The organism is Bacillus cereus ATCC 14579 (genome assembly GCF_000007825.1).
GTDB lineage: Bacteria > Bacillota > Bacilli > Bacillales > Bacillaceae_G > Bacillus_A > Bacillus_A cereus.
Window position 1 is genome coordinate 3,027,547 of the sequence record NC_004722.1, and the last position, 57,671, is coordinate 3,085,217.

The window sequence follows — 57,671 nt, forward strand, 5'->3', positions numbered from 1 at the left end:
GTAAAAGACTTCGCATGCGGACGAATCATAACATGAATTGGTATACTTACCACTTCTACCGCTTTTTTTATAAAAGCATAACTCGGTGTTAAACCACCTTCTGTATAAGATGAAATTAATTCAATCCGCTTCCCGCCAGCACTTTCAATTCGTTTTACATCTTCTAAACATGTGGCAATAACCTCTAGCATGAGATGACCTCTTTTCGTGCTTTTTTCTTATTATAACATTAGTAAAAATAAGAAGCCTAGCTTTCTCCTTTAAAACTTAAAAAAGAAGAATGAAAAGAAAGATTTTTTATTGGCAACGATTATTGGTAACATCCTATTATTCATGTACACTCCTACCATAATGAAAAAAGCCCTTCATTTTGACGGATTTTTCTAATTTCAAGCTTTTCTTTCCTCAGTTTTCATATCAATGCCTAATTGATCTTCCAATAACTTTACACCTTTCTTTGTAAGATGGACAGCTCGGTTCTTATCCGTTTTCGTAATCCATCCCTGTTCAAAAAGCAGTTTTGCAATTGCAGACCCTAACCAACCAGAAATATGGTAACGCCGTTCACTCCAATCAAGGCAAGGTTTTGCAAATACCCTCCTTTTTGTATCTGCCTCATCAACATTTATTCCAAAATTCAGAAACCATTTCTTACCTTGTTCCGTTACAATGTATTCTCCATCCTCTAAAATTATAAATTGCCTATCTAGTAATTTTTCAGTTATCTCTACACCGAGTTTGCCTGCAAGATGATCATAACAAGTTCGAGCATAACGAATTTGTTTTAGTTGGCTTGATTGTTTTAAAGAGCGAACTTGAACTGTTGGTGCAATTGTCCCTAACTTTTCAAGCACTTCTGCAACTTCTTGATTAGCAAGTCGATAGTAACGATGTCTACCATGTTGTTCAACTGTAAGTAAATTCCCTTCTACTAATTTAGAAAGATGCGAACTAATTGTTGGATGTGACACTTTTGCCATATAAGCCAATTCACTAGCAGGTAGTGCCTGATTATTCATTAGACAATCTAAGATGATTGCTCTTGTAGGTTCAGCAATTAGTTTAGCTATATATGAGATATTCGGATATACATTCATATTTCGATGATACCCTAACTATTAAATTGATACAATTATTTTAAGTTTAATAGTAAAGGAGAATGTATTATGAATGCAATTGATCTTAGTATATTAAATTTAAAAGAAACGAGAAGGCGCTCAGAAAAATTATGGAATTCTCTTCCCGATAATTTTCTTAATTGGAAGCCTGATCCTGAGGCTATGTCCTTTGGTGAAATGATTCGTCACGTATGGAGCTCAACTTTTTACTATCATATGATTATAAAAAACAACGGTTCAATAAACGACATACGTACCCCGTATGATGACGAGCCAATTACTTGTGTAAAAAAAGAAATTGAATTGGCACAATCACACTTTACTGACTTCATAGGATATGTTCAATCAATAAGCATAGCCGAGCTAGATTCAAGACTTATTGATCGAAGCGATGTTGGCTATCAACGATATTTAGGTGATATGCTATTACGAATTGCCTATCATGATGCGGTCCATGCGGGTCAATTTTTACAATATTTGCGAATGGTTAACTTGGAAAGACCTTTAATTTGGGATTAAATACGAAAAATGTTTATACAGCCTCCAAACTGGCATTACAATAAGAATTTTTCAACAAGAAACAATCACAACACCATGATAATCATTTATATTAAAAACCTACATCTCCATTAAGTACTTCATACACATAAAAAGCACGGGTTTGATTACTAATCAAACCCGTGCTTTCAAAACAACTATAATATCCATAAACAATAAAATGTAAACTTCAAAAATCACGACCGAAACGCCGCATCCGCCAGCATAGACAATGTTGCATCATCCATCGGTGGATTATGCAGTCCTGCTCTGACGTTTAAATAGTAACGATGGAGCGGATTTTTTTCTGATAAACTTTTTGCTCCTACGATGCGCATTGATTTATCCACTATGGATATCGCCGCATTTGTTACGGCGTATTTCACTGCCGCTAATTCTGCTTGCAGTGACAGTTTATCTTCTGCCTCATCGTATTTTTTCGCAATTTGATATAAAAAGACGCGAGCTTGCATAAGCTCGAGTTCTAATTCTCCAACTAATCTTCTAACATTCGGTAATAAACTAATAGAATGGTTTAAACTATTTGGTTTGTATGATCCCGCAAACTGAACTGCATAATTTCTTGCTGATTGTGCAATTCCCTAAATAACATGCTGGTATATGTAGCAACCAGCCAATACCCTTTTGTTTCACTTTCCCGCCTTTTACATCCGTAAAAAAGCGGTTGTCTATCTCTACATTTTGTAAGACAAGGTCGTGGCTAGCAGTCCCTCGCATTGCAACGCTATCCCACGTTTCTTCAATAGATACACCGAGTGTATTTCTTGGAATAACAAACTCACCAACTTCTTCACGGCCTTCCATACTTGCTGAAATAATAAAATAATCAAGTACTGGCGCCATCGTTGTAAAATTTTTTCTTCCATTTATAACCCACTTCTCGCCTTGTTGAACCGCTATTGTTTCTGGTTTGCCGCCACGCGTCGGACTCCCTGTTTTCGGTTCTGTTGCTGCCCTGTTAAAGAGCGCACCATTACGTACTTCTTCGCAAAACCATTTGAACATCTCATCATTCCAAGAGCGATTTTCCGCTAGCTCCTTCACAATGCCAAGATGCCAGCCAATCGATAATGCAGTAGCTCCACAGCCTTCCGCGATTTTCTCTTGAAATAAAACGAAGTCATATAAAGAAATGGCACTACCACCAAATTCCTTCGGTAACGTTAATTTCGTATATCCGATATCTTTCAAATCATTTATATTTTCATACGGAAATGATCCTAATTCACTTAGCTGATGCTCCCTTTCCATGAACTTCGGAATCAATTTATTTATTTTCTCAATAATTAAAGACTGTTCTTCTGTTTCAACAAATGAGAGTGCCATACTATAATCTCCTTTATGCTCGATTCATAAACCGTTCATTTTGTCATTATGATTATATGAAGCTACCTCTCTATTGTTTCACTATTCCGATAAAAATACAATGTTTTTGACTAATAAGAAAAGTGCCTATTTAAGGCTAGATCCTTTTCTTATATTAGTCCCCCTTCAATGCTTTTAACGGCAAAGAGGTTACATATCCAATATACGAGAATAATTCTTTAAAGAAGAATGGTATTTCTGTATCTAACGTTTTATATGCTGATGTCGGCGTTGGTGAAGCATACGCTTCAATATTAATATGTTTTGCGATTCTCATTGCGCGTTTCATATGAAGTGGATCACTTACAATCGTGTATGTTTGTATGCCGTTCTCTATTCCAACTTGCTTCGCATTTTTTAAATTTTCTTCAGTGAAAAGGGATTTAGTTTCAATTAAAATATCTTCCTCTTTTACACCTTGTTTCATTGCATATACTCTTGCAGTACGTGCTTCCTCAAGTTCTGCCTCGAACTTTGTACCACCTGTAAAAATAATCTTTTTAATATTTCCGTTCTTATATAAAGAAATCGCATGATTAATTCTTTCTTTAAATACAGGAGATGGTTTTCCGTTCCATGAAGCTGCTCCTAGTACGATACCAGCATCCGTTTTCACGTCATCATTTGCTTTAAAACGATAACTCCAAATATCGTAAGCTGCATAACTTACATATAAAATAGCAGAACAAATCATTAGTAAAAATACTTGAAAGATTCGTCTTTTCTTACTCTTCTTATTTTCTTTCATTTGTAATTGCCTCCGTACATCATCCATACTTCTATAAAAAACATTTATATCAAATCGTTTTGTTTGAGTTTATTTAAAAGAAGGAACTTTACTTGTTATTTATGTATAAAAGGGTTTTCATTTAAAATTGAGGATTATCAATTCATTTTCATTTGCGGTTTTCATTACATTTTTTAAATTCATAAGTTTATTACCATACAACTACATTGTAACGAATTTTTTCTCAGAAGGGAACGATGAAACAAAAGGAATTAAAATAAAGTAGCATTTTGTAAGAAAAAAGGTATATTTTTCATATCTCACGAACAATATACCTTTCAAAACACGAATTATAACTTTTCTTTATACAACTCTAATTTTTCTAACAATTTTTCTTTTACGCTTGGCCATTCACTCGAGATAATACTGTACACCACCGCATCTCTCACATAACCATTCGGTAATTTTCTTTCATTTCGAAGCACACCCTCTTTTACTGCGCCTAACCTTTCAATTGCTCGTTGTGCTTTTTCATTTCTTGCATCCGTCTTAATTTGCACTCTCAGCATATGCAATTTTTCAAAAGCATACTGAAGAAGCATATACTTACACTCTGTATTTATACTCGTACGTTGCACACTCGGATGATACCACGTTTGCCCTAACTCAACTGTCTTATCTTCTACTGAAATATTATATAAACGTGTACTTCCTACAATCTTATTCGACTGTTGATCTACGACTATGAAAGGTATTTGAGTACCTCTTCCGTAACCCTTTATCGCTTTTTGAACGTATTGTTGCATATCTTGCACACTATCCATTTTAGAGATTAAATACGCCCAAATATCCCGATTTCCTTCTACAATCGAAAACAAAGTTTCGACATCAGTATTATCCATTAACCGCAACTTTGCTCTTTCGTGAATAATTTCCATTTTTAAGCCCCCTTTGTTGTTACTATATCATAAGAATCAAAAACGCATTATAAGAATAAAAAAATATAAAGAAAAGAATTCTTTTCAAATATATTCTTCTCGTATAAGGTAGGAAGACTCATCAGTAATCATTAAAAAAATAATTTTTTGATAATTTACAATAAATTCTTTTTTCAATGATAAACGGGAGGGGATAAAAAATGCTAGATCAAATTACTTGGGGAACGCCAGGCAGCTTATTATGCTTAGGATTCTTTTTTGCGGGACTAGGAATCTTCTTAAGAAGCGTTACGTCATATACGAAAAATAAATAAGAATATCCCGCTTTTAAACAAAAGAAGCCCTCTTTTTACAGACGGCTTCTTTTGTTTAACTTTATCTCATTAAAACTTCAAAGCAACAAATAAGCAATCGGCGTAATAATAAGCAACGTTAAAATCGTTCTCTGCACATACAGAATAATAAGTTCAGATACTTTTAACGGAATATCTGTTGATAATATACAAGGAATTGAAGCGGAGAAAAACAGTATAGATGATACGGAAACAACTGCAATGACAAACTTTGTCACAAGTGGCGCACTTACAACTAATAATGACGGTAAAAACATTTCTGCAATACCAACGGATGCCGCTTTAGCAGCTAAGTCTGCTTCCGGTAATTGTAATAACCATGTAAACGGATAGAAAATATAACTGATCCAATCAAATATTGGCGTGAACTTCGCTAAGACGATACCAATTAATCCTACTGACATAATGGATGGTAAAATTCCCATTGTCATAATAAATCCGTCTTTTAAATTCACTGCAATATTTTTCATAATGCTCGGTGCAGACTTTGATACTTCTAACGCATCTTCCCAAGCACGTTCCAACATTTTCTCTTTATAAACAGGCTCTGGGAACCCTTCTTCTGTTACATATGTATCTGGTTTTCTACTAAGGGGCGGGATTCTTACGGTGATAGCAGTCACGATGAATGTTACAACAAGTGTAGTCCAAAAATAAACATTCCATAAATGCATAATATCTAATGTTTTTGCGATGATGATCATAAATGTAGCGGATACTGTAGAAAATCCTGTAGCGATAATCGCCGCTTCTTTTGTCGTATACTTTCCTTCTTTATACACGCGGTTCGTAATAAGAAGGGCAAGCGAATAACTTCCAACGAAGGACGCAACTGCATCAATCGCCGATCTCCCCGGCGTATTCCATAATGGCCTCATAATCGGACGACAAAATGTACCGATAAATTCAAGCAATCCATATCCGACTAATAACGCTAAAAACGCCGAGCCAATTGGAACGAGCAAACTTACTGATATGACTAGCTTCTCATACAAAAACGGCCCAATATCTGGCGCAAAGAACCAAGCTGGTCCTACTTTTAAACAATATAATATGCCAAAAACAACGCCAACTACTTTTAAAATAGAAAAACAAATGTCTACAATAGATGCATTCCATTTCTTCGTATAAAATGGATAAATCGCACCAATCGCCATAACAAATAATGCATAATAAGGTACTACGCCAGGAACCGAAGCCCTAATCCACGATACGATATGATCAATCATAATAGACGATGCACCGTTTATCGTAACAGGAACGAAAAACATAAACACCCCAACGAGACTAGCAAGTATAAACCGAAGAATAATCCCCTTCTCTCGCCCTGTCTTAATTACATTACTCTTTAATTCAATTTCACTCAAAATTCGACACCTCCCATTATCTAAATATTCCGTACAATTATATTATATTCCTTCTTTCCATTTCTACTATTTAATCATATGAAAAAGCCTATTTTAAAATAGGCTTTTCTATTACCTCTCATAATCATCCACAATCACTTGAATGAAACGATACGACTCTTCTGCTACTTTTTCATTACTCTCCCTATTCGCATCATATGTAATTAACGCCTTCCAAAGTGCCCATCCTCTCGCTCTATTCCACGTTTCTTCATCCATGCGTAATACTTCTTTAAATACATTTCTACTATTTTCATCAAAAAACGTCCACGCCATCGCTGCATCACAAGCAGGATCTCCTACACCTAAAATACCAAAATCAATTACAGCACAAAGCTTTCCATCTTTAACGAGTAAATTCCCTGGCGCTACATCTCCATGAACCCAAACTGGCTTACGATCCCATGTTGAACTAAGTGCTACATTCCAAAGGTGTTTTAATAATGCCTCGTCAAAAACATCCTTATTATTTTCAATAGCAACTCTCGCCTCTTCATCATATACAGATATAAGTCCGCCTCGGTAAAAATTATGTGTTCCAGCTAAAGGTCCGTTACTCGCATTAATAGATTGCAATTCTACTAAAAAAGATCCTAAGTCCGCCGCAAATTCATTTAAATCCCGAACGTTTTGTTTCGTAACTGTTTCTCCCTCTATCCACTTATTAATAGACCAAGGCAATGGATACGCTTCAGACGGATTTCCTTTCGCAAGTGGGGTAGAAATCGGTAAAGAAAGCCCCTTATTTAATATAGGAAGCCAACTATTTTCTTTCTCTACTTGCGGTGCATATGCCACATCACTTGGCAATCTTACACTCATCTCATCCCCTAAGTGAAACGTCCTATTATCATACCCACTAAACTTTACAGGTTTCACTTCTAAATGGGCCCATTCAGGAAACTGTTCCTGTATTAACTTTTCAACTAAACTTACGTTAATTGGATGCATTCACATTCTCCTTTTCTTTTGAAACTTACTAAGCCCATCCGTACTTCCAACATATTCAAAACTATTTTTCTTATAAAAATCATTCAACGTACGATTATGCCCCACGCAATCTAACTTCAAATACTCTTTATCACATTGCACATTCTCTTCTACCCACCGTAAAATCCATTCTCCTATTCCATTTCCCTTATACTTCCGTTTCACCGCAAATCTATGAATATATAATGAATTAGAAACTTCCTCTTTACCAAAAATATGTTCATCCCATTCATTTTGTTTAGGAGAAACTGTAACCGTACCAACTATTTCAGCTTCTTTCAGAACAACATATGTATATTTCTCTCTTATACATTCTAGTATTTCAGCCGTAGCTTCCTCTCCTAAAAGATACTGCCACTGATCCACTTCTTTATATTGTAGCCATTGTGCTACCTCTTTTAATAAAAGGATAATACTATCACTTTCATTTTCAGTAGCAATTCGAATTGCATATTCTTTACTTATATTTCTCTCCATATTGCCTTTCCCCTTTCAAATTGCTACCATACTGACAAACGAGTCCTTCCATCATTTTCATCTGTAATATATTCTACATAAAATCCTTGATTCACTGCGTTTTCATACATTAATTCAATCGATTTTTGATCTTTCGCATAAATTTGTATGTATTGAGCATCCACCGCTAATACAACTACCTCACACTTGCTTTCCTTAAACTCTTCGTATGTTTCAATATCTATCGCTATTTCTCCTTTAGGATATGCTTTTAAATCTGCAAAAATAAGATAATATATGTTGTCTTTAACTAACTTTTTCAACGCTAACCCTTCCACTACACTTGGTTCTTCTGGAAATAATGCCTCATCCAATTCACCACGTGCTATTAAGTAGGACTCCTCATCCCTCACTCGCCAATCAAATACAGTAATATCAATTGGCTTTAATACTTTCCAAAGTAAATTATCATATCCATCTAGAATATCTACTGTAAGCCCTCTTTTCATATGCTTGCTCCTAACTTATTCATTTTCGTTTCATACATTATATATGAAATGTAATTACTATATTTTGTCGATACATAAGTACATCATAAAAAAACCGCTCCACTACTAGCGAAACGGTTTCCTTCTGCTTACATTTAAATATTCCATTCAATTGTTGCACTACGTTTTAAAATATTTTTTAATATATGCACCACATCAGTCGTTCATTCTTAATGTTCACTTCGACTTCACGAAGTAATATAAAAACCATACTGCATGATTTTGTTCATCCGCAGCTATTCTCCGTAACAACTCTTTCAAATGTACATCCGATGTCTCATCTGAAATTTCCAAATAAAAATCTACTGTTTTTTGTTCATCTTGTATAGCAAACTCTAATCCTTGTAAATACGTATTCGGACAGTCTTCAGTAATTTGTGGTTTCGGCTGCCTGCCAGTTAAGTTCGTATAAATTTGTACAAAGTTGTGGAAATGCTTTATTTCATCATTACGAATTTCAAGAATTTGTTTTTGTTCTACTTGATTTGGAGCCATATTTGCTAATTTTGCATAGCAGCTTATGGCGCTATACTCTCCATTTATAGCTTTTTCAATATCACTAATCAATTTATCATTCTGCCTATACCAATCATAATAATTTGAATTATACATCATATCCCCCCATACTTTCGCTTAACATTTTATGCATTTAGAAATAGTAGGAGCCTGTGTATTTAATGGGACGGCTTTAGAATGAAAGAAAAGTTTGAGAAAAGGGTCTATTTTGTAAAGGAATTGCTTATTCATAAAGTGAAACTATAATCAGTGGGGATTTTACTACACGGCAAATAGCGGATAAAATATCACTATTTTTTTGTACGCTGTTGCTATAAATTCGCGAATGAATCAGGTTTCCAACCAGATGTGGTGTTGAGATGCGAAGCTATTATGAATCCAGTCATATAACTAGGAGGTACCACTATGCCATCTTTATTTAAAACTATGGCCTTCCAGCTGAAAACCGAAAGACTTGAGCTTAGTATGTGGGAGGAATCCGATTCCGTTTGGCTGAGCAAATTAATTGGCGAACGTGGCGTGGACATTCCAGCCGTTGATTCCGTTCGTAACCGGCTTATTGAGATGCGCAAGAAGGCAGATGAAAATGGTATTTCCCTTCTCACTATTCGAAGGAGAGACGAAGGCGATTTCATTGGGTACTGTGGCTTAATTATCGGTCGTTCCACACTTGAAGAGCCGGAGATTGCATACGAGTTGTTCCGCAGCGCTCATGGTAAAGGTTATGCGACTGAGGCCGCATCTGTTGTACTGGACGCGGCGATTGCTACTGGGCGCCAAAGACTTTGGTCGACTGTAGGTGCTTGGAATATCGCTTCCCTCCGGGTACTAGAAAAGATAGGATTTAAGCGGCATCACAGTACGTGGGATGATGAACGTGGTGAGATTGTTTGGAACGTACGCGATCTTTAAAGATTTCGCCTTAATTCTAAACACTACACTTTTCAACAATCAGGCATTTACATTGAGAAAAAATCACAAACAAGCCGTTTCACTAATTAGTGAAACGGCTTGTTTTTAAGCGTTCAATTCTGTTTTATGCCCTTTTACTACACTACGTTTGAGTGCAGTTGCTAATATAGTAACCATACTTACTATACCAATCCAAACGAGTACAGTAACAGGTGTATTCCAGCTTAACCCTTTTCCGAAGAAGAAGATTTCTCTTAGGCCTTCAATCATAAATTTCATTGGTAACCATGAGTAAACCCAGTCTTGATAAAACGGAGACAACATCTCAGGTGCTAATAATAATAACGGTGCCCCGAAGAATAGTAATAAAGCGAATAAACCGATTCCTTTTAGTCCAACTAATGATAGTACTGCAGATATCATTAAGAAGAAACTAAAAGAAGTAATGGATAAGAATAGAGCTGTATCCGTGAAGTTCGAAATATTTAACCCTACCATCCCATCTGCAATCCATGTAAGACCAAACCCAATTACAAGTGTCGCAATAGCTCCTGTTACGATTTGTTTTACTTTTAACAGAAAGTTTTCTTTTCTTGAGCTTACTGGCATTTTACTAATCGCAATAAAAATAATCGCTGCACTAGCTAAACTTGCAATCCATAACGGCTGGAATAATGATATTGGTGAGTTACCGTTCGCACTATTTTTGCCGACCTCATTCACATTTTTCACGTTCTTTACAATAGGTGTTACTAATTTCTCAGCTTGATCTGTTGTTACAGTAGCTCCTTTTGCTTTCAACCCTTCTAATATTTGTGTACGAACAGTATTGTTCATATTATCAACAATCGCCTGTAATATTTGCTCTGCCATAGTTGATGCAGCCGTATTCATTCCTTGATTAATATATATTTCTATCTCAGGTGAAGATGGCTGTGGTGTTCGTAACGACGCTTGTTTTGCGCTAAATTCTTTCGGGATGACTAATGCCGCGTAATACTCTTTATTGTTTAATCCCTTTTGAACGGCTTCTTTATTTTTTACTTCTACCCACTCCACTGCGGGTTCTTCCTCTGATTTCGCTGTTTTTTTCATGTTATCAACGATCGTTTGCCCCATATTCATTTTCGGTTGATTTGGAATTTCTACACCTTGATCCTCATTTACAATTGCAATTGGCAAGTTTTTCGGCTGCGGTTGAACAGTTGGAAATAGCGTTAATGAAAAAATAAAAACAACAAGTAGTGCAATAACTGGTGATAAAAATAAAAGTTTATTTTTAAACATTTTCTTTTCTCCTCCCTTAATTTGATCTATAATAACCAACAACGTGTTGTTTATTTATATTTTGAATTATATGTTCGAGTTGAACCTTATACAATAATCAAAAATCGTGAATGTGTTGGTTATAAGACACATTTTCCAAATGTGTTGAGTAAAATTAAGGAGGGATATGCTTTGCGCGATAATAATTTAGATTTGCGTGTTGTTCGTACGAAAACTGCCATACGAAATGCATTGGTGGAGCTAATTGAAGAAAAAGGTTTTGACGCCATTACAGTGAAAGATATTACAACGAAAGCAAACATTAATCGCGGTACTTTCTATGCGCACTATCAAGATAAATTTGATTTAATGACAAAATGCCAAGAAGACATTATGTACGAGTTTTCTAGCATTGCTAAACAGAAATTCCCGGAAGTTATTGCTGACCTTGGATCAAATCCTTCTCCAACAATGCCATTTATACTTATCACTTCTATTCTTGAATTTCTAAATGAAAATAGTGATTTTATGAGAGCTGTACTAAGTCCGAAAGGAGATTTATCTTTCCAAACAAAACTGAAAGACTTTATGTGGAAAACATTATTTGAAGATACGAATGGTCCTCTCATTAATAAGGAGAATTTACTTGTTCCAAGCGAATATTTAACTTCTTATATGGCATCTGCACATATAGGTGTCATCCAACAATGGTTAAATAATGGACAAAAAGAAACACCTGAGGAGATTGCTCGCTTTTTATCAACAATCGCAGTTCATGGACCTTTTTATGCTGCTGGCTTAAAGAAATAAGCCCGCTTGCTTAGTAATTTCTATTATTTTATTAATAACTTGAAATTTATGTTTCTGTAAAAAAAGCTGTTGAAAGGACTCCCCTTCAACAGCTTCTACATTATTAACGATATAAACGAACTGCACCTGCAGAATTATCATCTGCTTGTCCAACTACTTCAAATTTCAATCCAAATTTCGGTAATTTACGTCCTGCATCTGGGATTAAATCATTTATATACAATTTAGAGTCATCAAACTTCGTTACACCTGGTAATCCTTTGTAATCATATGTTCCACGTGTTGGAGATACCACTTTCCATGCTGGCGTTTGGTTAAGGGAGAACGCAGCATCTGCGATTTGGAATCGTGTACTAATTTTTAACAGTTGGTTTGCCATTTAGTGTTCCAACAATTGCCTCTGGGTGAGAGTCAACAACTCCTAAGAAACCTTCACCTGGATGTAAACCAACCCAATTATCTGTAAAGCTAGAGTCTGCATACCATACTAGCAGACCTGTATTATATGGTACACCACTGCTATATTTTAACGCTTGATCAGCACCAGCATAGTTTCTCCACTATAAATAGTAGTTATGCTTCTTCTTATCAAAACCGTCTGCTACAACAAAACCATTTAATTTAAATTTCGTTTCGCCTTCTGCATCATCAGAGAACACAACATGTCCATCTACAGTTAATGTAGCATTATCAAAAGTAAAACCAGTCGGCGCTAAACCACCATCTGTAATGTATTCGAATACTAATTTTACTTTTTGACCTTTGAATTTGCTTAAGTCATAAGACTTATCTACCCATTTACCATCTGTTGTGTCTAGACCATTTTTCACATTTTTTTCACCAATTCGATCCACTAACGTTTTCGTACCATCTTCTTTCACTGCATGTACTTCAAGGAAGTCATAATCCGTTTCAATTTCATACATTGATTTATAATCAAACCTCGCATTTGTTGCATTTGTTAAATCAAACACTGGCGTTTCTAATGTTGTATGAAGGTTATCACCTTTTGTACTATAGTAGTACTTCTTACCGAATGCAGGCTGAATACCTTTCACCTCTTTATCTGGTAAGTTAACACGAATCAGACCAGGACGATTTGATTTCGTTACACTTTGATCTAAATACGTCGCATAGCCAATACCACGATTTAATTTATTATAGTCAACCTCTACAATATTGGCCCAGTTTCCACCTATGTTCTTTTGAAAGAACTCTTTGTTTTGCGGAGAGAAACTCGGTGGCGTTGTTCCTGCAATTTTACCAGCCCAGCTACCGCCACTCATAACAGACCAGGAGTTAATTGGCTCACCTGCTCCTGTGTACTTCGTATCATACTCATCTGGAAGACCTAAATCATGACCAAATTCATGTGCGAATACACCAACCGCTCCGTCTTCTGGCTCAATTGTGTAGTCGTATGCTGCCATCTTACCGCCCCAGTTATCAACTTTTGCTTTTGTTCCTTCAATTGGATATGGTGTTCCAAGGTGCCAACGATGTGACCAAATTGCATCATCACCTAGTCTACCACCGCCCCCATCTTGCCCAACTCCAGCGTGAATGACCATTAAGTGATCAATCAGACCATCTGGTTCATTTTTATTGCCATCACCATTATTGTCATATTGATCGTATTCGTCAAATTCAGATAAATCAATACCACTTTCTACAGCCGCATTTAATGCCTCTTTTACAAAATCACGAGGTCCTTTTGGTCCCATATTATCATGACCGCCATCTCCTGCATCTGCGCCATAATCTGCCGCATTACCAGGAACTGTCAACCACTTTGTTACTGTGCCATCTACTGTATAACTACCACCAGATTGCTCTTCATAATATTGTTTAAATGTTGGTACTTTTGAACCATCAAAGAGTGTAAATGGCTCATTACCAAATAACATTTTTTGATAATGTTCTGGATTAAAATCATTTGAATACATATAACCTGGTACTTGATCAATATTGTTATGCTTAAAGTCCGCAAACTCTACTAGCAATACGAGAACTTTATCTTTACGAACATCACCGTTATATTGTTTTTGCTTCGCTGAAGTAGTTGGTACTTGGCCGTTTAATCCCCCTTTAACCGGCTCTTGTCCCGCTACTGGACCACTAGCAGGTTGATCTGCTTTTTCTTTCTCATCTGCTTTTGCATCTTTAACTTTTTTCAAAAAGTCAGCCGCTTCTCTCGTAACACTATCCCCCGCTGCTGGTTCTTTTCCCGCATTTTCTCCTTTTTTCTTCTCTACGTATTTTTCAACAGCTTTTAATGTGTCTTCTTTCGACGTAGATTCATTAATTACACCGCGTTTCTTGAGCGCATCTGCTAAACGCTCCTCTTGAATTAAATTTTCATCAATCGGACTTAAAGTTCCTCCATTAAACGGCGTTGCCGCATAAACAGATTGACCCCCATACCCAAATGTGCAACTAAGCACAGCTGCCGCCGCAAGCGTAGACAGCACTTTAAAAGGTTTTTTCTTCATCCCTATTCCTCCCCAATATTAAATACGATACAACGTTTATATATTACGGAAAATTCAGAAAATTATCAATGCATTGTCTGAATTTGTAATATTTTTGAAAAAATCCTTTGTTTTAGATGAACATACATTCTGATTCATCAATATTTCAGAAAATATTGATGAAAGTTGATAAAACTATTAAAATCATAAAGAAATCGTCCACTATATTTAGTGGACGATTTCTTTATTTATCTAAAATACAACTACAACACTTCAATATATCCTTCTGTTCCATGTACCCGAATTCGTTGCCCGTCTTTTATTAGTTTCGTAGCATTCTCTACTCCAACAACTGCTGGCAGGCCATACTCACGTGCAATCACTGCTCCGTGCGTCATAAGCCCGCCGACTTCAGTGACTAACCCTTTTATAGAAACAAACAAAGGTGTCCACCCAGGATCGGTAAATGCCGTAACTAATATATCTCCATCTTCCAAATTCGCGTCTTCCATGTTTAAAATAACGCGTGCTCTCCCCTCAACCACTCCAGAAGAAACAGGCAAACCTACAATTGCTTCAGCCGGGAGATTTTCGCGTTTGTACTTACCTGTAATGATTTCTCCATCAGACGTGATAACACGCGGAGGTGTTAGTTTTTCATATAATTTGTACGCATTTTTTTGTTTATGAATAATCTTGTAATCTAGTTTATTTGTGCGAACGACTTCGTGAAGTTCTTCAAAAGTTAGATAGTATATATCTTCTATTTCATTCAGAACATTATTTTGCACAAGTTTCTCTGCTTCTTTCAGTAATGCCTGCTTATATATGAAATAACGATGAATCATGCCGTATTTCGGATATTCACGATAACCGATGAAATTGCGGAGGTTACAAATCATTCTCTTCGTCTCTTCTACTTTTTGTTCCCCATCCGGCAAGTGCTGCAATCGCTCTAACAACTCTTTTTCTTTTTTCAAAGCTTCCTGCAGCCCTTCTTCAAACTTCCGCTTACTAGCACCATATTCAAAGTCTCTTATATGATTTAAAATCATCGGTATAATTGTAGCTGGCTGTTCACTCCAGCGCGTTTTCGTAATGTCGATTTCTCCACTGCATCTCATTCCATATTTATTTAGAAAAGCATCGATTGCATCCCGAACTTTTTCCCCGCCTTTAAACTGAATTAATTCATCTAAAAAGCTGTCATCTTCTACATGCTGTAAATACGCAATGACTTCCGGATACGGCCGAATCACATCTGCCACATCCAATAACGCTAGCCCCATTTCTGACGTAATATTATGTTGTACAGATTGTGAAAGTACATCTGCTGCATTTTTTTCTCCTAGCCACTGCTCCATCTTTTCATTAATCCATGATGAAGCATTCATACCTGCCATAATGATAGCTATACTTTGCGAGTTAAATAATACTTTCTTTAATTGCTGAATGTCTTCTAAAATAAAATCAAGTACATCCACCCCTGATTTCGTTTGCATGTTTCGTTTTAATTCTTCTATTGATAATTCACTATTCTTTATTAAATTCGTAACGATTTCCGGATCGTTTTCAGGTTGTTGTTGCGAACTTGCAGGTGGCACATTTTTACTAAGATCCTTTTCTTTTTCATCATCCGATAACAATTTAATAAAATTCTCTCGCTCAATTACAGTCGTTAATGCATCTCGTATGAGCGGATCCGATTTACCTAAAGTGTTTATTAAGTAATCTCTGCTAGCAGGTGAAGCTAGTCTTTGCGTAGCATCAACAAATAGTCTTCCTCCGGCTTTACACATAGGTGCACTAGTCGTTAACAGGAAAAAAGATAAACCTAATGGTTTCATCGCATCGGTCATCATTTGTTGGTGACCAACTGATATATACACGTGATTTTCCCCATCATTTACTTCTGGAATTGGATATAAAGTCGTAATCGGTCTGCTTTGGACTATATAAATTGTATCATCAACTAAGCACCATTCAATATCTTGCGGACAACCAAAATAAGCTTCGATTTGTCTTCCGATGCGTGCTAGTTGTAAAATCTGTTGTTCAGTAAGTGTTTGAAATTTTTGCTGATTAGGAGCAATTTTCTTTCTCTCTGTTCCGCCTTCTTTTCGTCCATAGATGGCTAATTTTTTCGTTGCGATGACCTTTTCGACGATTTCGTCTTCTTTTACCTTATAATTATCGGCAGAAACCAATCCAGATACTAGCGCCTCGCCAAGTCCAAAGCTGGCATCGATTGACAACACCTTCCTATTCGAAGTAATCGGATCCGCAGTAAATAAAATCCCTGAAGCCTCAGGGAAAACCATTTTTTGAATGACAACACATATAGAAACTTGATTATGATCAAAACCGTTTTGCATTCGGTATATAACCGCCCGATCTGTAAACAAAGAAGCCCAGCATTTTTTAATATGCTGCAAAATGTTTTCTTTTCCAATAACATTTAAATACGTATCTTGTTGACCAGCAAACGAGGCATACGGTAAATCTTCAGCAGTAGCACTCGAACGCACTGCATATGCATGTTCATCGCCAAAGTGCGAGAGATAATGAGCTACTGATTCCACTACATCAACTGGAATTTCCACCGCCATAATGACTTCTCTAATCTGCTTACTAATTTCACCAATTCGATCTCGTTCCTCAATTTTTAGCATTGCTAATTGATTCAATAAAGTTTGAAACGCTCCATTTTTTCCGATGGCCTGTTCATACCCTACCGTTGTAACACAAAACCCTTCTGGCACTTGTATCCCTTGAATATTGGATAACTCCCCTAAATTCAATCCTTTTCCACCAACGAGAAAAAGCTGCGTTTTTTCTATTTCCTGAAAATCGAGAACGAAAGAACTCATTTGGCACCTCTCCTTACTATTCATGTGTTCTTGATTGTAACAGTAGTAAATGAGAAGAAACAGTCTATTTCGAACGTAAATTACATGATATAATTAAGTTAGGAAGAGATCATCACTTCTATTTCCCCTCTAATTCACTTCAATTACATCACCAAACTTAAACATTCTTTTATTATGAAAAGCAATCATTAGACATAATGGATTTCTATCGACATTTGTTATGTGTTTTTTATATAAATATATATTGTAATATCTTTATAAATCTTTTATTAAGCCATAAATTCGCCTCAAAAAATAGTAGAATCTGTGACTTTAAAAGCAATATTTTTTGTTTGCACTTTATATAAATTGATATGAATCCCTCTTAATTCTAGGACTAAATTATTGTTTTTTAATCCCGCATTAATTCTTTTCTCAAATTCGCCAAAATGAATTTTCAAGATTAGGGAACTATAATGTCGTATTAAAATATATTAAGGGGGAGAAAAATTGGACAATGAAATGAATTATGGAAGTGATTACAAGTTTATTCCAGCAACTTCAATTGAAAGTGGTCACGGCATCGAAGTATTACGTGATTTATTTTGTTACACGATTCAAATCGTCAATATATGCTTTGTTGGAAATCCTGAGACCAATGATTTTGTTTTAGTTGATGCTGGAATGCCTAAATGTGCAAATGAAATTATCTCTATCGCTAAAGATCGATTTGGTACCAATAGTCGCCCAAAAGCAATTATTTTAACTCACGGCCATTTTGATCATGTTGGGGGAATAATTGAACTCATCAAGCATTGGGATGTTCACGTCTATGCACATCAAATGGAGATACCGTTCCTGACTGGACAACAAAGCTATCCAGAACCAGACCCTACAGTTGAAGGTGGTATGGTAGCGAAAATGTCTCCTCTGTTCCCAAACGAACCAATTGACTTAGGAAATAACGTAAAAGCGCTACCTACCGATGGAACTGTTCCCCATATGCCAGAGTTTAGATGGATTCATACACCAGGACATACTCCAGGGCATATTTCATTATTCCGAGAAAAAGACCGAACTTTAATCGCTGGGGACGCTTTTGTTACAGTGAAACAGGAGTATCTATATAAAGTAATAACCCAAGAACAGGAAATAAGCGGTCCGCCTCGTTATTTAACAACAGACTGGAAAGCCGCTAAAGAGTCAGTTCTTAAGCTAGAAAAGTTAAAGCCTCTAACCGCCGTTACTGGACACGGGATACCGATGTCGGGTGAATTGCTATCAACAAGCCTCAAAACACTCGTTCAAGAATTTGATAAAATTGCTGTACCTGATTACGGAAAATATATAGATAAAAAGATGCATTAAACGCGAAAATACTTTGTTTATTTTTATATTAACGAATCAGAATATGATACAAAATCAAAACACCAAAAATATTAAGTTTAATATGAAAAAAACTGTACTTAGGCAACCTCTCTATTATAAGAATGGAACTACCCTTTATGAATAAAGCTCGATATTCCGCAAATACTATCCATAGTATAAGCCTGCCTCTTACCCAGGTTGTACTTCTTACCATTAAAGGGTGATTAAAACGGGTTACGCTATATAAAAGCATAATCCGTTTTTAATGAAATATTTTATTCCATATACGTTTAAACAATGGAGGAAAATGATGAAACATATTGTTGCTTTATTAATTAAGTACACAGCGATAACTGCAGTATTGCTAATCATTCTCAGTATCTTTCAAGGCATTTCAATTCCTAGAGTATTACTAATTTCTCTTTTTCTTACGGGAGCTGCCTATTTAATCGGAGACCTCTTCATTTTACCTAAATACGGAAATATGATTGCTACAATGGCAGATTTCGGCTTAAGCTTTTTCGGAACTTGGTTACTAACATCCTTGTTTACTAATTTAGATGCTACTCGTAATATTGGATTTTCTTCATTTTTAGCTGCTTTAATTATTGGCGGAATAGAAGTTTTCTTCCACATTTATATGCAGAAGTTAGTACTGCGTAATGACAATGAATTAAGAGAACATAATCATATTCCCCATGATAAATACGCTATGGAGATATCAGATGAATATATGGATTCTTCCACAATAAATAAGTCCAAGCTTGAGGATACACCTAAAAAATAAAAAAGTGGCCAACGCCACTTTTTTATTTTTGTTTATTACGCTTGGTCAGAATTTCTTACATGTAATGGAGGTGGAACTACCCATCCCTTTTTCTTACTTAAACGTAGCAGAGTTACACCTGCCTGCGCTTTTTTCATATGAAATTGTCCGAATAGCATACCTACATCTTCTCGAAGGCATTTTCCCATTACTTGACTACATGTCACAAGTCCAGCTGCTAATCCTGTAGAAACAGCTGCAGCAATTTCAACATCATTAATACGTGCTCCAGGAGGAATGTCTTCGATAGATGCAACTGGTCGTTCTGGAGGAGCAGGCGGTAAAGCGACCCCATTAATCTTTAAAAGAGCTTTTAATTCTTCTATTTCCGAATTCATATCATTTTCAATTAAGCCTTCTAAAAACTTCTTCAAATCTTCATCACCTGTGTGATTCATAAACACTTGATGGCTTGCAATTGCACCCTGTGCAGCAAGAAGATAACTCCAAATGTCAAATACTTCTCCGTAATGTAAAGGTTCATTTTGAGGATTTCCACTTAATATACCCATTTTTAAATTCCTACCTTTCGAAAATATCATAATAAATATTGATTTCAATATTGAAATCAAATTTTTAAGTATGCTTTTTCCTGCAAAAGATTTTCTACTATGCATGGAAAACACCTTTCCAACACTGCGTGTTTATTGTTTAGGAAAGTAGTTTACAAATTAAATACTCAAAGATTATGAAAGAAGATTATCAATAATCTTTGAGTGAGAATCTGTTTAATATAAGGTTTTTTATTTTTATGAATACACAAAAGAAATTGATTTACATATTTGCTATATTTTAAGCCAATTTACTTAGCGGTTAGCTCTACCACCAAGTTGTTGTTCTGCCATTGCTACTAAACGTTTTGTAATTTCACCACCAACAGATCCGTTTGAACGAGCTGTTGTATCTGCACCAAGTTGTACACCAAACTCTTGTGCAATTTCATATTTCATTTGATCAAGAGCTTGTTCAGCGCCTCGAACTAATACTTCATTACGACTTCCACTATTATTTTTTCCCATATTGTTTCACCTCCGATGTTTTTAATATGCTACAAATTATGAAATAATAATTATCCTTTTTATGGAAATTAGATTATGAATAAAAATTGATTTTTTTCTTAAAGTAGGGCAAAACATATAAGAAAGAATAACTGATATAACATACTTTCATAACAACACTATGTATACTTTCTAATTCCCTTCAGTAAACAAAAGAAAGATTTCTATTTCACCAAGAGATTAAATAAAATTATGTTTTGAGACATAATCCAAAAGGAGATATGAGATGAAAGCTGTAACCTATCAAGGACCAAACCAAGTACAGGTTAAACAAGTGGATGATGCAAAATTAGAGAAAAAAGATGATATTATTGTAAAAATTACTTCAACCGCTATTTGCGGTTCTGATTTACATCTATATCAAGGCAACATGCCCTTACCTCAAGGATACATTATCGGCCATGAACCAATGGGAATCGTTGAAGAAGTCGGGCCAGATGTCACTAAAGTGAAAAAAGGCGATCGTGTTGTCATCCCCTTCAACGTTTCTTGTGGACATTGTTTCTATTGCCAACATGAAATGGAAAGTCAATGTGATAACTCAAACCCTCATTACGATTCTGGTGGATACTTTGGTTATACAGAGAAATTTGGTAATCATCCAGGCGGACAAGCAGAATATTTAAAAGTTCCATTTGGTAATTTTACTCCATTTGTTATACCGGAATCATGCGAACTTGAAGATGAATCCCTACTATTTCTATCAGATGTTTTACCAACAGCCTATTGGAGTGTAATAAACGCAGGCGTTAGGCCAGGTGATACTGTTATCGTCCTTGGTTGTGGACCTGTTGGATTAATGACACAAAAATTCGCTTGGATGCAAGGTGCTAAACGTGTAATTGCAGTGGATTACTTAGATTATCGGATGAATTATGCAAAAAAGATTAACAATGTTGAGGTATTTGAGTTTACAAAATTCCCCGATATGGGAGAACATTTAAAGGAAATTACACATGGCGGTGCTGATGTAGTTATTGATTGTGTGGGGATGGATGGAAAAAAATCGCCTCTAGAATTTCTGGAACAAAAATTAAAATTACAAGGTGGAACTCTCGGTCCTATTCAAATCGCTACGAAAGCCGTAAGAAAATATGGAACGGTTCAAATGACCGGCGTTTATGGTGGCAATTATAACGCCTTTCCACTCGGTGCATTTTGGGTTAGAAATATTAATCTTAAAATGGGACAAGCACCTGTCATTCATTTTATGCCGGAACTATTTGAAAAAATAACAAATAAAGAATTTGATCCAAAAGAGATTATTACACACAAAATTCCCCTTGAAGAAGCGAGTTATGGTTATCAGATTTTTAATAATCGTGAAGACGACTGTATAAAAGTCATTCTGAAGCCTTAAAGCTACAATTCATTATTCTTAATGAAAAGATAAGATTACATTTCGTAATCTTATCTTTTTTTATTAAATGCTAAGTATCTATCCCCTATTTTCATCTCACATCTAAAATAGTTATTTTCAAAAACTTTGCATTTTGAGGTAATAAATAATTGGTAAAAACATGAATTAAAGTATTAAGTAACCAAATAGCGGACACGATAACAATGTTAACTAACTTAAAAGTGATGTTGATTATATTGCTGCTCCTCTTAATTTTGTTTCTATGAACTATTAAACGCCACTGTTACTTACTTATAATCTCCCTACCTCTATTCACATATAAAATCCCTATATTGTAAACAAAGAGGAGGGACTTGTCCCCCCTCTTCTTTTAATTTTTCTTTAAAAGAGTTGCTCCTGCAATCCCTGGGTGTGTCATTTCGAATGGATCTAGAATTAACTCTAAGTCCTCTTGTGACAATACACCATTTTTCACACAAAGTTCTCGAACAGATTGCCCTGTCGCGATTGCTTCTTTCGCAACGCGAGCTGCTGCTTCATAACCGATATGAGGGTTCACGGCTGTAATAATTCCTACACTTTTCTCAACATACTCTTTTAAGCGATCTTCATTCGCTTCAATTCCTTTTAAGCAATTATCTGTAAAGGCACGGAAACCGTTATTCATAATGCTAATCGATTGCAGTAAGTTGAAAACAAGTACTGGTTCCATCACGTTTAATTCTAATTGTCCTGCTTCTGAAGCAAGGCAAATTGTATGATCATTACCTATTACTTGGAACGCAATTTGATTAATAACTTCTGGCATAACAGGATTTACTTTCCCTGGCATAATAGATGAACCTGGTTGACGAGCTGGTAACATAATTTCTGCTAAACCAACACGTGGACCTGATGCCATTAAGCGAAGGTCATTCGCAATTTTAGACATATTCATCATACATACTTTCAGTGCTGCAGATACTTCAGTATAAGCATCCGTATTTTGCGTGGCATCTACTAAGTCTTCTGCACCAACTAGTGGTAGTTCACTAATTGCAGCTAAATGTTTTACAACTGCTTCAATATATTCTGGGTCTGCATTTAAGCCTGTACCAACTGCAGTTGCTCCCATGTTCACTTCATATAAGTGTTGACGTGATTGCTGAATTCGTTTCATATCACGTTCAAGTACGCGAGAGTATGCTTTAAATTCTTGTCCAAGACGGATTGGCACAGCATCTTGTAAATGTGTACGACCCATTTTAATAACATGATCAAACTGTTCTGCTTTTAATTCAAATACATCATGCATATAACCCATCGTTTGTAATAAGCCTTCTAATGCATTTAATGTTGCGATATGAATCGCCGTTGGGAATGCATCGTTTGTTGATTGCGCCATGTTTACATGACTATTTGGACTAATATAATGATAGTCTCCCTTTTCCATCCCTAATAATTCAAGAGCACGATTGGCAATGACTTCATTTGCATTCATGTTCATTGAAGTACCCGCTCCGCCTTGGATTGGATCTACGATGAAATGATCATGCCATTTTCCATCAAGAATTTCTTGAGCAGCCTCTGCGATCGCACCGCCCTTGTTCAATTCCAATCTTCCTACATCTGTATTCGCAAGCGCTGCTGCTTTTTTTACAATTGCGAACGCTCTAATTAAACTTTCATGAATTTTATACCCTGTAATCGGGAAATTTTCAACAGCGCGTAAAGTCTGAATTCCGTAATATGCCTCAATAGGTAATTCCTTTCCTCCCAAAAAATCATTCTCCACTCGCACGTTCTTGTTTGTCATTGCCATTTTAATTTCTCCCCCATATTAAATGTAAAACCTAAATAAATCATATGAAGTCATTACCAATCCTTATCAGATTTTATTGTTAAATCGTAGGCTAAAGGCTCTTCAATAATTTTTTTAATCTCTTCTAATTTATTAGTTTTCCCAAGCGCCCACATCAATTTTGCTATGATGGCTTCCGTATTCATATCTCCAGACAATATTACTTGATGTTGTGCCACTTTCCGTCCTACTTCATAGAGAAGTATGTCTTCTCCTTCTTCCAGGCATTGAGTAGTAATCACTACAGCAATCCCCATTTCAGTCAACTCTTGAATTTTCGAAAGCAAGTTCCTTCCTTCAAAAAGTAATCCACCGTTTCCAAAACTTTCAATAATAATTCCTTTATACAAATCTTTTAAACAATCAAATATCTCTGGTTTTGTACCTGGATACAATTTCATAAGAAAAACATCCGTACATAAATTAGTATTTATTGAAAGTTCATTATGGGAAGACGTTGGCTTCCAATGATATTTCACTTCATCTTCATTTACCTCAGCAACATATGGATAATTCACACTTTCAAATGCATCATAACTTTTTGTTCGCATTTTAACTGCTCTCGTCCCAATAATCACCCTACTATCAAAAACAATAAACACACCGCCTACATCCTCACAGGCAAACCTAAGAGCATCAGCTACATTTTTTTTTGCGTCTGTCTTTTTAAAACTAATAGGTACTTGTGAACCTGTTAAAACAACTGGTTTTCTTAAACCTTGCAGCATATAAGATAACGCAGAAGATGTATAAGCTAACGTATCCGTTCCATGTGTAATCACAAACCCGTCATAGTCATCATAGTGATTAAAAACAGCATTAGCTATTTCTTTCCAGTGCTCAGGTTGCATATTGGTACTATCAATATTCATTAAGATTTTGCAATCTATTTCTAAGTTTCGAGAAGACTTCGAAAAATAATTCAATAATTCCTCAGCGGACAATCCTGGAACAAGCCCCTCATTCCCCTCCACAGATGCAATTGTCCCACCAGTTGCAAGTAATAAAATTTTCTTCATACACAACCCCTCCATAAAATAAACAACGATATATCGTTCGCGTAATGCGTATTTATATTTATCATTATAGAACTTAATTTGAATTAATCAAGATTTTGTATTCAATACGCGTACTTTTTTTCTATTCTTGATTCTTTTTCTATGTTATAATTAATTTAATAAAATTAGATGGGGTATGAGACGAATGCTGGAACGTTTATCTAAATTAAGAAAAAATCAAAAATGGTCCTTACAAGAGACAGCAGATCGACTTGGGATTGCGAAAAGCACCTATGCCGGGTATGAAAATGGTTATAGATTACCTTCATTACAATCTTTATCAAAAATAGCCGATTTATTTGATACATCTGTAGATTATATATTAGGCCGAATTGAACATTCACATCAAAACAAAGATGTAATTGATATTACAAGACTCCTAAACGATCCAGATCCAACACTTTTAATAGATGGAGAAGCACTGTCAACAGAAGAGATAATAGATTTTATTGCTTTTGTGAGAAGTAAACGAGAACTAAGTTCCAAGAGAATAGAAAATATTGAACCAACATGTAAAAGTTGATTCAATAAAAAACGAAGACACTGTACTCTTTAAACTTAGAAATACTTAGACAATTAATTTGCAAACGGTTTATATAATGAATTCTTAGCAGCTAGCCTCATTCGGGGACTTATACTTGGAAACAATCCCATTGGTGATATGATTCAATTATTTTTCATCATTGTATAGTGGTAGCAGCTATTTTCGGAGGTTTCACATCCAATAAATCAATTATCATGAAACAAGGATTTCTCGCTATTTTAGCGTTGCTTGCCCTTTTATCTGTCATATAGAACTAAAACTTTTCAATAAAGGAACTCACTTTTGAAGAATACGCCATTCTTTCTGTAGATTTATAAGAAAGAATGGCGTTTTTGTATGTCTATTTCTGTATCGAAAGAATTTGAAAGTATAACAGAATTTAAACAAGAATTAGCAAAGTATATAAAGTACTATAATCATGAAAGAATCAAGGAAAAATAAAAGGAAATGAATCCAGTATTGTACTAGGCTCATTCCCTAGAGGCTACTTAATAAACCGACCTTTCTAACTTTCGGGGGCACAGTCTAATTGAAGTGCTACAAGCAACGAATTTACTACTTTAAAGTTAAGTGTTTAACCTTGAAGTACTGAAATTCTTTTTTCCAGACAAAGCATACATTATATCTTGATGCTTTATTGTCCTCTTATAATTATGTGGTATCGGGAATTTGTTTCGTTGTTCTTTTATTATAATTATGATTACTATAAGTGATAAAGCTACAGGTATAAAAACGATTAACAAAGCATCTTACTATTTATGAAATTCTTTGTTAATCGTTTCTCTTCTCCCTAATCTCCTGCGAGACTATATTTTTTTATTAAAATTTTCCATATCTTATTTGATTTATTCTGTAACACCAGATTGGGTTACTTTTACATCAGCTGTTACACGAAAACGTAAATGTTTATAGGATTCTTCCCATTCTTGACTGTTCCATTTTCTTACGTGAGTTCTACCAAGCTTTCTAAGTCCTATAGGATCTGTGTCTTTTTTAATAAATCTCTTTATCAATGTAGTTGCTTTTTTTTCTATTTCTTTTTCCATAATTTTTTCTAATTTTTTTATTTCTTTAGGATTATCTAGATTTTTTGTTTTTGTAAATTCTTGAATTTCAGCTTTAACTTGAATATGAGCATTTACGAATGGATGCTTACTATTCCCCTCCATCTTATATTTTGTTCTAGCTTTTATATTCTCTATCGTGGCGTAAGTATTTGAGGAACCAGGTAGTTTGAATTGGTATGTACCTTGTTTAAAATTATCTGTCAACAATTTAAATACAAATAAATCTTTAGGATTCACTTTATCAACCATTTTACATCTTTTAAAAAGTGCTATTCCATCTAACTCCAACACATTACCTTTTTTAGATATTATCGGTAAATATGAATCTCTCGCATCATCATTAAGTTGGTTTAAAAACATAAAAAAATTTGTTTTTGGCTGCGTTCCATTATCCATATTTTGCTCCAGTAAAGATGATAGATAGGAAGCAATTTCTTTTTCTTCAGAATAATTCCCCTTTAATAGTGATTCCCCTTTTACATTTGTAATTGCTAAATAAATTGCATTTCCTACACTAGGATTTCGGTTCAAAGTCTCTAAAATTTCCTGCATTCCCTTATCAATTATTTTTTCATTAAATATAATAACACGCAATTGCCCCAACTCTAGAGGTCCAGAAGACTTTTCGGATGCTCTTGCAAGAACTTCTCTACCAGTCTGGCCTGATGCTGAATAGATTTTCGTTTCACCTTCCCCGCCTCCTTTATAAGCTGAAATCGCAAAGGTTCCTTTTAGCTTACCTTTTGCTTCGGTATCATATGCCGCAACTTGAACTAAGTCAATGTCATCCACAATTTTCGTTTTAGCACAACCTATTAAGAAGACACTTACTATAAGCAAAAGTATCCATCGTTTCATGTTTATCTCCTTAACTTTATTTTGGCGGTTTGAATTAGCCATAATATAGGTAGGTATACATATATATATACAAAGCCAATTTGACCTGTCCAAGTATTTAATAAGTTAATTTTATTACGGTTATTCAAGAAAAATGATAAAACAAAGATGAACAGGATGATAACTGGCAAAACATATTTTTGCTTTATTCCCAGTGCCTCTTTTATACCACGACTTACTCCCCATAATGTAAAGGAAACGTTAGGTAATATAAAAAAAGCCCAAACAGAAACAATAATGTATTCAAACCGCTCTATAAAGGGAAATTGTATAATTTTAATCATGCTTAAATATGCCCATATCGCGCTCGCTAGTTGTTTTTCACTAAAAAACGCAAGAGTTAAAATCATAAGGTATGTGTAGACAATAGTCGTTACTAAATTTGCATAGTGCGCATATTTTTGAGAGGTTCTTGCCTTTTTAATAAATGGGTAGTACAACAATAACATTTCAAATCCAAAAAAACTAAACATATTTCCTTTCATTCCTTTCATGATTTCTAGGAATGAATGCTGTGCAATTGGAAATAAATTCTGAAAATCTGCATACTGCAAAGGATAAAAAAATGTGAAGATTAGAATGCTTGGGATAACGATTCCAAAGAAGCCGATTCCAGCAACTACACGAAATCCTCCAGTCACAATGTAATAACATAGACCCAAAAAAGCCCCTGCTATAATCCAAGATGAAATGGAAGGAAACATCCAAACATGTACTACTTCGATATAGGTATGTAGTGTTGTTGCACCTAACAATACAATATAAGATAAAAAAATGAAGTTGAACAATCCACCAATCCATTTTCCAAGTACATCTTGATTGATTGCAATGATATCTCCATTACCCTGATTTAAAATCTGATATATGATCCAAATCATAAGATTAACAGATATTCCAAAAAGCAGCGTGCTAATCCACGCATCATTTCCAACTAATTTTGCACTAATCCTTTCAAAACCAAGCATACCAACCCCCATCTGTATAGTAATAATTAAAAAAAACACCATATATGGAGAGACTTGATACTCAATTGGGATCTGTTTCATAATGCTCCTCCCTGTTAATTTCAATCATCAAAATCATTTCGTGATTTAATTTTATTTTTCTCTACCTCTTCTGGATTAAAACGAAAACGCTGTTTAGATCTTGAAAAAATAGGACGTCGAAACATCGCTGAGATCGGCAAACGGATAATGCTGTCTTTCCAATCTGTAGGGCGTGTAGGATAAAAAGGAAACAAATAAGGACGTCTTAATGATTCTGTACGTAATAAACGTGCTAAAAGCAAAGAGCTTGTTAAAACAATTCCTAATAAACCCAACAGGTGTGCAGATATTATAAAAGGAAAACGAATTACTCGAATTGTATTACCAATTCGATATATTGGTGCTGTAAATGAGCTAAGAGCTGAAAGTGCAACAATAATAATAAGTACATTACTTGTAAGACTTGCCTCTACAGATGCCTGTCCAATTACAATACCACCTACTATACCGACAGTTAGACCCACTTTAGTTGGTAAACGTGCCCCCGCTTCTCTCAGTAATTCAATCGTTATTTCTAAAAAAAGCGCTTCAATTAATGGAGGAAAAGGTACTTTACTTCTCGATATGATTAACGTTTCAAGAAGTTCTTTTGGAATAAGCTCGTAATGATATGTTAAGATTGCAACATATAATGGAGTCGTTAAGACAGAAAACATAAAAGCAAAAAGCCTTAATAGACGAAAAAAAGAGGCAATAATCCAAGGCATGGTGTAATCTTCTGTGGTAGAAAAAAAGTCAATTAATGTTGTTGGAAGAGTGATCGCATAAGGTGAGCCATCTACAAAAAGTGCAATTTTCCCTTCTGCCAATACAGCTGCTACACGGTCTGGTCGTTCTGTATTCAAAAATTGAGGAAATATAGAATTCGGGTTGTCTGCAATTAACTGCATCAAATACGTGCTATCCAAAACGTGGTCTGTTTTTATTAGACTCACCCTTTTTATAATTTCTTGTAGATTTTGATTATTTACAATTCCCTCAATATATACAATCGCAACGGTTGTGTTAGATAGAGAGCCTACTTTCAATTCCTTCATTTGTAAATAAGGTGTTGGAAGCTTTCTACGTACTAAATTTAAGTTTACATCTAAATCTTCAACAAACGCGATTTGTGGACCCACGATATTGTATTCAATTTCAGCTTTTGTAATATCTCTTTTTTCTTTCTTTGCCACATTGATTAACAAGCCATTTAATTTATCTGTATCGAACTGAATAAGTATATAGCCGTTTAAAATACTATCCTGAATATCTTCCATTTGATTTGTTATTTTTGAATTTTCAAAGGGTAAGACAGACCGAATATCTTGTAATGAATCGAAGCTCTTCTCTTTTATATAAGTTAAAACCTCTTCATGAAATATATTTACATCGATTAAGGTTCTAAAATATGAAATGACTATAGAGGATTTGTTTGAAGCGATCTCCAACGTTATAAAATCTTTAGATTTTTTTAGTAATTGCATTAATTCCTGCAAAGATTTTATAGAGTGAACAGGTACTTTTTCATGTGGTTTCAATTGATAATACCCTTCCTTTCAAAAAGAACCTATATATAGTTTTTAGAAATTTCTATTTTAAAAATGAGGGATATTTATATGTGAATATGCTCCTTAAAAACAATGCCTTTTTAACTAACTTAACCAAAATTAGTTAAAAAATGTATTGCAAGTAAAAATTTGAAATGTCTCCAAGAAAAATTACAATATTAAAAACATCCTTTCTTTTGGTTCTAAAGAAAGGATGTTTTTATAACAGGCTTTTTCAAGTGTCTATTCTATATGGTACATTTACCAGTGTTCTTCTCTTTATTATTTCATTAAGTAACATTGGCATTACATTCTGTATGGTTTCTTAAAAAATTTCAGTAAGAGAATATCTTAATTTTGAAGTGTACAAATAGGGAGAGTGACTTCAACTGTAGTCCCCTTATTCATTTCACTCTTAATAAATATCTTTCCCTGATGTGTTTCAATGATTTTATAACAGATCATTAATCCTAAGCCAATCCCCTCTTCTTTAATACTATAAAAAGGTTCTCCGAGGTATGGTATACGTTCTTTTGGAATCCCACACCCTTGATCGATAAAACGAATGCTTACTTGATTATTATCAAGTATATTTATTTGAATCAGAATTTCCCCTCCCATCGGCATAGATTCAATTGCATTTTTTAATATATTAACAAATACTTGTTTTAATTGATTTCCTTCACATGAAATCAATGGAATACCAGGGTTAAGATCGATTCTAAATTTTATATTATGCATCATTGCTTGAGGTTGTAGTAGCATTAAAACTTGATCCATTAGCACACTAATGTTATTAGGTTGCATTTTTACTACCTGTGGTTTGGCTACCGCCATAAATTCAGTTGTTATGCTCTCTATACGCTCAATCTCTGATGATACTATATTAATATAACCCTGATTATTCTCATTTTCCGTTGATTTTAGTAATTGCATGAACCCTTTCATTGCAGTTAATGGATTATTAATCTCATGAGCCATTACAGTCGCTAATTGTCCTACAACAGCAAGTTTTTCAGATTTTCGTAATAATTCTTCTGTTTTTAGCCGTTCAGTGATATCACGAGAAATACTTAGAAAAACTTTTTTACCATTTAAGTTAAAAACACGAACACTAAACTCAGTTGTTATTACTTTTCCTGTTGGAAAAACATATTCATCTTGCAAAGTGAAGGAAGTTTGTCCTTTTTTAATTTTTTCTAATAACCTTACGATTATTTGAGAATCTTGTGGTACTATATTTGAAAATGATAATGAGAGCAACTCTTCTCTACTATATCCAAATCTTCTACACCCAACAGGGTTTACCTCAATAAATCGACTTGGAGCATTATCTTCATTCAGCTCTACTACATATACCGCATCAGTTGCTTGTTCGATTAGTGCACGGTACTTCATTTCACTATCTCTTAATTGCTGGTGTAATCGATGCCGTTCTCTTTCTGCTTGTTTTCTTTCAGAGATGTCTCTACATATTGCTGATAAAGCTATCACATTTCCTCTTACATCTAGTATAGGAGAAACTGTCAGACTGATATCAAGAAGACTCCCATCACTCCGTTGTCTAACAGTTTCTAATCTAGTAACCACCGATTCTCCTGTTAGAATTTTCTGAATATTTTCAAGCGATTCTTCCATTAAAAAATCCGGTACACAAGGTAATCTCTTACCTATGATTTCTTGTGATGACCACCCAAATATCTTTTCATAAGCTTTATTGGCTTGTAAAATATGCCCTTCTCGATCAGAAATGGTAATAGCATCTAGATTGTGCTTTATAAATGATTCTAATAATTCTTTGGTAGCGCTTAATTCTGATTCTACCTTTTTCCTTTCGGTTATATCAACTGTAGAACCAACAACTTCAATAACTTGTCCATTTCGTTTAATTGGCCTAAGCGCAATAAGAATAATAGTTTTATCATTTGGCCAAGGTAATTCAAATATAATTTCTTTTCCTTCCCATGCCTGGAGATAGTACTTCATCAATTGTGGAACTAAATGTGGAGGAATAATAGAAGCATCAATAGTACGTAAGCTTTTTCCTACCACCTGTTCAGAATAAAATCCGTTTTGATAATAAAACTGTCCATCACATAAAGTGTGTATAAAGTGCTTATCCACTTTTTTAAATTTAAAAATTCCTCCTTGAAGCTCATGTACGGTATCTGTAAGTTCTTGCTTCGATTTTTTTAATTCTCGATTCATTTTAGATAAGTCCTGTGTTAAATAATACAATCTTTGGTAGGCTTCCATAAGAAATAGCCCAATTAAAAGTCCTAACGCTATATATAATAAGCCTCCTGTGTAAAGTAATGTAGTGTTAAATAATACCCCAACTAACCACTTTATTCCAATAAAAACAGAAAAATATAAAGATGCACTTTTAAAAGGATGTAGTTTTTTTACATAAATTTTAAAAGTAGAAAATAGAATCCCCATACATAAATAAGCAATCACAGGAGGTTCCCAATACTCTCCAATGTAAAAAATACGCATTAATATTATGCTAATTAGCGTAATCCAACCCGCAATACGACCAAAGTAAATAAAAGATAGAATAAGAGGAACAACTCGAAGATCGTAGGAAAATCCCATGTATGGAAAAGAAAAGAACATTAACGTAACTGCAATAATCCCTCCATAGAGCTTTTCGAAATATCGACTAGAATTAATTGTAAACACTTGAATAAATATTGCTGCGCTAACTAATAAAGAAAAAATAGAAAGGTTGATGAAATAATCTTTAATAATCATGTAATGTCCCTCCTTGCATTAAGTGTATTCGACAAAAAAGCTAAAAATCCTACAAATTGTATAAACAGTTCAAATGCATAAATTTTAAACTAGGATAAAATCTGGAAAAGTAAATAAGGAACACAGCAGATGGGATATTTTAATGAAAAATAGTTCAAAAAAGATAATAGTAACCGTTGACTACTATTATCTTTTTTCTTTAAGTTATCGTAATACGTATGAAACTCTAAGGGACGTGGTATGTCATTTCATCAAACAATGATTATATACTGAGTCATGAATATAGAAATTTCAGCAGTAATTTTTGAAAAATAACATAAAAAACAAAACTATCTTTGAAAATGGAAAAAATCTATATGAATGTCAACTAATCTATGTACAAAAACGTTCACTTAATTTTGCATAAAATCACTCGACTTAGGAAGCTAAGTAGTTCTTCAAGGTCGATAAGAACACCTGTAGATGCTTCAGGATAACTACATAATTGTATGGGTAATGTACTTGAAACCTTTCGGTAAAACCATACACATAATACAACTAACTCCTTGGTTCAATATTTACTTTTTCGCTGAACAAATTCTTTTTCTTGAGCAAAATATTCTAGGATATAAGGAGATTTTTCGATTAACTTGGTGTCTAGTTTATTCTCCAGCTCCAATTACTTCGTTACTTTCAGATTCAGTTCATTATATTTTGTACTTTGTCTTTATACACAACATATTCTTTACCATCCACTACTGCTACTACCGCAAATTCATCATTTGGATTGAATGAAAGCCAATCAGCCCACATGTTAGTATTAGCCCCTCCACTCCACATATTATGAACAGTGTTTTTCGTTAAATTCATAACTTTATAAGACGCATTTGGCGCATTTGTTCCAGTCTTTATTTCAAAAGTGTATGCGTTATGAATTTTTTTATAAAAGTAGAAAACGTTTGATGGACGAAGCTGATTCAAAAAATCCTGTTCTTTTTTCTCTGCAATTTTTATCCCTTCTTGCAAAGTGACAACATCTGTTTTTAATGTTTTCCAACTGTTTTTCGCTGCATTCAAGCTAGGGGTTAAGAATTTATATTTATTTTGATCAGCTTTTTGATCAGCTTTATCAATATGTCCCAGTACACCCGAATATTGAGAATCTAAATCCTCCCATTGCGTAGACATATAAGTAAGAGCAGTGATAGCACTATCAAGCATACTATGCATATCACTAATATTATGAAATGCAACTCCAACTATACGATTCAATGTTATTTTATAATCTACAGTCTGACGCAATTTTGCTAATTCAGGTTCTAGCCAACCTAACTTACCTCTTGCATCACCTATCATTATGCCACCAGCAATCAAGGTTGGAATAAAGGGGATTTTCACCATGTCTAACCCCTTAGATTCTATGTCTTTCTGATATTTTACTTGTCCTAAAAGGTCCTCTAGACGCTTTTGGTCAGCCTCCACATCGGCACCTTGGTTTTTTAAAATCGATTGCAATGTCTCTTTATGACTTCCAAATGTTCTAACATCTTCTCCAATAGCATTTTTTAATTGCATTAATTCTTCTATTAATGCTTTTGCAGACTTTTGATTTTGTTGAATTCCTCCCTGTAAATCTGTAATCCCTTTTTTTAAAGTATCTCCATTTCCAGTATTGATCGCCTCTACTAATGTTTCATAATAATTTTCAAATTTTGTATCGTATTCTATAATGCCTGTCAATGTATCTAAAAGCTGTTTTTTTACTTGTGTATTCCATGTAACAGCATGTGCTCTTGCATTCTTTTGATCTTGTACAATTTTACTAGGTAAATCCGCATTTCCATTAATAGTTATTCCTTCAAAACTCACATCTGGATTATTAATTAGCAAATAAGAATATTCATTCATAGCTTTTGCAAATAAACCAGCATCTTGCAAAGCTTTTTTCATCTGTTCTTCATTTGCTGAAAGAGACATATTTTCAGTGTTCGTTTGTTCAATTTCAATTGCAAAAGTTTCTAGTGGTATGACTGCATAAGTAGTTGTTATAGTTAAAAACGCTGATATAGCGAGTAGTTTATTAGGGATTTTTTTCATCATTTCGTATTCCTCCTATATAAGGTATGGTTTCAAGTTCTAATCTTATTAAAAAGCGATGTCTTTCAAAATGAGTTCTACATCTTTTATCAGTATCGTTTGAACTTTCTTTAGCATCCTTCAAATCATTAAGTATTAAAGAAAATGTATATAATCTACTTCAAATTAACCGATTCTGTTGCAAATTTAAAAAAAGCAATTAAACTACAAGGTTATTTTTTATTCGAATCATACTTATATATAATTGAAAGGCGAAGTCTTTAATGAGACTCCGCCTTTCTGTTATATAAGGATTTATTAATTATTACTTTTCTGTTTAACAGTGTAATCATAGACTTTCCATGTTTTAGTTCACTTTACAACAGAATTAATATTTCCCTATTTTTGTGGAGTAACAGTTTCCACTTTTAATTCCTTTATTCCTTCTTTTAATGTAACAGCATCTGTTCGTAATGTTTTCCAACTGTCTTTCGCTGCATTTAAATTAGGCTTTAAGAATTTAAATTTATTTTGATCGGCTTTTTGAGCTGCATTCTCAATATGCCCTAGAACGCCCGAATATTGAGAATCTAAATCATGCCACTGCGTGGACATATAAGTAAGAGCGTTAATAGCATCATCAAGCGCCTTGTGCATTTCATTAATATTACTGTAAGCAACTCCAACTACACGATTTAAGGTTACTTTATAATCCACGGTCTGACGTAATTCTGCTAATAAAGGCTCTAACTTACCTAAATTATCCCTTGCTACTCCGACTATAATACCGCCAATTATTGGTAGACCCAAAATAGCACCCTTCATTACATTAAACCCATCAGATTCTAATTGTTTATAATAGTTTACTGATCCTAATACTTCTTCTAGACGCTTTTGATCGGCATCAACATCTGCACCTTGATTTTTTAAAATTGACTGCAAGAGCTCTTTATTACTTCCAAAAGCTCTAACATCATGTCCAATAGAGTCTCTTAATTTAGTTAATTCTTCTATTAGTTGTTGTGCATACTTTTGATTTTGTTGAATTTCACCTCGCAAATCTGTAATCCCTTCTTTTAAAGTTTCTCCATCCCCTGTATTAATCGCTTCTACCATTGTTTCATAATAATTGTCAAATGTTGTATCGTATTCAACAATACCATTCAATGTATCTAAAAGCTGTTTTTTTACTTTCGTATCCCAAGTAACAGCATGTGCCCTTGCATTCTTTTGATCTTGTACGATTCTACCAGGTAAATCTACATATCCATTAATGGTAATTCCCTCAAAATTCACATCAGGATTCTTAATTAACATATAAGAATAGGCATTCATAGATTTTGCAAATAATCCAGCCTTTTGCAAGGTCTCTTTCATTCTCGCTTCATTTGCAGAAACAACCGTATCTCCATTGTTCGTTTGTTCAATTTCACTTGCAAAAGTTGTTACTGGTGAAACTACATTAGCAGTTGTAATAGTTAATAGCGTCGATACAGCGAGTAATTTATAAGGGATTTTTTTTATCATTTCATTTTCCTCCAATTTAGGTTTTATATTTCAGTTCTACTCCTGTTTAAAAGCAATATCTTTTGAAATGAATTCTGCATCTTTATGAATATCATTCCAACTTTCTTTAGCGGCTTTTAAATCATCTGGTATTAAAGAGAATTTGTGGTCTTCCATAGAATCGATATTATCCAGTAAATCTGTATAATTTGCGCCCATTGTATTCCATTGCTTTTGAATATTTGTTAGAGACAATATCGCTTGATCTACAGTCTGATATAAATATGCCAATGTTTCTTTCGCGTTAGTAAGCGAAAGAACTGCTTGATTAGCACGATCTGCTTTCATACTTAATTCTCCGATTTTGTTAGAAATTTCATTATAGGAGTCCATATGCTTAGATGCTGTGACACCAGCCGCTGTTCCTAAACCAATACCAGCTGCACCAAGAGCCGAGAGTCCACCAACAACAGCCGGTGTTGCTGTACCGCCAGTTACAACAATAACGACCGCTCCTCCAATAGCTGCAATAACTAAAATAGCTGCTCCCAATCCACCACCAATTGACCATGCTAATACATCATCAAAATGTTTTTTCTGAGTAGAACGAAGTTGCTCAATTTCAGCTTGAAGTTGTGGAATCGTTGCCTGTTGACCTGCTAATATTGCAGTTAATCCACCTTTCCCATCTGGACCACCAACATTATTTTTAAAATCTGTAGAATTTTGATATAGTTTCCCTTTGAAGTCTTGTAGCATCTTAATCACATCTGTAACTTCTTTTGAATTTGTATTGATTGTAGTAATTAAATCATTTATACCCTCTTTTAGACCTGCCTTATCTTTCTTTTGTACAGTTTCTACTAATGTGTCGTAATAATTTTGAAATTGTTCATCGTAATTTACAATATTACGAGCAGTTTTTTGAATCTGTGGCTTCGCTGTATCTAACCAGTAATTCGCATTGATTCGTGACAGCTCTTGATTAAGGTGAATATTTTTGAGCAACTCTCCCCCCTCTGAGCCTAAATCGATATTAGATAAATTTACATTTGGTTGCTTAATCATTGTTTTTGCGTATAAATCCATTACTAGAATATGAGACCCTGTTTCAGCTAATGCTTTCTTCAGTCCTTCGGGGCCTAATGCATAATTGCCTACTTTTTGTTCTTGAGCGGTCGTTTCTTGTGCAAATGCATGAATAGTGTTACCGGTAGTAGCAGTTATAACAGTTGCTAATGTAGCTAAAGTTAGTACTTTGAATGGAAATTTTTTCATGACTATTCTCCTTCTTTCGCTAAATGCTTATAATCTTTATGAATTCCTAAAAAACGCAATATTAAAATTTATATACTTGTTCTTCAAGGTAACTTATTACATTTTTTAATTGTCTTAATGTATCTTTTTGAGACTGCTCGCTAGTTGTATCAACATTAGTAGATAATTTTGTAATGCTATTTTTTATTAGATTTAAATCTTCTTTATAGCGCTTTAGTAGATCAAGTTCTACATCTATTTGATTTGCAAACGTATGCAAATCATTTTGTGTAAGAAGAAGCATTGATTTTTGTAAATCAGCTATTGATAATTTCGTTGTTAAATCATATATTTTTTGATTTTGTTTCTCTAAATCATCTAAATATGCTCGCTGTTCTGCTGTTAATTTATTTACTTCAGCAAAAACGCCAAATGTTTTCTTAATCTTTTCGGTATCAATGACCTTCATCAGGTCATACTCTTGTGTTTTTGCTGCGGCTGCGGCTGCTATTTCACCTTGTTTGCTTTTCTCAATTGCTTCACGAGCTGCTTTTTTTGCTGATTCAATCTCTAGAGCCGTTTTACCTTGCTCTGTTGCTTCTTGCACTGCTTTTTTCTCAGCTTCTAGAATAGAGTTGTTAATTTCTTTTCCTTTGTTATATGCTGCCACCCCTGCTTGCGCAGCTGGTTCAATAATTTCTTTTGAAAGACTATAAACTTCTTTGAATATAGCAAATCCCTGTTCATTTAAAGCCCCTGGTATTAATGCAATTTGCTGTAAATCATTTTGAATTGCTTTTTTTGTATTTAATATTTCATTTTTTAACTGATCTATTTTTCCTGTTCCATCTGTACTTAGTATGCCTTGCGCAGTTGCCACATTGGTATCAAAATCTTTTAATTTTTTATCAAGCTGTAATTTAAGATCTGTTAATTCATTGATTTGCCGTTGCGTATTTTCTTGATTCGTCATAGCCATTTCTTGAAGTACTTCAAGTCTATCCGAAAACCCTTCTCTATCTTCTTTATTGTCTACAAACGATTTTAATGTCGGGTAATAGCTATTAAATTTTGTTACAAATCCTTTGCTTTTTGAATTTAATAGAATTAACTGTGGATAGAGTTCCGATGACCATTCCTTCATATCTTGTTTGATTAGGAATTGATTTGTATTTAAAGCTGTGACTTCCTCTAACTGTACATTAGGACTCATTAAAGATTGATCAATATACGTTTGGATTAATTTAGATTGCGCACCTAATTTTCGTAATGAAGAGGAAATATCCATGCCTTCCTGTTGAGTTTCTGCTTGAACGATTGGTGTTGCGAGAGTATTGATAGGAATATTTCCTCCAGTTACAATGGATGTGACTAATAATCCTGTAATTATTTTAGTTTTCATTCCGTACACTCCTTTACCATTGTTTTTATAACTTAATTCATATAACTTGTATGACCTCTCTCTTTGTAAACTGATTAAGAAGGAGAAATCTTTCAGATAGGATAATATCGTTATTTTTTACTTCTAATAGAATGTAAGGATTTTACTTACCTCTCACTTCGATACTCTATTTTTTCAAATATAAATAACAAAAATTTATTAACTATATTTGAATCAAGCACCCTATGAATAGTAAATGTGTAATTCTTCCCTAGAATTGCGGTTTAACTTACAGAACCGCGAGAATCAATAAACCAATGCTTACAGTTAATCTTGCCATAACATTGTTTAATTTAAATTTAATAATATTACTCTTAGTTTTATCAGCAAACTCCTTACTAGACTAAAAAAGGTAAAATTATACTGTACATCGCTTATACTTTTATTGCGGAATAACTTCACTTTTGTTATGCAGAAACTTAGAACACGTTTATTACAAACTTGATTCTTGACCTCTTGTAAATAAATAGACTATTCGAAAAATATTTTCAACATAATGTTACTTACAACTTCACTATAATTCCTATTAGCGTAACCTTATCCTTTCTGTCTGGTCATACCAGTTATGTTGTTCATTAAAACATTAAATTTTTAATGCGTAAATAGAAAAATTTTGTCGATTACGATCGATAATTTACTGTTAAATAAAAATATGAACCGAAAAAAATTATACAAATATAGTTATCCGTAAATTTCATTTCTGTAATTGTAATGATTACAAATTAATGTGTATACGGTTAAAAATAACTATTTTAGCTCAACCGAGAAATTTTATTTTAGAAAAAATACTTATAGAATAATATAATAGGTCTTTTTATACTTTTTTACCTTTATTTAGTTATGTATAATTGCATAAAATGTAGATATATTTAGTAATATATGTTATATTGTTGATTTTTTCACAAAACATCCTAATATCATTATTAACAAATATTCAGTATGAAGATATTAGTCTATAAACTTATCATCGTTATAAACATAGGTTTTAAATTACAAAAAAGCTGCAAAGCTTCCTTGGAACACTTTGCAGCCTTCTGTCTTTTTGTTTTCTTTAACAAAATAATGGTTAGTGTATTTTCATTTTTTGGGATACTTATACCCATGTTTAAGTCTTTACATTGAAGACAGCGGATAACAAGCTTATATTACTGTATATTTTTCACGGTACTGCCTAGGAGTCATACTAGTGATTTTTTTGAAAACTCTTATAAAATAACTTTGGTCATTAAAGTTAAGCCACGCACAGATATCTGATAACGAATAAGTAGTGAGTGTTAATAATTTTTTTGCTTCTTCCACTCTTTCCCTTTGAATATATTCGCTTAAAGTAATTCCCATTTCTTTTTTAAATAGTTTAGACAGATAAGTAGGCGTAATTTCTAAATGATTAGCAAGTTCATTCAGAGATATTCCATCGTAAACATTTTTATTAATATGTTTTATACATGTAGTAACCGCGTAAGAATACTTTTTTGCATTGTATTCTTTCACACGATCTGCAAAGGTACGTAAAGCGTCCCCTGATAATCGCTTTACAGATTCTACATTATCTAATTGTTCTAGGGTTTGTATATATAAAATACTATGGGCAAAAGCAATATCTGGTGGCAGGTTTCCTTCTATTGCATATCGAGTGGCTAAGGTAATCGCAATAATTCCAAGGTTTTTTTGATTCCTGAGCGGATCCTCTATTAGCATAAGTTCAACATCTTCTTGCGAAACCGCATACATATACTGTATTAACTTTTTTTTATTTCCTTCTTTAATAGTCGAAAAGAAATCATTTACTAATGCCATATTGTGCGTTTTAGGTTTGTTTTGTCGGCGTTTTAAAATATATAAATCCGGTTTCACAATTTTATTAGGAACTTCCTCTAGTACTTTATTTTTTTCCAAGACAATATCTACATCTAACTTTTCATTGAAAATCATGTAATGTAATAAAATTCCCATATCAATTAATGTAGTTTTTTTAATCTCAGATAAACACTGATAATAGGCAAGTCTTTCTTGAATGTTATCATTTGATTTAAATTCTTTCTGAAATTTTATGATCATATCATCTGAATCTTTTGAATGTATAGTAGGACCGATTATAATAGTCCCTTTAATATCATCATGATTTTCTATATGAATTAGAACAAAATTTTCAAGATAGTTGTTACTTCGGAAAAGTGGCAAGTTAAAGGGATCGTTTTCTTGATAAATATCAGTAAGATGTTCTTCTTTTGAAGAATAAAAAGGACTACAAACATTATCAGATGTAGAATGATATAAAATTTTTCTGTCTGCAGATAAAATATGTACAGGGGCATTAAATGCTTTATGTGCAAGATCACACAAGTGTTGTATATCGATAGAAGTATTCATTACATTCTCCTTTATAGATCCATAAAATATATTCTGTTATATATAATTCACGACAAATAATACTATAAAATATCAAATTAGTACAATTCACAACAAAATATTACTATATCTTTTTTATAAAAATCATATATTATTTAATTGTAGTTAGCATCTAAATATCAGAGTAGATAAGATAAGTAAAGGAAATAAGCTAAGTTCTTTTCTTAATTCTACAAAATATAATTATTGAACTTGAGAAAATAGTGAAGTACTACAAAATACAGTGGTAGTCAATGCGAGGACCACGCTGGAAAAAGATTTAAAATAAAGCGAAAGTAACAGGAGATACTGTACCACCGCAAGAAATAACAGTCAAAGTTCCAATTCAATCCTTTCTACAAATTGAATTCAAGAAATAAATACTGCTAATTTACATGTGAAACTGAAAAACTATTTTGCTCCAAATTTTAGAAAAAGATAATAAAGAAGTTGTGAAATTGGAAACAGATGAAAGCGATACGGCTATTTTTGAAGCACTATGCTTTGAAAAATACAAGGTAGAGGAAATTCAAGGATTCAATTAAACATTTAATTGAGAGAAAGGTCTTTTCATCAACTAAAAATAAAAAACGAATGGAATATTCAAAAAATGACACTATATTACTGGTCGTAACATTAGTTTTACTTTCCACAAAAGAGGAAAAAATATATAGACTTTACAAATACTAAAAATAGCAAACTAGCTAGTTTTATTACCGCATCACATAAAGTGAAACTTTAATCAGTGGGGGTTTTGTTCATCCCCCACTGATTATTAGCCCATACCAATCGGGCTTTTACGGGCAGCCCGCCCCCCACCTAACTTCTTTGCTTCCGCTGAATTTTGAGGTGGAGGTCTTACTGCCGGGCAAATAGCGAGATAAACTTATTATTAATTTCCAAATACAATAGTTGTTAATCAACCAAAAACTTCAATAACCAAGGTGCACAGTAAATTGACATCAAAACAATTCTTACTACAATATCAGGTTTTGCTTATTCTATAAAAAAAGAAATATCACTTAAAAACTATTCCTTTATATCGATTTAGACATAAAACATTTTATTATATCGGCTTAAGTATTATGGAATTAAAATTGCAAATAACACCAAAACTCTTTAAAGGGTTCATACATCGCTCGTATCGAATTTATCACCTTTCGATACCTACGTCATTAACATAACTAAAAAACATCATTACAAAGGAATCTGAGAGGTTTTTTCAATTCCGAAATTTATTTTTTTGTAAATTAAAGGAAAAATAATCCGTATATATACGGATTATTTTCTTAGTGTAGTCTGTATTGACCTGTTAACTGTTTTTCAGCCATTCGAACTAAGCGTTTTGTAATCTCTCCACCGATCCGAACCATTTGCAGATGATGTGATGTATCAGGTCCCAGTGTGACTCCTAGTTCAAAAGCAATTTCATACTTCATTTGCTCAATAGTACTTGTAGTAGCAGAAATAAGAATTTCATTTGTATCACTTTCGTATCTTTGAATATTTATAAATAACATGTGCCTAATTATGCTATTTATGCATGATCAACCTAATTTATTCCAGTATTTTTATAGGAACCCTTTCCCTCCCCTTATTCCACCAATTAAATTTGAAACACAAATGTACATTGCATTTCAATATAACAATAAAAGCTACAAAAGCAACGAATTTACTACTTTAAAGTTAAGTGTTTAACCTTGAAGTACTTAAATTCTTTTTTCCAGATAAAGCATACATTATATCTTGATGTTTTATTGTCCTCTTATAATTATGTGGTATCGGGAATTTTTTTCGGTATTCTTTCATTATAATTAAAGTTTGAAGTTCTATGCTCAATACTTTTGCGAGGATATGATAGTTATATCCATTGTTTAACAGAGAAATTATGTCATAAAACATAGTTTTTCCACCCACTAATTTTACTAATTTATTCTTTAACTCATCCCCCTTTTCTTTAGCTTTATCAATTTCTAACAACATAGATTTTTTATTTGTCTGCTTAATGTATTGAGTATACAACTCTGGGAATTCTTTTTGTACTTCTTTGTTTAATACTGGTCTATATTTAATCATATAAGTAACTTGTAACAAAGAGCGTTTTAACAAACTATCTTCAATGAGATACGCTACTTTATTAAATAAATGTACATATTCCTCAATATTGGAATAACTATTAAAATGAGCTAATACTCTACTTTTTATACTAAAAGCCTTGCCTACATAAATAATATTGTCATTATAGTCTTTAATGAAATAAATACCACTGTCAGATTTTTTCAATTTATTATCCAATTCTTCTATACTCATAAAATGCAATTCACTCATACTTCTCTCTCCTTAGCAGTGTTAAATCGTAAAAAACAAGCAAGGTTTCTAAAAAAGTACTTAGCTGCCCTAGCATCTCTTATTTTATCTCTTGCTAAATGTCAAAAAACTGTTTCCTATGTTACTCAACTATCAATATGATTATTAATAAAATTTTCGATCGTTATTATCTCGCAATTTTATCATGTAATTTCGAGATCGTTTCCTCATTTAAATTACTGTATTTTATCGAATAAAGGAAATATACTACTACCCCAATAGTAATCCAAATACTAAAGTACACCCATGTCCTTAACGGTAAATTTAGCATTAAAAACACACAGCATACAATTGCAACGCATGGTAATACAGGTACAAAAGGTACCATAAATCCACGTTTTAAATTTGGGTGTGATTTACGAAGGATAATAACTGATAGACAAACTAACGCAAATGTCACCAAACTACCGATATTAACTAAATTAACTAATTCTTTCAAATCAATAAACCCAGCTATTATAGAGCTCCCTATTCCTGCTAATCCAGTTATAAAAGTGGGTGCTCCAGTTTTCTTATTAACTTTCGCAAATGATTTCGGTAACAATCCATCACGACTCATTGCAAAGAATACTCGTGTTGCCGCATACATATTGGAAAAAATAACAGCCATAAGGCCAATTACAGCACCTGCAGCAATTGCACCAGCGACTTTTCCTTGTCCTACAACTTCCATTACATAAGCCATTGCCTCAGGAACATTTAATTCTTTATAGGAAACCATTCCTGTCATAACAAGGCATACCATAACATAAATAATTGTACATATGATTAATGATGCAATAATACCGATGGGAAGATTACGTTTCGGATCTTTTACTTCTTCTGCTGAAGTTGCTAATATATCAAAACCCGTAAAAGCGAATAAAATAGCTGCTCCACCCGTAAAAACTCCACTTAAACCGTATGGTGCAATTGGTATCCAGTTCATTGGTTTTACATAGAATATACCAACCGTAATAAACAACAAAATCATTCCAATTTTAATCAATACCATTATATTATTGATTCGTTTACTTTCTCTCGTACCACGAGATAACATCCATGCCAATATCAATGTAATAATTACTGCTGGTAGATTCACAATACCACCATGCGAAGGAATCGTTACTAGAGCTTTAGGTATCTCTAATCCAAATCCCTTTATTAAATTGTGGAAATAGCCTGTCCATCCAGCAGCGACAGCTGCTGTTGCCACGATATATATTAACAGCAATGACCAACCTACTAGATGAGCAACAAACTCACCAATTGTTGCATATGAGTACGTATATACACTACCAGACGCCGGGAGTGTAGAAGCAATTTCAGCGTAACATAATGCTATAAATCCACATATAATTGCTGCAAGTATAAATGAAAAAACAACTGCTGGACCAGCATTTCTTGCTGCTACTAATCCAGTTAACACAAGAACACCCGTTCCAACTATCGAGCCTACCCCTAACATAATTAAATCAAATGCTCCTAATGTTTTCGTTAAAGTCTTGCTTTGATTATGCTCTAACAATTGTGTAACGGATTTCTTTTTTAGTAAATTACTCATATTTTCTGTATCCCCTTTAAAATAAGGTTGGTTCTTCTCGTTAGTGTTGTATATAAATTTACTTAGTTATTAACTAGCCTCATAATATTTCTTTTACATTAAATAGATTTGAAATATTATATAAATTCGCTTCTCACTTACTAGTTAAACTAGACATTTCCATAGATTTTTGCGTACAACGTTTCATAGCTGAAATGATAGCTGTTCTTAAACCTTTTTCTTCTAGCGTTACTACAGCTTCTATCGTCGTTCCACTTGGAGAACAAACCATATCCTTCAATTCACCTGGATGTATTCCTGTTTCCAATACCATTTTTGCAGAACCTAATACAGCCTGAGCCGCAAATTTATAAGCTTGTTTTCTCGGCATACCGCCAAGTACAGCAGCATCTGCCATGGCTTCTATAAACATATACACATATGCTGGAGAAGAACCACTAATAGATGTAACAACATCCATTAGTTTTTCATTTATGACCTCCGTCTGGCCGAAAATATTAAATATGTTCAGTACCTCTTTTATATCTTTTTCTGTAACCATTTCATTAAAACATAACGCAGACATTCCTTCTCCAACAAGTGCCGGTGTATTAGGCATTACTCTAACAACCTTTAACTTTCTACCAAATTCATTCTCAGTGCTCTTAATACTTTTTCCTGCAGCAATAGTTACAACGATTACATCATTTTTTATTTGATCTTTTATTTGGTTAATTACCGATGAGTATAAATCTGGTTTGATTGATAAAATTAAAATGTCAGCACTGTTAGCGACTTCATTGTTGTTAGTAGTTATAGTTATGCCATATTCATTACTAGCATTTTTTAAATTAATGACGTTTAAATCTGAACAAATTATTTGATCTGGAGAAACTATATTTTTTTTTATCATCCCACCTATCATAGCAATACCCATGTTTCCACATCCGATGAATCCTATTTGTTTATTCATAATAATTTGCTCTTGCTCCTTCTACTCTAAATTTTATTGATTTTGAAATTATTATTCTAAATAAGGGCTATTACAATTACTTGGTTTATCAATAGAATTTCAAAATTCTCCTTCCTATATAGAGCTTACATATACCTCTAATAACTTCTTTGCTTTCGCTGAATTTTGAGGTGGGGGTCTTACTGCCCGGCAAATAGCGGGATAAAATCATTTCTTTAATCTATAATAAGAAGGACATAAAAAAACAAAAAGTTACAAAAATTTTTAAATTAAAATTTTTGTAACTTTTTGTTTTGATGCAAATATAATTTCAATTAAGGTATCTCACCGTTTTAAACTTGACGCTCCATAATCTTGTATAGTTACATTTATATGATATTTAATCGGTACCTTACTAAATGTTTGATCCCAATTTTTTTTGACTTTCTCCCATGTTCTCGGGTGTTTAATTCTTAATTGGTTGCCAAAACCCGCAATATCGACTTGGTATTCTTTTTGTATTTTTTTTGTAACATGATGTACTAAGTGCTTTACTTCTTTTTCAATAGCTTTTTCTTCCCTTTTTAAAAATTCATTTTCAAAATCTTTTCCTGATTGTATCCAATTTTCAGACAAACGCCCTTCTGATTCAATGTTTACATCAAAGGAAATATTATTTCCGTTAACATGTGGTATGATTTTGCTTTTTATTGACTTTATTTCGTATATAATGAGTTTCTTTGATTCTTTATCAAAAGTTTTTAACACACCACCATTCCTTTTTCCGTTTATCCATACTACTCCTTCCAATTCCTGTTCATTTAAAAAGCCCATCAACTTTTTTGTCTTTCCTTTAATTACAGCAGCTCCAGCAAATTTTGTTTCTCCTTTTATCGAGATTACATTTTGCAAAAGAAAACTGGACCCTGACCGCATCTTTCCTTCCAATTTAGCGAGCGATACAGGAGGTACAATCCTTGTTGTTCTATTTCTATTATCTGCAATTCCAGACAAACGAAATGCTGGGATTTCTCCTTTTTTGTTTGATTCCAGTACCTCCTTCGCTAGACCCTTGCTAATTAAGAGCATACAGCTAAGCCGAACTTCATTGTCACGGAGATACTGTTCAAGTAATTGTTCTAAACTGTATGTACGTACAAGACTATCACTAATAACAATGTTTTTTAAATGTGGGCTGAACATTGTGCTCTCTCTTTTCAATGAAAACTCACGAACAATTTGATGAATGGAATCACCGGTCTCAGAAACATTTATATAACGTTTTTGTTGTCCATTTCCTTTACTTTGTGCTTGCGAACTAACAATTTGATAAGTAGCTGTTATAATATTTCTTTTAGGATAACCTCCTTCCTCATCCTCTTTCTCAATTGTTGAATCCTTCCCTTTATCTAGTGCTATACCTGCAGTTAAACTCAACTCTTCTACTTCTTTACTGCTCCAACACCCTGTTAAAAATAGAAGCAAAAGCGTCCATAACAAAGCCAAATAGAACCGCATATAATTAAATTTATGTTTCACACTACTCCTCCTTTTAATCGCGTAATAATAAAAAGAAGCAGTGGCAGTAAACCAAATAAAAATAAAGCAGCATTACCGAGCATATCCCCCAATTTAAGCAAGTCATTTATATTTTTCGAAGTCATAGCAATGATGTAAATGATTGGAATTAAAGCAAAAATAAACGGATGAATACTCTTTTTAAAGAGTTGGGCTAATCCTAATGCAGCTGCATAGTAACTAATCGTATAGGTAGCAAATATTTGCATAATCCATATTACAAGCAGTAAAGATTCAAAACGTTCAAATATCAAACCAGAAATTTCAAAACTGCGCATAAGGTCAATTGTCGGCCATGTTCTTGTTACAACCCCATCAATTGATAATGCACCAATGACCATTACAACAGTTATTACATAAAAGATTAACGGAATAGAAATTCCAACTAAAATAGCTTTTACTGCTTTCTTTCGTTGTTCCATAAATACCAAAAGAATTAACATAATTTCAGGACCTGTATATGCGAGAGACGTTGTTTTTATCCCATCTAACACTGGTTTAATTCCCAAACCTAATACGGGACGGAGATTATCTATCTCGAATATTCCGATACTCATAAAGGAAATGATTAAAAAAATAAAAACAGTAATAGGAAATATTATTTCAAACATCCGTGCAATTGAATTAATACCACCCATAATCAAATAGAGACCTATCCACATAAAAGGCATAACAATAGCCCATGTGGGGGTTCCTTCGAGCAAAAAAAAGCTTATTACTTCTGCCATTGAACGAATTTGAAATGCTGAAGTTGTAAGAAAATACCCTATAATAAGAAAACTAAGCAATCTGCCTATCCATTTCCCTACAATATCTTGACTGTATTGGTAAAATGTTTTTTCTGGAAACTGCTGACTTAATTTGACCATAATTACTCCTGAAACCATTGCGAGTATCCCACCTAATATCACACTTAACCATACATCTGGTGTTTTCACTTTTTCCACAGATGCTCTGGGCAAAGTAAGAATTCCTGTCCCAAGTATGTAATTTACAATAATAACAACTGCTTGTGAAGTTGTTATTCGGTCTTTAGGTATAGTAATCATTGAAGGCCACTTCCTTTCGTCATCAGCTACCTTTTGCGGATAGTTTTTTTGGTATGCATTATTTTCGGTCGACGTCTCATTATTTTTAATGGCATGCGAACCATAAAATCTTTCCAGTCACTGAATCGATATGGAACAGCAGGGCTGGTATAAGGAACGCCAAAACTTTTCAGTTTCACTAAATGACTGCAAAGTAAAAGAAAGAAGAGAATAACTCCATACAAGCCAAATATCGCAGCACAAAACATAGCTACAAAACGAAGAATGCGTAACGTAATTCCCACACTATATTGCGGAATAGTAAAAGAAGAAATAGCTGTTACCGCAACAACAATAACCATTATTGGACTAACAATTCCTGCTTCTACGGCAGCCTGACCAATTATTAAACCGCCCACAATTCCCATTGCCGGTCCAATCGGTTTAGGCAGACGTAAACCTGCTTCTCGTAAAACTTCGATAGCTATTTCCATAATTAACGCTTCTATTAAAGCGGGAAAAGGAACTCCTTCTCGCGATCCGATAATAGAAATAGCGAGCTTAGTGGGAATTAATCCTGGATGAAATGAAATGAAAGAAATATACAGTGCTGGAGCAAATAATGAAACAAAAGCTGTCATGAAGCGTAATAAGCGGAGAAGTGTACCAGGAAGCCACCTTTCATAATAATCTTCTGGTGATTGCAGCAGCATGCTAAATGTAACTGGAGCAATTAAAACAAATGGTGTTCCATCTAACAAAATAGCTACTCGACCTTCCATCAAAGCACTAATAACACGATCAGGTCGTTCTGTATTTTGAATCTGCGGAAAAGGACTGAGATAATTATCTTCAATAAGTTGCTCTATATAACCAGATTCGAGTACACTGTCTATGTCAATTTTCTGAATTCTGTTTTTTATTTCATCCACCAATTCTGTACTAGCAAGATCTTTAATAAATGCGACGACTAACTCTTTCTTTGCACGTTCTCCTACTGGTAGCTTTACTAATGATAAGCTCTCATCCGCACAGTGTCGTCGCAAAAGTGAGGTATTATCACTTAATACTTCAGTAAAACCGACCCGTGGCCCTCTGACTAATGCCTCCGATACTGGTTCTTCAATGCTTCTTTTTATTTGCTTTTGTTGCACCAAGAATAAACACATCTGCTAAACCATCAATTAAAAGAGCTGTTGAACCTATCAATACTTTGGGTATTAAATCTTTTATGTAATGGACTTCTGCTACTTCACTAATTGTAAGAACTTTATTTTTAATATATTCTTTTGAAACAGTCCCCTCCACATAAGAAGATTCATTTTTATATTCATCAGAAAAATCATCCATTAGTAATTTCATAATATGTTTGTCAATTATCTCTTTATCTGATAGACCATCAACAAAAACGATCCCAGCCTGAATATCTGTGCGTCCAATATTAAACTTCCGAAATCGAACATCAGAATTATGTCCGATTTGTTGCTTTATAAGTTCTAAGTTAGAGGCAAAATCATTTGTGAAATGAACGTTTGTATTTTGAGATGGTTTATGCTCTTGTTTCGTTTTACTTTGAATATTATTTTTTTTCACTTGTTTGTCTCTTGACTTCCACCAACTCATTCTTCCCACTCTTTCTCTGACATACGAACCCAATGAAAAAATCTTGAGATAGTATACGGAATTAAAAACAAGATAAAAGCTTGTACAAAGACTTTCCAATCTGGAAGATAAGAAGTAATTATGTTCCACATTTTTATCACCCAATTTATATACTCTGCTAGGATTGAGATTTCTAAAAAACGATATGTACTTAATAAAAAATAACGATAAGATTAAAGAGCAGAAAAGCGAGACATTATGCTTATTTAGTACCAATAATCTAATTAGTATAAAAACATTTCTGACCTAAAATACCATTTCCAATTATAATTTGTTAAATATTATCTCCTTTTCCCTTATTTATATGCCCGCATTTGAATTTCAAATAATATAAGGATCAATGATATTTCCTCTTAAAGAAAAAAAGATGCCAGAAGATAGCATCTTTTTTTCAATTCAACTTACTATGTATTTATATTTTATTGTGAAAATACTCGTTTTTTTTAATGAATATTAATGTGTAAAAAATACATATTCTTTTGTTTTAAGTTCATACACTTCTACCGAATCGATACGGAATTTTCTGATTTTAAAACCAATATGAAATAAAGGAAAATCCTCTCTTAGAAAAACTATATAAAACCAATAACATGAAAACAATTATCAATCTATCAATTGAAAATAATACTTAGCAAGAGTTTATTATCTTAACTCCAAGTGTATTCGTTTTGCTTCAAAATAAAGAACTTGAATAAATTTTTTCGTATCAATACGAGCAGGTAATGTTGGTTCATTATTCAATTCTGTCATCTTTCTCCTTACGGTAGTAAAATCAAAAAATCTAGAAGCATAATTTTCGAACTTCGGGTTTAAAAAATCAGTAAGTCCAAGGGATGCTAAATGGTTTAATGATTGATAAATTGCTCTCCGAATCCGTTGTTTGGAAGCTTCTATGAACCTTTTTAATTCGGCATCTTCAGCTGAATCCCCAAGTTTTTTTTGAGCTAAATTCATAAAAATCTCTTTTAGTGAGGGAAAGCCTTGTTCCAACGTGTTATCTTGTTCATATTTATATAAATAATCTAGCATATCCATTAAATCTTTACTTCCACTTTCACTGGCTATTCCTAATTCAGACAAAAGAAAATGAATGGAATTTTGAAAATGATTGAAAGTATTTAAATGTTTTTCATTACGGTATTTTTCTTGCACAATTGAATTACTATCCAATTTTAGTACCATATTAAGCGATTCTTGAATGTTTTTTATTGATTTTTCCAAACGAATTCGTTCAATGACTTTCCGAACAACTGTTAATACTTCAATCCGGTTAATTGGCTTAATAATATAGTATTCAACACCAAGCGAATAAGCTTCAGCAATTAATTCTTTTGATTCTACTTGAGAGACCATGATGATTTTCCCTTTAAACGAAGGCTTTATTTGACGAATTGTTTTTATTCCATCTTGATTCGGCATTAACAAATCGATAAATAAAATGTCTATATTTTTAAGGATTACCATTTGTTGCTCTAAAGATAAACCATCCTCAGCTTCTCCTATAACCTCCCCAAGATCTTCATCCTCGATAATTTGAGCCAACATTGAGCGAACCGCTTTTTCATCATCTACTATATAAAAATACATAGAATCACCCTTTCGAAATTATATGATCAATCCCTAATCTAATTATAAAAATTGATCCTTTTCCTTCGGTTCTGTCCTCAAACGTAACATCACCTTCAAGTTGTGCGACCATTTCTTTAACATACGATAATCCGATACCTGTCGATGGGTTGCCTAAATCATCATATTTAGAAGTAAACCCAGGCTCAAAAATTGAATCTTTATATTTTGAAGAAATACCAGGACCATTATCGCCTATTTGAAATTCAACAAAATGGTGGTCTTTATTAATGTCAATTGTGATGGTTCCCATACCTTGGATAGCTTCTACAGCGTTTGTAACGATATTATTTATAATAGATAAGATTGTGTAAATATGATAATGAGGATGCACACCATCAATTTTATACACAAATTGGATGTCTTTCTCTAGCAACCGTGCATATTTCGTATTTGCCCGTATAATGATATTTACTAGTTCATGCACAGACATATAATCTGTAAAACTTTCATCAGAAATTAATTTTGAAAGTCCCGCAAAAATACGTTGGTTATCCTTTTTAACGTCATGGACCTCACCAGCAATTTGTAATGCCTGTTGCCTTAAATCCTCAAACTGAAAATCCATCTGTTTGTGCTCAAAGGAGTCTAAGGTTTGATATAAATCATAGGATTTTTTTGTTATATTCTCAGCATCTTGTAATGTTTTCTTTAAATGAACAGCATCTTCATATAAATTAGAGATGAGCATGAGCATGTGTTCATTTTGCTTCTTTATATGTCTCTCCCTTGATTGCGCTTCATACAATTTCATCATATTGAAAAAGCTTAGAACTATAAAACTATGGGAACATGCAATAACAATGATCTCATTTATTGCCTCGGATGTGATCGATGTTTTTAATACGAAATATTGAATCATTAATTCCACACAGTCTGACAGTATTTCAATCATGCAACCAATAAAACCAATCATTAGTGGTTGATGATAAAAACGTTTGATTTTTGCTAAATGAAAGAGATACGAATAAGTAAAATAAAAGAAAAAACTAGGATAGTGAGTATGAAAAGCGGCTAGCCAATCCACATTTCCCTTTATAATGACATCCATTGAGATACGAAATACTACCACGACTATCGCTGTTAAAAAACCCGGTAAAAATGCTGGAATTCGTCGAAACAATAACAAAAAAAAGAAAAATGTTGGTGCGCCAAAGCTCATTCTAAATGTTTCATTTAAAGGAAATGACTTTATTTCACCTACTAAGGGTACTGTAAGTATCATTAAAACGAGAATATAGATGTCTTTTTTTACTAAATTACTAAGATTCAAAATAATCACTTCTCACTTTCGCCTAACAGTCAGTATACAAACCTATTTGCATTAATACAATACTTACTCTATTTTTTTCAAAAACTGATAAATAAGATATAAACGAAAGCATTATAGATTGTGAGTATTCATTACACCCTTCTACTTTAGAAACATACTTTATAACTCAAAAATGTTCAGACACAATATAAGGTCTGAACACTTTTGGACTCGCTCTAACACCAAAATATCTGTGCTCCTTTTTAAAATATACTTAAATCCCATTCTTTTGCAATATGTTCTAACAACATAATTCCTGGTAAACTATTCCCATACTCATCAATGGCTGGTCCGTAAATACCAATACCACATCCATCTTGAAACGATAAATCCTTCCTAGATTTTGAGGGAACAAGTGTCATAATTCCGCCCGATACCCCACTCTTAGCTGGTAATCCAATGAAAGCAGCAAATTTTCCGGAAGCATTGTACATTCCACAAGTAAGCATTAAAGCTTTTGTTAACCTAGCTACTTCTTTAGGGAGCACTTGTTCTTTGCGAATAGGATGATATCCATCATGTGCTAGTATAAGCCCTATTAAGGCAATATCTTCTGTATTTATTTCAATCGAACATTGTTTTAGGTAAACCTCTAGTGTCTCCTCCACATCTGATTCTAGAAAACCATTCTCCTTTAAATAGTATGCTAATGCTCTATTACGATGAGCCGTTTCCCATTCTGATTGAAATACTATTTCATTAATAGCGGGACGCTTCTCTATCATTTTTTCAATTAATACGTATAGAGATTCTAATTTTTCTTGCACCGATGTCCCTGGCAAAAGTGAAGCTATCGTAATTGCTCCAGCATTGATCATAGGATTAAAAGGTTTTCCTGGTTTATGTATCTCTAAACGAATAATTGAATTAAAGGCATCTCCAGTTGGCTCTACGTCAACTCGTTCTAATACATAAGAAATACCGCGACTTAAACAAGCGGCTATAAAACCGATTACTTTTGATATACTTTGTAATGTGAAAGGTATCTCCCAATCTCCTGATTTTATCATTGTTCCATCTGGCTTTACTATACAAATACCTAACTGCGATACATTTATTTCCCCCAGAGCGGGAATATAACTGGCGCTTCGTCCCTTAGCTGCATACGCTCGATAATGAGCTACCCATTGATCTAAGCAAACTTTTTCTTGACCCTCAACTTGAACGCTAGAATCCTTTATCATTTAATCATATTCCCCCGTACTATTAACTTTATATAGAATGATTTTTTCTTTACTATAATCAATAATATTTGCACTAGAACCAAGAAAAATATTCAGACATATTGCAGTCTGAATATCCTTCTTATTACACACTTTTCTTTTTTGAAGTTTTCTCATAACTATCCCAACATTCAATATTTTCAAGCCCTTTAATGTTTTCTTTATAAAAAATAGGATCTTTACCAGCTTTTTTCTGGTTTATATAATCTTGTAACGCCGCAAATGCTACTTTTGAAAGTAAGGTAATAGCAATTAAATTAATAATAACCATAAAGCCCATAAATAAGTCCGCTAAATCCCATACAATTTGAATCTTTGCAACAGAACCAAATACAATCATAGCCAACACACTTATTCTGTATATCATTAACCACACTTTACTTGTATGTAAGAAGCGAATATTTGTTTCACCATAATAATAGTTGCCAATTAACGCACCAAATCCAAATAAAAAAACAAAGATAGCAAGACAACCCGATGCCCAAGGACCTATGTGTTCACTTAATGCTGCTTGTGTAAGTGCAATACCATTTAATCCCGGTTGTTTATATGCATCAGACAGCAAAATAATAAAGGCAGTGCTAGTACAAATGATCAGTGTATCCGTTAATACACCAAATGCTTGAATCAGTCCTTGTTTCACCGGATGACTTGTTGTTGCTGTTGCGGCAACGTTTGGTGCACTTCCCATACCAGCTTCATTTGAAAATAAACCACGTTTAACTCCATTCATAAGTGCTGCACCAATTGAACCGCCTGCTATTTGTTTAAAACCAAATGCGTTTTGAACAATAAGAGAAAGAACTTCCGGCATTTTTGATATGTTGGTAACTACAACAAATAATGCAACTCCAATGTATAATACCGCTAAAAATACTACCTTGTATTCAGCCATTTTTGCAATACGTTGTACACCACCAAAAATAATCGCAGCGAAAGCAATGGCCATGATTATCCCAACTGTTAGACGATCTGTACCAAATGAGTTTTGAAAAGCAATTGTAACTGTATTTGATTGTACTGAATTGAATACAAGTCCAAAAGTAATTGTGATTAAAATAGAGAATAATACTCCCATCCAACGTTTATTCAACCCTTTTTCCATATAATAGGATGGACCACCGCGGAAACCAGTTTTATCTTTTACTTTATATATCTGTGCTAATGTGCTTTCGACAAAACTAGATGCCGAGCTGATAATAGAAATAATCCACATCCAAAATACAGCTCCAGGACCACCTAATGCAATTGCAATCGCAATTCCTGTAATATTCCCTGTTCCAACGCGGGCTGCCATACCAATACAAAACGCTTGAAAAGGAGAGACTTGATCTTTAGCACCGCTTTTTCCCTCCATTAATACACGGACCATCTCTTTTAACATTCGAAACTGTACAAAATTCAATTTAAATGTAAAATAAATTCCGCAAATAACAAGCATAATAATTAACAATTTAGACCATAAAAAATCATTTGTTGATCCGACTAAATCTACAAAAAACCTTTCCATATCATCACTCCATACCAAAATTTATCTATCATAATCTATATAAAATCACCTATATTTCCTGGTATAAATACCTCTTTCATATTCAAATACAACAAGGATAAAAATTTTCTATATGAATCGGATTGGCCTGCTTAAGCAAACATCACAACATGTAACCGTAAAACTGAAATTTTGAAGTACTTAACGATTATACAAACGGATGCTCTACCCCTTTCTGCAAAACTAATATTTTTATCCACTAACATTGTTGTACTACTATGTTTGTTTCGTTTACCGGTGATTTAAATCATAATAATCAATAGTGATTAAGTGGTTTTTTGTTAATCTTCTCAAGAACATGGAAATATCTCCTTTCTCACTACTAATCTCAAAAATAGGCTAGGTAAAAAATTCGCGAAAACTCTATAAAGCGCTTTCACTATTCAACTAAGAAAATCTTGTCTTTAATTTATAATTAAAAGTACAGAATGTTACGAAAAAGTACAGATTTTTATAAAAACAAAAAATATTTTAAGTTTTTTTCATCTAAAAAACACTGAGATTTTGTGAATTTTATACAGTATCCAAACGTCGCAGATTCTGTTCTACCTAACCTTTGACAAGCCTCTATTTTCTTCATAAAAACATGCGTACTTTTTCTCTTTTAGAACTTCTTATAAAGTATTTGAAATCAAGAATCAATAGGGTATTGTAAGAATATTAAAAAAATAAAGCATTTAATTTATTTATGGTATCATACAAAAAACATTTGTTTTCTCAATTAATCCCCCTAGCTGGATTCGTCTATATTGCACATATTTACCACATGAAAGACACTAAGCAAAAAAGGATTTTATTGAAGGGATGAAACATTACAAAACTTTTATTTAGGAACTTATGACATCCTCTTTTCTAGCAATATCGAGTTATCCCAAAAAACGTATATTTACTAACATAGATTACAGGTGGTGTATTGTGAAAGAAATAGTATTCGTTCAAAATAAAAAAAGACTCCTTATGAAATTCGGATTTTTAAAAAAAGATTTAGTACTTACCATTTCACTAATACTAGCAATTGTAAGCTGCTTAATACATTCGCCAAAGATCGAATATATTAACTTTGAAGTGTTAATTAGCTTATTTAATCTAATGGTGGCCATTAAGGCCTTGGAACAGCTAAAGATATTAGACAAACTTGCCGTTGCCATTTTAAATAAATGCAATAACAGCAGGTCAATATCTATTATTCTAATTTTGTTATGCTTTATTTGCTCCATGTTTGTAACAAATGATGTCGCTCTCCTCACTTTTGTACCAATAACACTTGTCATTAGTAAAAAAACACAAATGAACATGATGGATACAATCATCCTGCAAACAATTGCGGCAAACATCGGTAGTAGCTTGATGCCTATGGGAAACCCACAAAATTTATACTTATACTCTTACTATGGAATTAAGCTCATCCCATTTTTAGGTTCAATCCTGCTTTTAGCTGTACTTGGAATTAGTTTGTTATTTATATGTACTCAAAAACTTCAAAAAACAGATTTAAAAATAGAACTACCTGTTATTACCGTGAAAAATCGAAAAAAAGCTACCGTCTGGATTTTAATACTTCTCACTATCATT

General features: G+C 33.6%; 43 protein-coding genes and 7 pseudogenes (2 of these 50 only partly in view). 11 read left to right on the forward strand and 39 right to left on the reverse strand.

Annotation, left to right across the window (positions count from 1 at the left end; all coding sequences use genetic code 11):
- Together BC_RS15365 and BC_RS15370 are read right to left on the reverse strand one after the other, a co-directional pair.
- On the reverse strand, positions 1 to 191 hold the start of the coding sequence (locus tag BC_RS15365; protein ID WP_000895121.1) for a copper homeostasis protein CutC. Its footprint begins 487 nt before the window's first position; only the first 191 of its 678 coding nucleotides appear in the window; the start codon lies at positions 189 to 191; its stop codon lies beyond the left edge, outside the window.
- 198 nt (positions 192 to 389) lie between these two features.
- Positions 390 to 1,097 carry an ArsR/SmtB family transcription factor gene (locus BC_RS15370; RefSeq protein WP_001103807.1) on the reverse strand — a complete coding sequence of 236 codons (708 nt, stop codon included), beginning with the start codon at positions 1,095 to 1,097 and terminating at the stop codon, positions 390 to 392.
- A 69-nt stretch (positions 1,098 to 1,166) separates the two neighbouring features.
- Between BC_RS15370 and BC_RS15375 the strand changes: the two genes are divergently transcribed.
- Complete coding sequence (locus BC_RS15375) at positions 1,167 to 1,637, forward strand: DinB family protein (RefSeq protein ID WP_000991273.1); 471 nt, start codon at positions 1,167 to 1,169, stop codon at positions 1,635 to 1,637.
- A 215-nt stretch (positions 1,638 to 1,852) separates the two neighbouring features.
- Here BC_RS15375 and BC_RS15380 read toward each other — a convergent pair.
- The 8 genes and pseudogenes from BC_RS15380 to BC_RS15415 all read right to left on the reverse strand — a co-directional run bounded on the left by BC_RS15380 (position 1,853) and on the right by BC_RS15415 (position 9,071).
- Positions 1,853 to 3,002 (reverse strand): annotated as a pseudogene (locus BC_RS15380) (acyl-CoA dehydrogenase family protein).
- 154 nt (positions 3,003 to 3,156) lie between these two features.
- Complete coding sequence (locus BC_RS15385) at positions 3,157 to 3,789, reverse strand: YdcF family protein (protein WP_000662215.1); 633 nt, start codon at positions 3,787 to 3,789, stop codon at positions 3,157 to 3,159.
- 329 nt (positions 3,790 to 4,118) lie between these two features.
- Positions 4,119 to 4,706 carry a GNAT family N-acetyltransferase gene (locus BC_RS15390; RefSeq protein WP_000402586.1) on the reverse strand — a complete coding sequence of 196 codons (588 nt, stop codon included), beginning with the start codon at positions 4,704 to 4,706 and terminating at the stop codon, positions 4,119 to 4,121.
- A 391-nt stretch (positions 4,707 to 5,097) separates the two neighbouring features.
- Complete coding sequence (locus BC_RS15395) at positions 5,098 to 6,426, reverse strand: YjiH family protein (protein WP_001289416.1); 1,329 nt, start codon at positions 6,424 to 6,426, stop codon at positions 5,098 to 5,100.
- A gap of 111 nt (positions 6,427 to 6,537) precedes the next feature.
- The gene (locus BC_RS15400) at positions 6,538 to 7,416 is read right to left on the reverse strand and encodes an aminoglycoside phosphotransferase family protein (protein ID WP_000553375.1); all 879 of its coding nucleotides are present in this window, start codon (positions 7,414 to 7,416) and stop codon (positions 6,538 to 6,540) included.
- Positions 7,417 to 7,932 carry a GNAT family N-acetyltransferase gene (locus BC_RS15405; protein ID WP_000440749.1) on the reverse strand — a complete coding sequence of 172 codons (516 nt, stop codon included), beginning with the start codon at positions 7,930 to 7,932 and terminating at the stop codon, positions 7,417 to 7,419.
- A gap of 23 nt (positions 7,933 to 7,955) precedes the next feature.
- Entirely contained in the window at positions 7,956 to 8,420 is a 465-nt protein-coding gene (locus BC_RS15410) for a DUF2691 family protein (protein ID WP_000820297.1), read from the reverse strand.
- 216 nt (positions 8,421 to 8,636) lie between these two features.
- Complete coding sequence (locus BC_RS15415; protein WP_000282831.1) at positions 8,637 to 9,071, reverse strand: ferritin-like domain-containing protein; 435 nt, start codon at positions 9,069 to 9,071, stop codon at positions 8,637 to 8,639.
- A 309-nt stretch (positions 9,072 to 9,380) separates the two neighbouring features.
- On the opposite strand from BC_RS15415, the gene BC_RS15420 reads away from it, so the two are divergent.
- Positions 9,381 to 9,887 carry a GNAT family N-acetyltransferase gene (locus tag BC_RS15420; protein WP_001139523.1) on the forward strand — a complete coding sequence of 169 codons (507 nt, stop codon included), beginning with the start codon at positions 9,381 to 9,383 and terminating at the stop codon, positions 9,885 to 9,887.
- Between the two features lie 105 nt (positions 9,888 to 9,992).
- Here BC_RS15420 and BC_RS15425 read toward each other — a convergent pair whose 3' ends face one another.
- Positions 9,993 to 11,174, reverse strand: a complete 1,182-nt coding sequence (locus tag BC_RS15425; protein WP_000475839.1) for a YhgE/Pip domain-containing protein — start codon at positions 11,172 to 11,174, stop codon at positions 9,993 to 9,995.
- Positions 11,175 to 11,345: 171 nt separating this feature from the next.
- Between BC_RS15425 and BC_RS15430 the strand changes: the two genes are divergently transcribed.
- Complete coding sequence (locus BC_RS15430; RefSeq protein WP_001205505.1) at positions 11,346 to 11,963, forward strand: TetR/AcrR family transcriptional regulator; 618 nt, start codon at positions 11,346 to 11,348, stop codon at positions 11,961 to 11,963.
- A gap of 103 nt (positions 11,964 to 12,066) precedes the next feature.
- Here BC_RS15430 and BC_RS15435 read toward each other — a convergent pair.
- Together BC_RS15435 and ppsA are read right to left on the reverse strand one after the other, a co-directional pair.
- Positions 12,067 to 14,455 (reverse strand): annotated as a pseudogene (locus tag BC_RS15435) (immune inhibitor A domain-containing protein).
- Positions 14,456 to 14,697: 242 nt separating this feature from the next.
- Entirely contained in the window at positions 14,698 to 17,304 is a 2,607-nt protein-coding gene (gene ppsA, locus BC_RS15440; RefSeq protein ID WP_000094181.1) for a phosphoenolpyruvate synthase, read from the reverse strand.
- A gap of 489 nt (positions 17,305 to 17,793) precedes the next feature.
- On the opposite strand from ppsA, the gene BC_RS15445 reads away from it, so the two are divergent.
- Both BC_RS15445 and BC_RS15450 read left to right on the forward strand, forming a co-directional pair.
- Entirely contained in the window at positions 17,794 to 18,651 is an 858-nt protein-coding gene (locus BC_RS15445; protein WP_000368288.1) for an MBL fold metallo-hydrolase, read from the forward strand.
- 310 nt (positions 18,652 to 18,961) lie between these two features.
- Positions 18,962 to 19,438 (forward strand): YndM family protein, encoded by a 477-nt coding sequence (locus tag BC_RS15450; protein ID WP_000680661.1) that lies wholly within the window; start codon positions 18,962 to 18,964, stop codon positions 19,436 to 19,438.
- Positions 19,439 to 19,473: 35 nt separating this feature from the next.
- Here the strand turns inward: BC_RS15450 and BC_RS15455 are convergent, their stop codons facing one another.
- Both BC_RS15455 and sasP read right to left on the reverse strand, forming a co-directional pair.
- The gene (locus BC_RS15455) at positions 19,474 to 19,989 is read right to left on the reverse strand and encodes a DUF3231 family protein (protein ID WP_001986359.1); all 516 of its coding nucleotides are present in this window, start codon (positions 19,987 to 19,989) and stop codon (positions 19,474 to 19,476) included.
- 294 nt (positions 19,990 to 20,283) lie between these two features.
- The gene (gene sasP / locus BC_RS15460) at positions 20,284 to 20,496 is read right to left on the reverse strand and encodes a small acid-soluble spore protein, SasP family (protein WP_000517671.1); all 213 of its coding nucleotides are present in this window, start codon (positions 20,494 to 20,496) and stop codon (positions 20,284 to 20,286) included.
- A 265-nt stretch (positions 20,497 to 20,761) separates the two neighbouring features.
- Here sasP and BC_RS15465 point away from each other — a divergent pair, with 265 nt between their 5' ends.
- Complete coding sequence (locus BC_RS15465; RefSeq protein WP_000649088.1) at positions 20,762 to 21,895, forward strand: zinc-dependent alcohol dehydrogenase; 1,134 nt, start codon at positions 20,762 to 20,764, stop codon at positions 21,893 to 21,895.
- Between the two features lie 370 nt (positions 21,896 to 22,265).
- Here BC_RS15465 and aspA read toward each other — a convergent pair whose 3' ends face one another.
- Together aspA and ansA are read right to left on the reverse strand one after the other, a co-directional pair.
- The gene (gene aspA, locus BC_RS15470) at positions 22,266 to 23,696 is read right to left on the reverse strand and encodes an aspartate ammonia-lyase (protein WP_001251924.1); all 1,431 of its coding nucleotides are present in this window, start codon (positions 23,694 to 23,696) and stop codon (positions 22,266 to 22,268) included.
- A 53-nt stretch (positions 23,697 to 23,749) separates the two neighbouring features.
- Positions 23,750 to 24,754: an asparaginase gene (gene ansA / locus BC_RS15475; RefSeq protein WP_000722298.1), complete on the reverse strand. Its 1,005-nt coding sequence runs from the start codon at positions 24,752 to 24,754 to the stop codon at positions 23,750 to 23,752.
- Between the two features lie 184 nt (positions 24,755 to 24,938).
- On the opposite strand from ansA, the gene ansR reads away from it, so the two are divergent.
- From ansR to BC_RS28445, 3 genes and pseudogenes are all read left to right on the forward strand, one after another.
- On the forward strand, positions 24,939 to 25,316 hold the full coding sequence (gene ansR / locus BC_RS15480) for an HTH-type transcriptional regulator AnsR (RefSeq protein WP_000893569.1): 378 nt from the start codon (positions 24,939 to 24,941) through the stop codon (positions 25,314 to 25,316).
- Between the two features lie 57 nt (positions 25,317 to 25,373).
- Positions 25,374 to 25,588 (forward strand): annotated as a pseudogene (locus BC_RS28060) (DUF1304 domain-containing protein); the annotation flags it as partial.
- A 103-nt stretch (positions 25,589 to 25,691) separates the two neighbouring features.
- Positions 25,692 to 25,778, forward strand: a pseudogene (locus BC_RS28445) (IS3 family transposase); the annotation flags it as partial.
- Between the two features lie 125 nt (positions 25,779 to 25,903).
- On the opposite strand, the pseudogene BC_RS15495 reads toward BC_RS28445, so the two are convergent.
- The 11 genes and pseudogenes from BC_RS15495 to BC_RS15540 all read right to left on the reverse strand — a co-directional run.
- Positions 25,904 to 26,035 (reverse strand): annotated as a pseudogene (locus BC_RS15495) (excinuclease ABC subunit C); the annotation flags it as partial.
- A 147-nt stretch (positions 26,036 to 26,182) separates the two neighbouring features.
- A complete protein-coding gene (locus BC_RS15500) occupies positions 26,183 to 27,262 on the reverse strand; it encodes a Ger(x)C family spore germination protein (RefSeq protein ID WP_000832881.1) in 1,080 nt (359 codons plus the stop codon).
- A gap of 2 nt (positions 27,263 to 27,264) precedes the next feature.
- Positions 27,265 to 28,347: a GerAB/ArcD/ProY family transporter gene (locus BC_RS15505; protein WP_000809697.1), complete on the reverse strand. Its 1,083-nt coding sequence runs from the start codon at positions 28,345 to 28,347 to the stop codon at positions 27,265 to 27,267.
- 20 nt (positions 28,348 to 28,367) lie between these two features.
- Positions 28,368 to 29,867, reverse strand: coding sequence for a spore germination protein (locus tag BC_RS15510; RefSeq protein WP_000802296.1), 1,500 nt, complete (start codon positions 29,865 to 29,867; stop codon positions 28,368 to 28,370).
- Positions 29,868 to 30,227: 360 nt separating this feature from the next.
- Positions 30,228 to 32,633 (reverse strand): PAS domain S-box protein, encoded by a 2,406-nt coding sequence (locus tag BC_RS15515; RefSeq protein ID WP_000584284.1) that lies wholly within the window; start codon positions 32,631 to 32,633, stop codon positions 30,228 to 30,230.
- Positions 32,634 to 33,063: 430 nt separating this feature from the next.
- Positions 33,064 to 33,291: pseudogene (locus BC_RS28065) on the reverse strand (hypothetical protein); the annotation flags it as partial.
- A 20-nt stretch (positions 33,292 to 33,311) separates the two neighbouring features.
- Positions 33,312 to 34,712 carry a hemolysin BL regulatory component HblB gene (gene hblA / locus BC_RS15520; protein ID WP_000976151.1) on the reverse strand — a complete coding sequence of 467 codons (1,401 nt, stop codon included), beginning with the start codon at positions 34,710 to 34,712 and terminating at the stop codon, positions 33,312 to 33,314.
- Between the two features lie 375 nt (positions 34,713 to 35,087).
- On the reverse strand, positions 35,088 to 36,215 hold the full coding sequence (gene hblB / locus BC_RS15525; RefSeq protein WP_000591980.1) for a hemolysin BL binding component B: 1,128 nt from the start codon (positions 36,213 to 36,215) through the stop codon (positions 35,088 to 35,090).
- 36 nt (positions 36,216 to 36,251) lie between these two features.
- Entirely contained in the window at positions 36,252 to 37,472 is a 1,221-nt protein-coding gene (hblD, locus tag BC_RS15530; protein WP_000714434.1) for a hemolytic enterotoxin HBL lytic component L1, read from the reverse strand.
- Between the two features lie 61 nt (positions 37,473 to 37,533).
- Positions 37,534 to 38,853, reverse strand: a complete 1,320-nt coding sequence (hblC, locus tag BC_RS15535; RefSeq protein WP_000850151.1) for a hemolytic enterotoxin HBL lytic component L2 — start codon at positions 38,851 to 38,853, stop codon at positions 37,534 to 37,536.
- A 1,179-nt stretch (positions 38,854 to 40,032) separates the two neighbouring features.
- Positions 40,033 to 41,262: a helix-turn-helix domain-containing protein gene (locus tag BC_RS15540; protein WP_001097917.1), complete on the reverse strand. Its 1,230-nt coding sequence runs from the start codon at positions 41,260 to 41,262 to the stop codon at positions 40,033 to 40,035.
- A gap of 434 nt (positions 41,263 to 41,696) precedes the next feature.
- Between BC_RS15540 and BC_RS15545 the strand changes: the two genes are divergently transcribed.
- Entirely contained in the window at positions 41,697 to 41,825 is a 129-nt protein-coding gene (locus BC_RS15545; protein ID WP_000939298.1) for a hypothetical protein, read from the forward strand.
- 744 nt (positions 41,826 to 42,569) lie between these two features.
- On the opposite strand, the gene BC_RS15550 is transcribed toward BC_RS15545, so the two are convergent.
- The 11 genes and pseudogenes from BC_RS15550 to BC_RS15600 all read right to left on the reverse strand — a co-directional run bounded on the left by BC_RS15550 (position 42,570) and on the right by BC_RS15600 (position 56,060).
- Positions 42,570 to 42,800 (reverse strand): alpha/beta-type small acid-soluble spore protein, encoded by a 231-nt coding sequence (locus tag BC_RS15550; RefSeq protein ID WP_000897399.1) that lies wholly within the window; start codon positions 42,798 to 42,800, stop codon positions 42,570 to 42,572.
- 166 nt (positions 42,801 to 42,966) lie between these two features.
- The gene (locus tag BC_RS15555; protein WP_001292165.1) at positions 42,967 to 43,608 is read right to left on the reverse strand and encodes an excinuclease ABC subunit C; all 642 of its coding nucleotides are present in this window, start codon (positions 43,606 to 43,608) and stop codon (positions 42,967 to 42,969) included.
- 166 nt (positions 43,609 to 43,774) lie between these two features.
- A complete protein-coding gene (locus BC_RS15560) occupies positions 43,775 to 45,190 on the reverse strand; it encodes an amino acid permease (RefSeq protein WP_000067451.1) in 1,416 nt (471 codons plus the stop codon).
- 133 nt (positions 45,191 to 45,323) lie between these two features.
- Positions 45,324 to 46,142, reverse strand: a complete 819-nt coding sequence (gene proC, locus BC_RS15565; protein ID WP_001041291.1) for a pyrroline-5-carboxylate reductase — start codon at positions 46,140 to 46,142, stop codon at positions 45,324 to 45,326.
- A 324-nt stretch (positions 46,143 to 46,466) separates the two neighbouring features.
- Positions 46,467 to 47,660 carry a Ger(x)C family spore germination protein gene (locus BC_RS15570; protein WP_000680791.1) on the reverse strand — a complete coding sequence of 398 codons (1,194 nt, stop codon included), beginning with the start codon at positions 47,658 to 47,660 and terminating at the stop codon, positions 46,467 to 46,469.
- Positions 47,657 to 48,748, reverse strand: coding sequence for a spore germination protein (locus BC_RS15575; RefSeq protein WP_000628605.1), 1,092 nt, complete (start codon positions 48,746 to 48,748; stop codon positions 47,657 to 47,659). Before BC_RS15575 ends, BC_RS15570 begins: the two co-directional genes overlap by 4 nt.
- A gap of 26 nt (positions 48,749 to 48,774) precedes the next feature.
- Positions 48,775 to 50,350 (reverse strand): annotated as a pseudogene (locus BC_RS15580) (spore germination protein).
- A gap of 681 nt (positions 50,351 to 51,031) precedes the next feature.
- Entirely contained in the window at positions 51,032 to 51,976 is a 945-nt protein-coding gene (locus tag BC_RS15585; RefSeq protein WP_000274087.1) for a response regulator, read from the reverse strand.
- 4 nt (positions 51,977 to 51,980) lie between these two features.
- Entirely contained in the window at positions 51,981 to 53,297 is a 1,317-nt protein-coding gene (locus BC_RS15590) for a sensor histidine kinase (protein WP_000584807.1), read from the reverse strand.
- Between the two features lie 233 nt (positions 53,298 to 53,530).
- Entirely contained in the window at positions 53,531 to 54,511 is a 981-nt protein-coding gene (gene glsA / locus BC_RS15595) for a glutaminase GlsA (protein WP_000588648.1), read from the reverse strand.
- Positions 54,512 to 54,635: 124 nt separating this feature from the next.
- On the reverse strand, positions 54,636 to 56,060 hold the full coding sequence (locus BC_RS15600; protein ID WP_000439275.1) for an alanine/glycine:cation symporter family protein: 1,425 nt from the start codon (positions 56,058 to 56,060) through the stop codon (positions 54,636 to 54,638).
- A 954-nt stretch (positions 56,061 to 57,014) separates the two neighbouring features.
- Here BC_RS15600 and BC_RS15605 point away from each other — a divergent pair.
- Positions 57,015 to 57,671: the 5' portion of an anion transporter gene (locus BC_RS15605; RefSeq protein WP_000659298.1), read on the forward strand. It continues 495 nt past the right edge of the window; the window shows 657 of its 1,152 coding nt (coding positions 1–657); it begins with the start codon at positions 57,015 to 57,017; its stop codon lies off the right edge, out of view.

Excerpts from the sequence above, each read along its gene's own strand:
- BC_RS15370 (WP_001103807.1), bottom strand. The coding sequence starts at position 1,097 with ATGAATGTATATCCGAATATCTCATATATAGCTAAACTAATTGCTGAA.
- BC_RS15405 (WP_000440749.1), bottom strand. The coding sequence starts at position 7,932 with ATGGAGAGAAATATAAGTAAAGAATATGCAATTCGAATTGCTACTGAA.
- ansR (WP_000893569.1), top strand. The coding sequence starts at position 24,939 with ATGCTGGAACGTTTATCTAAATTAAGAAAAAATCAAAAATGGTCCTTA.
- hblC (WP_000850151.1), bottom strand. The coding sequence starts at position 38,853 with ATGAAAACTAAAATAATTACAGGATTATTAGTCACATCCATTGTAACT.
- BC_RS15455 (WP_001986359.1), bottom strand. The coding sequence starts at position 19,989 with ATGGGTATATTAAGTGGAAATCCTCAAAATGAACCTTTACATTACGGA.
- ansA (WP_000722298.1), bottom strand. The coding sequence starts at position 24,754 with ATGAAGAAAATTTTATTACTTGCAACTGGTGGGACAATTGCATCTGTG.
- BC_RS15375 (WP_000991273.1), top strand. The coding sequence starts at position 1,167 with ATGAATGCAATTGATCTTAGTATATTAAATTTAAAAGAAACGAGAAGG.
- BC_RS15400 (WP_000553375.1), bottom strand. The coding sequence starts at position 7,416 with ATGCATCCAATTAACGTAAGTTTAGTTGAAAAGTTAATACAGGAACAG.
- ppsA (WP_000094181.1), bottom strand. The coding sequence starts at position 17,304 with ATGAGTTCTTTCGTTCTCGATTTTCAGGAAATAGAAAAAACGCAGCTT.
- BC_RS15600 (WP_000439275.1), bottom strand. The coding sequence starts at position 56,060 with ATGGAAAGGTTTTTTGTAGATTTAGTCGGATCAACAAATGATTTTTTA.
- hblA (WP_000976151.1), bottom strand. The coding sequence starts at position 34,712 with ATGATGAAAAAAATCCCTAATAAACTACTCGCTATATCAGCGTTTTTA.
- BC_RS15515 (WP_000584284.1), bottom strand. The coding sequence starts at position 32,633 with ATGATTATTAAAGATTATTTCATCAACCTTTCTATTTTTTCTTTATTA.
- BC_RS15465 (WP_000649088.1), top strand. The coding sequence starts at position 20,762 with ATGAAAGCTGTAACCTATCAAGGACCAAACCAAGTACAGGTTAAACAA.
- BC_RS15560 (WP_000067451.1), bottom strand. The coding sequence starts at position 45,190 with ATGAGTAATTTACTAAAAAAGAAATCCGTTACACAATTGTTAGAGCAT.
- BC_RS15500 (WP_000832881.1), bottom strand. The coding sequence starts at position 27,262 with ATGAAACGATGGATACTTTTGCTTATAGTAAGTGTCTTCTTAATAGGT.
- BC_RS15425 (WP_000475839.1), bottom strand. The coding sequence starts at position 11,174 with ATGTTTAAAAATAAACTTTTATTTTTATCACCAGTTATTGCACTACTT.
- hblD (WP_000714434.1), bottom strand. The coding sequence starts at position 37,472 with ATGAAAAAATTTCCATTCAAAGTACTAACTTTAGCTACATTAGCAACT.
- BC_RS15385 (WP_000662215.1), bottom strand. The coding sequence starts at position 3,789 with ATGAAAGAAAATAAGAAGAGTAAGAAAAGACGAATCTTTCAAGTATTT.
- glsA (WP_000588648.1), bottom strand. The coding sequence starts at position 54,511 with ATGATAAAGGATTCTAGCGTTCAAGTTGAGGGTCAAGAAAAAGTTTGC.
- BC_RS15575 (WP_000628605.1), bottom strand. The coding sequence starts at position 48,748 with ATGATTACTATACCTAAAGACCGAATAACAACTTCACAAGCAGTTGTT.
- BC_RS15555 (WP_001292165.1), bottom strand. The coding sequence starts at position 43,608 with ATGAGTGAATTGCATTTTATGAGTATAGAAGAATTGGATAATAAATTG.
- BC_RS15410 (WP_000820297.1), bottom strand. The coding sequence starts at position 8,420 with ATGAAAAGAGGGCTTACAGTAGATATTCTAGATGGATATGATAATTTA.
- BC_RS15550 (WP_000897399.1), bottom strand. The coding sequence starts at position 42,800 with ATGTTATTTATAAATATTCAAAGATACGAAAGTGATACAAATGAAATT.
- BC_RS15540 (WP_001097917.1), bottom strand. The coding sequence starts at position 41,262 with ATGAATACTTCTATCGATATACAACACTTGTGTGATCTTGCACATAAA.
- BC_RS15420 (WP_001139523.1), top strand. The coding sequence starts at position 9,381 with ATGCCATCTTTATTTAAAACTATGGCCTTCCAGCTGAAAACCGAAAGA.
- BC_RS15585 (WP_000274087.1), bottom strand. The coding sequence starts at position 51,976 with ATGTATTTTTATATAGTAGATGATGAAAAAGCGGTTCGCTCAATGTTG.
- sasP (WP_000517671.1), bottom strand. The coding sequence starts at position 20,496 with ATGGGAAAAAATAATAGTGGAAGTCGTAATGAAGTATTAGTTCGAGGC.
- aspA (WP_001251924.1), bottom strand. The coding sequence starts at position 23,696 with ATGGCAATGACAAACAAGAACGTGCGAGTGGAGAATGATTTTTTGGGA.
- BC_RS15450 (WP_000680661.1), top strand. The coding sequence starts at position 18,962 with ATGAAACATATTGTTGCTTTATTAATTAAGTACACAGCGATAACTGCA.
- BC_RS15415 (WP_000282831.1), bottom strand. The coding sequence starts at position 9,071 with ATGTATAATTCAAATTATTATGATTGGTATAGGCAGAATGATAAATTG.
- BC_RS15390 (WP_000402586.1), bottom strand. The coding sequence starts at position 4,706 with ATGGAAATTATTCACGAAAGAGCAAAGTTGCGGTTAATGGATAATACT.
- hblB (WP_000591980.1), bottom strand. The coding sequence starts at position 36,215 with ATGATAAAAAAAATCCCTTATAAATTACTCGCTGTATCGACGCTATTA.
- proC (WP_001041291.1), bottom strand. The coding sequence starts at position 46,142 with ATGAATAAACAAATAGGATTCATCGGATGTGGAAACATGGGTATTGCT.
- BC_RS15505 (WP_000809697.1), bottom strand. The coding sequence starts at position 28,347 with ATGAAACAGATCCCAATTGAGTATCAAGTCTCTCCATATATGGTGTTT.